This is a genomic window from Streptomyces sp. NPDC018263, assembly GCF_055562575.1.
The window spans coordinates 283,531-339,133 of sequence record NZ_JBVHFA010000001.1; the positions used below are offsets into that span (position 1 = coordinate 283,531).

54 protein-coding genes and 1 tRNA gene (2 of these 55 running past the window's edge) are annotated in these 55,603 nt (G+C 71.5%); 15 read left to right on the forward strand and 40 right to left on the reverse strand.

The features are described from left to right. Positions 1-810, reverse strand: the 5' portion of a protein-coding gene (locus tag ACZ3HQ_RS01260) for an MFS transporter (protein WP_467506965.1). 435 nt of this gene lie to the left of the window's left edge; 810 of the gene's 1,245 nt are visible here — the first part of the coding sequence; its start codon is at positions 808-810; its stop codon lies off the left edge, out of view. Positions 811-885: 75 nt separating this feature from the next. On the opposite strand from ACZ3HQ_RS01260, the gene ACZ3HQ_RS01265 reads away from it, so the two are divergent. Beyond that, positions 886-1,863 carry a DUF5937 family protein gene (locus ACZ3HQ_RS01265; RefSeq protein WP_467506967.1) on the forward strand — a complete coding sequence of 326 codons (978 nt, stop codon included), beginning with the start codon at positions 886-888 and terminating at the stop codon, positions 1,861-1,863. A 59-nt stretch (positions 1,864-1,922) separates the two neighbouring features. Here the strand turns inward: ACZ3HQ_RS01265 and ACZ3HQ_RS01270 are convergent, their stop codons facing one another. Next, a complete protein-coding gene (locus tag ACZ3HQ_RS01270) occupies positions 1,923-2,216 on the reverse strand; it encodes an MTH1187 family thiamine-binding protein (protein WP_467506969.1) in 294 nt (97 codons plus the stop codon). After that, positions 2,213-2,557 carry a DUF3817 domain-containing protein gene (locus ACZ3HQ_RS01275; protein WP_467506971.1) on the reverse strand — a complete coding sequence of 115 codons (345 nt, stop codon included), beginning with the start codon at positions 2,555-2,557 and terminating at the stop codon, positions 2,213-2,215. The genes ACZ3HQ_RS01270 and ACZ3HQ_RS01275 overlap by 4 nt, the downstream gene beginning before the upstream one ends. 175 nt (positions 2,558-2,732) lie before the next feature. Here ACZ3HQ_RS01275 and ACZ3HQ_RS01280 point away from each other — a divergent pair, with 175 nt between their 5' ends. The 4 genes from ACZ3HQ_RS01280 (at position 2,733) to ACZ3HQ_RS01295 (ending at position 5,389) form a co-directional block, all read left to right on the forward strand. Further along, entirely contained in the window at positions 2,733-3,365 is a 633-nt protein-coding gene (locus ACZ3HQ_RS01280) for an AIM24 family protein (protein WP_030816024.1), read from the forward strand. 1 nt (position 3,366) lies between these two features. After that, positions 3,367-4,017 (forward strand): AIM24 family protein, encoded by a 651-nt coding sequence (locus tag ACZ3HQ_RS01285; protein ID WP_467506973.1) that lies wholly within the window; start codon positions 3,367-3,369, stop codon positions 4,015-4,017. Then, entirely contained in the window at positions 4,014-4,820 is an 807-nt protein-coding gene (locus ACZ3HQ_RS01290; protein ID WP_467506975.1) for an AIM24 family protein, read from the forward strand. The genes ACZ3HQ_RS01285 and ACZ3HQ_RS01290 overlap by 4 nt, the downstream gene beginning before the upstream one ends. Positions 4,821-4,912: 92 nt before the next feature. Further along, positions 4,913-5,389 carry a MarR family winged helix-turn-helix transcriptional regulator gene (locus ACZ3HQ_RS01295; RefSeq protein WP_086695678.1) on the forward strand — a complete coding sequence of 159 codons (477 nt, stop codon included), beginning with the start codon at positions 4,913-4,915 and terminating at the stop codon, positions 5,387-5,389. Between the two features lie 181 nt (positions 5,390-5,570). On the opposite strand, the gene ACZ3HQ_RS01300 is transcribed toward ACZ3HQ_RS01295, so the two are convergent. The 3 genes from ACZ3HQ_RS01300 to ACZ3HQ_RS01310 all read right to left on the reverse strand — a co-directional run bounded on the left by ACZ3HQ_RS01300 (position 5,571) and on the right by ACZ3HQ_RS01310 (position 9,122). Then, positions 5,571-6,785 (reverse strand): MFS transporter, encoded by a 1,215-nt coding sequence (locus tag ACZ3HQ_RS01300; protein ID WP_467506977.1) that lies wholly within the window; start codon positions 6,783-6,785, stop codon positions 5,571-5,573. A 136-nt stretch (positions 6,786-6,921) separates the two neighbouring features. Next, positions 6,922-7,878, reverse strand: a complete 957-nt coding sequence (meaB, locus tag ACZ3HQ_RS01305; protein ID WP_467506979.1) for a methylmalonyl Co-A mutase-associated GTPase MeaB — start codon at positions 7,876-7,878, stop codon at positions 6,922-6,924. 44 nt (positions 7,879-7,922) lie between these two features. Further along, positions 7,923-9,122 carry an acetyl-CoA C-acetyltransferase gene (locus ACZ3HQ_RS01310; protein ID WP_467506981.1) on the reverse strand — a complete coding sequence of 400 codons (1,200 nt, stop codon included), beginning with the start codon at positions 9,120-9,122 and terminating at the stop codon, positions 7,923-7,925. Positions 9,123-9,271: 149 nt separating this feature from the next. Here ACZ3HQ_RS01310 and mce point away from each other — a divergent pair, with 149 nt between their 5' ends. The 5 genes from mce (at position 9,272) to ACZ3HQ_RS01335 (ending at position 17,047) form a co-directional block, all read left to right on the forward strand. Next, a complete protein-coding gene (gene mce, locus ACZ3HQ_RS01315) occupies positions 9,272-9,712 on the forward strand; it encodes a methylmalonyl-CoA epimerase (protein WP_135784159.1) in 441 nt (146 codons plus the stop codon). A 208-nt stretch (positions 9,713-9,920) separates the two neighbouring features. Continuing rightward, positions 9,921-13,766 (forward strand): polarized growth protein Scy, encoded by a 3,846-nt coding sequence (scy, locus tag ACZ3HQ_RS01320; protein ID WP_467506983.1) that lies wholly within the window; start codon positions 9,921-9,923, stop codon positions 13,764-13,766. Positions 13,767-13,922: 156 nt separating this feature from the next. Next, complete coding sequence (locus tag ACZ3HQ_RS01325) at positions 13,923-14,858, forward strand: cellulose-binding protein (RefSeq protein ID WP_467506985.1); 936 nt, start codon at positions 13,923-13,925, stop codon at positions 14,856-14,858. Between the two features lie 210 nt (positions 14,859-15,068). Continuing rightward, positions 15,069-16,196 (forward strand): ABC transporter ATP-binding protein, encoded by a 1,128-nt coding sequence (locus ACZ3HQ_RS01330; protein ID WP_467506987.1) that lies wholly within the window; start codon positions 15,069-15,071, stop codon positions 16,194-16,196. Next, positions 16,193-17,047: an ABC transporter permease gene (locus ACZ3HQ_RS01335; protein ID WP_467506989.1), complete on the forward strand. Its 855-nt coding sequence runs from the start codon at positions 16,193-16,195 to the stop codon at positions 17,045-17,047. The genes ACZ3HQ_RS01330 and ACZ3HQ_RS01335 overlap by 4 nt, the downstream gene beginning before the upstream one ends. Positions 17,048-17,058: 11 nt before the next feature. Here ACZ3HQ_RS01335 and ACZ3HQ_RS01340 read toward each other — a convergent pair whose 3' ends face one another. Beyond that, complete coding sequence (locus ACZ3HQ_RS01340; RefSeq protein WP_467506991.1) at positions 17,059-17,391, reverse strand: ATP/GTP-binding protein; 333 nt, start codon at positions 17,389-17,391, stop codon at positions 17,059-17,061. A gap of 243 nt (positions 17,392-17,634) precedes the next feature. Between ACZ3HQ_RS01340 and ACZ3HQ_RS01345 the strand changes: the two genes are divergently transcribed. Next, positions 17,635-18,663, forward strand: a complete 1,029-nt coding sequence (locus ACZ3HQ_RS01345) for an LLM class flavin-dependent oxidoreductase (RefSeq protein ID WP_467506993.1) — start codon at positions 17,635-17,637, stop codon at positions 18,661-18,663. Between the two features lie 114 nt (positions 18,664-18,777). On the opposite strand, the gene ACZ3HQ_RS01350 is transcribed toward ACZ3HQ_RS01345, so the two are convergent. Then, positions 18,778-19,170, reverse strand: a complete 393-nt coding sequence (locus ACZ3HQ_RS01350; protein ID WP_030815996.1) for an SCO5389 family protein — start codon at positions 19,168-19,170, stop codon at positions 18,778-18,780. Between the two features lie 298 nt (positions 19,171-19,468). Between ACZ3HQ_RS01350 and nucS the strand changes: the two genes are divergently transcribed. Next, complete coding sequence (gene nucS / locus ACZ3HQ_RS01355) at positions 19,469-20,140, forward strand: endonuclease NucS (RefSeq protein ID WP_467506995.1); 672 nt, start codon at positions 19,469-19,471, stop codon at positions 20,138-20,140. 15 nt (positions 20,141-20,155) lie between these two features. On the opposite strand, the gene ACZ3HQ_RS01360 is transcribed toward nucS, so the two are convergent. The 3 genes from ACZ3HQ_RS01360 to ACZ3HQ_RS01370 form a co-directional block, all read right to left on the reverse strand. Continuing rightward, the gene (locus ACZ3HQ_RS01360) at positions 20,156-22,654 is read right to left on the reverse strand and encodes an ATP-binding protein (RefSeq protein WP_467506997.1); all 2,499 of its coding nucleotides are present in this window, start codon (positions 22,652-22,654) and stop codon (positions 20,156-20,158) included. 257 nt (positions 22,655-22,911) lie between these two features. Then, positions 22,912-23,235, reverse strand: coding sequence for an STAS domain-containing protein (locus tag ACZ3HQ_RS01365; protein ID WP_467506999.1), 324 nt, complete (start codon positions 23,233-23,235; stop codon positions 22,912-22,914). A gap of 179 nt (positions 23,236-23,414) precedes the next feature. Then, on the reverse strand, positions 23,415-24,263 hold the full coding sequence (locus ACZ3HQ_RS01370; protein WP_467507001.1) for a 3-hydroxyacyl-CoA dehydrogenase family protein: 849 nt from the start codon (positions 24,261-24,263) through the stop codon (positions 23,415-23,417). Positions 24,264-24,452: 189 nt separating this feature from the next. Here ACZ3HQ_RS01370 and ACZ3HQ_RS01375 point away from each other — a divergent pair, with 189 nt between their 5' ends. After that, positions 24,453-25,025: a cob(I)yrinic acid a,c-diamide adenosyltransferase gene (locus ACZ3HQ_RS01375; RefSeq protein ID WP_086692375.1), complete on the forward strand. Its 573-nt coding sequence runs from the start codon at positions 24,453-24,455 to the stop codon at positions 25,023-25,025. Here ACZ3HQ_RS01375 and ACZ3HQ_RS01380 read toward each other — a convergent pair. Both ACZ3HQ_RS01380 and ACZ3HQ_RS01385 read right to left on the reverse strand, forming a co-directional pair. After that, positions 25,022-25,234 (reverse strand): hypothetical protein, encoded by a 213-nt coding sequence (locus ACZ3HQ_RS01380; RefSeq protein ID WP_467507003.1) that lies wholly within the window; start codon positions 25,232-25,234, stop codon positions 25,022-25,024. The genes ACZ3HQ_RS01375 and ACZ3HQ_RS01380 overlap by 4 nt on opposite strands. A gap of 285 nt (positions 25,235-25,519) precedes the next feature. Next, positions 25,520-25,801 (reverse strand): hypothetical protein, encoded by a 282-nt coding sequence (locus ACZ3HQ_RS01385; protein ID WP_467507005.1) that lies wholly within the window; start codon positions 25,799-25,801, stop codon positions 25,520-25,522. Between the two features lie 364 nt (positions 25,802-26,165). On the opposite strand from ACZ3HQ_RS01385, the gene ACZ3HQ_RS01390 reads away from it, so the two are divergent. Continuing rightward, positions 26,166-27,992 (forward strand): glycosyl hydrolase family 18 protein, encoded by a 1,827-nt coding sequence (locus ACZ3HQ_RS01390; protein WP_467507007.1) that lies wholly within the window; start codon positions 26,166-26,168, stop codon positions 27,990-27,992. An 87-nt stretch (positions 27,993-28,079) separates the two neighbouring features. On the opposite strand, the gene ACZ3HQ_RS01395 is transcribed toward ACZ3HQ_RS01390, so the two are convergent. The 25 genes from ACZ3HQ_RS01395 to ACZ3HQ_RS01515 form a co-directional block, all read right to left on the reverse strand. After that, positions 28,080-28,526, reverse strand: a complete 447-nt coding sequence (locus ACZ3HQ_RS01395) for a DUF2550 domain-containing protein (protein WP_467507009.1) — start codon at positions 28,524-28,526, stop codon at positions 28,080-28,082. Positions 28,527-28,696: 170 nt separating this feature from the next. After that, complete coding sequence (locus ACZ3HQ_RS01400) at positions 28,697-29,074, reverse strand: F0F1 ATP synthase subunit epsilon (protein WP_030815967.1); 378 nt, start codon at positions 29,072-29,074, stop codon at positions 28,697-28,699. Between the two features lie 111 nt (positions 29,075-29,185). After that, on the reverse strand, positions 29,186-30,622 hold the full coding sequence (gene atpD / locus ACZ3HQ_RS01405) for a F0F1 ATP synthase subunit beta (RefSeq protein ID WP_161145746.1): 1,437 nt from the start codon (positions 30,620-30,622) through the stop codon (positions 29,186-29,188). Next, a complete protein-coding gene (locus ACZ3HQ_RS01410; protein WP_467507010.1) occupies positions 30,623-31,540 on the reverse strand; it encodes a F0F1 ATP synthase subunit gamma in 918 nt (305 codons plus the stop codon). 21 nt (positions 31,541-31,561) lie between these two features. Continuing rightward, the gene (gene atpA, locus ACZ3HQ_RS01415) at positions 31,562-33,154 is read right to left on the reverse strand and encodes a F0F1 ATP synthase subunit alpha (protein WP_467507012.1); all 1,593 of its coding nucleotides are present in this window, start codon (positions 33,152-33,154) and stop codon (positions 31,562-31,564) included. Between the two features lie 136 nt (positions 33,155-33,290). Further along, positions 33,291-34,106 (reverse strand): F0F1 ATP synthase subunit delta, encoded by an 816-nt coding sequence (locus ACZ3HQ_RS01420; RefSeq protein ID WP_467507013.1) that lies wholly within the window; start codon positions 34,104-34,106, stop codon positions 33,291-33,293. Next, the gene (locus ACZ3HQ_RS01425; protein ID WP_030815957.1) at positions 34,103-34,648 is read right to left on the reverse strand and encodes a F0F1 ATP synthase subunit B; all 546 of its coding nucleotides are present in this window, start codon (positions 34,646-34,648) and stop codon (positions 34,103-34,105) included. Before ACZ3HQ_RS01425 ends, ACZ3HQ_RS01420 begins: the two co-directional genes overlap by 4 nt. Before the next feature lie 38 nt (positions 34,649-34,686). Beyond that, the gene (locus ACZ3HQ_RS01430) at positions 34,687-34,935 is read right to left on the reverse strand and encodes an ATP synthase subunit c family protein (RefSeq protein WP_010357477.1); all 249 of its coding nucleotides are present in this window, start codon (positions 34,933-34,935) and stop codon (positions 34,687-34,689) included. A gap of 74 nt (positions 34,936-35,009) precedes the next feature. After that, positions 35,010-35,846: a F0F1 ATP synthase subunit A gene (gene atpB / locus ACZ3HQ_RS01435; protein ID WP_467507015.1), complete on the reverse strand. Its 837-nt coding sequence runs from the start codon at positions 35,844-35,846 to the stop codon at positions 35,010-35,012. Between the two features lie 210 nt (positions 35,847-36,056). Beyond that, positions 36,057-36,509 (reverse strand): hypothetical protein, encoded by a 453-nt coding sequence (locus ACZ3HQ_RS01440; protein ID WP_467507017.1) that lies wholly within the window; start codon positions 36,507-36,509, stop codon positions 36,057-36,059. A 277-nt stretch (positions 36,510-36,786) separates the two neighbouring features. Then, positions 36,787-38,139, reverse strand: coding sequence for an MraY family glycosyltransferase (locus ACZ3HQ_RS01445; RefSeq protein ID WP_467507952.1), 1,353 nt, complete (start codon positions 38,137-38,139; stop codon positions 36,787-36,789). A 151-nt stretch (positions 38,140-38,290) separates the two neighbouring features. Then, complete coding sequence (locus ACZ3HQ_RS01450; protein WP_467507019.1) at positions 38,291-39,529, reverse strand: serine hydroxymethyltransferase; 1,239 nt, start codon at positions 39,527-39,529, stop codon at positions 38,291-38,293. 118 nt (positions 39,530-39,647) lie between these two features. Further along, positions 39,648-40,307 carry an arsenate reductase/protein-tyrosine-phosphatase family protein gene (locus ACZ3HQ_RS01455; protein WP_030815947.1) on the reverse strand — a complete coding sequence of 220 codons (660 nt, stop codon included), beginning with the start codon at positions 40,305-40,307 and terminating at the stop codon, positions 39,648-39,650. Positions 40,308-40,359: 52 nt separating this feature from the next. Beyond that, a complete protein-coding gene (locus ACZ3HQ_RS01460) occupies positions 40,360-41,007 on the reverse strand; it encodes an L-threonylcarbamoyladenylate synthase (protein WP_030815943.1) in 648 nt (215 codons plus the stop codon). 52 nt (positions 41,008-41,059) lie between these two features. Further along, entirely contained in the window at positions 41,060-41,899 is an 840-nt protein-coding gene (gene prmC, locus ACZ3HQ_RS01465; protein WP_130333005.1) for a peptide chain release factor N(5)-glutamine methyltransferase, read from the reverse strand. An 83-nt stretch (positions 41,900-41,982) separates the two neighbouring features. Next, positions 41,983-43,050: a peptide chain release factor 1 gene (prfA, locus tag ACZ3HQ_RS01470; RefSeq protein ID WP_467507020.1), complete on the reverse strand. Its 1,068-nt coding sequence runs from the start codon at positions 43,048-43,050 to the stop codon at positions 41,983-41,985. A 107-nt stretch (positions 43,051-43,157) separates the two neighbouring features. Further along, the gene (gene rpmE / locus ACZ3HQ_RS01475) at positions 43,158-43,379 is read right to left on the reverse strand and encodes a 50S ribosomal protein L31 (RefSeq protein WP_388995447.1); all 222 of its coding nucleotides are present in this window, start codon (positions 43,377-43,379) and stop codon (positions 43,158-43,160) included. Positions 43,380-43,503: 124 nt separating this feature from the next. Continuing rightward, a complete protein-coding gene (locus ACZ3HQ_RS01480; RefSeq protein WP_467507022.1) occupies positions 43,504-44,640 on the reverse strand; it encodes an LCP family protein in 1,137 nt (378 codons plus the stop codon). 348 nt (positions 44,641-44,988) lie between these two features. After that, entirely contained in the window at positions 44,989-46,986 is a 1,998-nt protein-coding gene (rho, locus tag ACZ3HQ_RS01485; protein WP_467507024.1) for a transcription termination factor Rho, read from the reverse strand. Positions 46,987-47,391: 405 nt separating this feature from the next. Further along, a complete protein-coding gene (gene thrB, locus ACZ3HQ_RS01490) occupies positions 47,392-48,309 on the reverse strand; it encodes a homoserine kinase (RefSeq protein ID WP_086692414.1) in 918 nt (305 codons plus the stop codon). A 259-nt stretch (positions 48,310-48,568) separates the two neighbouring features. Continuing rightward, the gene (gene thrC, locus ACZ3HQ_RS01495; protein WP_467507026.1) at positions 48,569-49,627 is read right to left on the reverse strand and encodes a threonine synthase; all 1,059 of its coding nucleotides are present in this window, start codon (positions 49,625-49,627) and stop codon (positions 48,569-48,571) included. 6 nt (positions 49,628-49,633) lie between these two features. Beyond that, positions 49,634-50,926, reverse strand: coding sequence for a homoserine dehydrogenase (locus ACZ3HQ_RS01500; protein ID WP_467507028.1), 1,293 nt, complete (start codon positions 50,924-50,926; stop codon positions 49,634-49,636). 134 nt (positions 50,927-51,060) lie between these two features. Further along, positions 51,061-52,452, reverse strand: coding sequence for a diaminopimelate decarboxylase (gene lysA, locus ACZ3HQ_RS01505; protein ID WP_467507030.1), 1,392 nt, complete (start codon positions 52,450-52,452; stop codon positions 51,061-51,063). 16 nt (positions 52,453-52,468) lie between these two features. Beyond that, positions 52,469-53,656 carry an ArgS-related anticodon-binding protein NrtL gene (nrtL, locus tag ACZ3HQ_RS01510; protein ID WP_467507031.1) on the reverse strand — a complete coding sequence of 396 codons (1,188 nt, stop codon included), beginning with the start codon at positions 53,654-53,656 and terminating at the stop codon, positions 52,469-52,471. A 44-nt stretch (positions 53,657-53,700) separates the two neighbouring features. Continuing rightward, positions 53,701-54,108, reverse strand: a complete 408-nt coding sequence (locus ACZ3HQ_RS01515; RefSeq protein WP_350899082.1) for a response regulator — start codon at positions 54,106-54,108, stop codon at positions 53,701-53,703. 572 nt (positions 54,109-54,680) lie between these two features. Between ACZ3HQ_RS01515 and ACZ3HQ_RS01520 the strand changes: the two genes are divergently transcribed. Continuing rightward, positions 54,681-54,752 (forward strand) — tRNA-Arg (locus ACZ3HQ_RS01520). Between the two features lie 175 nt (positions 54,753-54,927). Here ACZ3HQ_RS01520 and ACZ3HQ_RS01525 read toward each other — a convergent pair. Together ACZ3HQ_RS01525 and ACZ3HQ_RS01530 are read right to left on the reverse strand one after the other, a co-directional pair. Continuing rightward, positions 54,928-55,311 carry a DUF6083 domain-containing protein gene (locus ACZ3HQ_RS01525; protein WP_467507033.1) on the reverse strand — a complete coding sequence of 128 codons (384 nt, stop codon included), beginning with the start codon at positions 55,309-55,311 and terminating at the stop codon, positions 54,928-54,930. A gap of 194 nt (positions 55,312-55,505) precedes the next feature. Beyond that, positions 55,506-55,603: the 3' portion of a tyrosine-type recombinase/integrase gene (locus tag ACZ3HQ_RS01530; protein WP_467507035.1), read on the reverse strand. It continues 1,276 nt past the right edge of the window; only the last 98 of its 1,374 coding nucleotides appear in the window; the start codon falls outside the window, past its right edge; it ends in the stop codon at positions 55,506-55,508.

Here is a 55,603-nt window from a genome sequence, read left to right on the forward strand (position 1 = left end):
GACGGGCAGCGCGCACATCAGCAGCCCGAGCCCGGTGGAGCCCGAGCCGAGCAGGTCGGAGTAGGGGGCGGCGAGCGCCTCGGGGAAGACGAAGAACATCGAGGGCACCCAGAAGACGAGCAGCAGCACCAGTACGCGCCGGTTGCCCAGGAGCGCGCGGGTACCGCCCCTCCCCTCCGCCCGCTCCGCCCGCCCGCGGGCCGGCCGGCGCCGGGTGCCGAAGCGCAGCAGCGCGGCCGAGGCGAGGAAGGTGCCGACCGTGATCAGCAGCGCGTGCCGGGGGCTGACGACGGTCAGCAGCAGCCCGCCGGTCGCGTATCCGGCCAGCAGCGCGCTCTGCGAGACGATCCGGATCAGGGACCGCCCGAGCACGAAGGCGTCCCCGTCGCCGAGGACGTCCGCGAGCGTCGCCATCCGCGTACCGGAGAACACCGGCGAGACCACCGCGACCCCGCACCGCAGCACCAGCAGCACCGCGACCCCCGTCCCCGGCACCACCATCACCGCGACGCACGCCGCGCACACCAGGTCGCACACCACCAGCACCCGCCGGGCCGGGAACCGGTCGGCGACCGGCGCGAGCAGCGTGCCGCCGAGCGCGTACGGCAGGAACCCGGCCGCGAAGGCGAGCGCGCTCATCAGTGCCGAGGCGGTGAGGTCGTAGACGAGGACGGACAGCGCGATCTCGCTGACGACCGTCCCGAGCAGGGACAGCACATGCGCGGCGAACAGGGCGCGGAACTCGGGGACGGCGAGGACGTGGCGGTACCCGGTACGGGGAGCCACCGGGGCCGTGGGCGGTGCGGACATGCCGGGCAGCCTGCCGGGGGCGGTGCCGGGCGGCGTAGAGTTTCGGCTCCGGCCGAATGTCAGGGGGGAGCGGTCATGGCCTCGCATCTGCACTTCGGTGAGGACGACTTCCTGAACTGCCGGTTCGCCGTCTCCCCGCTGTGGGAGACGCACGACGCCGTGCGCACGCTGCGCCGCCCGGACCGGCAGGGCTACCACGCGCCGTGGCTGCGCCGCATCCGTACGGCGGCGGCCGGTCTGGACCTCGCTCCGCTGTGGCTGCTGATGCCCCGCCGCGGCCACTCGCCCGACTGGCTCGGGCCGCCGCCGATCGGCCCGGCGGCCACCTTCGAGGAGGAGATCGCGGCGGTACGGGCGGCCGACCCGGATGCGGCCCGCGAGGACACCGCCCGCTCACTGGCCTGTACGCCCGGTGCGCTGACCTCGGAGCAGGGCCGGGCGTGGCTGGCGGACCCGGTGCGGATGGTGCGGGAGCTGGCGGACGCCCTGGAGGTGGCCTGGCGGGTCCTGGTGGAGCCGGAGTGGCCCCGGTTGCGGGCACTGCTGGAGGCGGACGTCGCCTTCCACTCGCGCCGCCTCGCCGAGGTCGGCCTCGGCACCCTGCTGCCCGAGCTGGACGCCCGGCTGAGCTGGGACGGCCGCACGCTGACCCTGCCGGGCGGGGTCTACGAGCGCCGGCTCGGCGGGCGGGGCCTGGTGCTGATGCCGAGCGTGTTCTGCTGGCCGGACGTGATCACGGGCTTCGACCCGCCGTGGCAGCCGGCCCTCGTCTACCCGGCGCGCGGTGTCGGCGGCCTGTGGGCCGAGCCGGGCGACCGGACCCCGGAGGCGCTGGTCCGCCTGCTGGGCCGCAACCGCGCGGCAGTACTGGCGGCGCTGGACGACCCGGCGTCCACCACCGCCCTGGCCCACCGCCTCGGCCTCGCCGCGTCCTCGGTCTCGTCCCACCTGTCGGTGCTGCGCGACAGCGGCCTGCTCACGGCCCGCCGGTACGGTCACCAAGTGCTGTACGAGCGGACCCCGTTGGGGATGGCACTGGCGTCAGGAGGCTGACGGAAGGCCGGCCGGCAGCCGGGGCGTGCCGGTGGGGGCGAGCGGGTGTGCGGGGACGGTCAGGCGCCCAGGTGCCGTTCCACGGTCTCCACCTTGGAGGTGAGGCCGTCGGTGACGCCGGGGCGGATGTCGGCCTTGAGGACCAGGGAGACGCGGGGCGCGCGGGCCTCGACGGCGGCCACGGCGCGCTTGACGACGTCCATGACCTCGCCCCACTCGCCCTCGATGGAGGTGAACATGGCGTCGGTGCGGTTCGGCAGCCCGGACTCGCGGACCACGCGGACGGCGTCGGCGACGTACTCCCCCACGTCCTCGCCGACACCGAGGGGCGTCACGGAGAAGGCGACGATCATGCGTTCACGGTTCCTTCCTCGCGGGCGCGGGCCGCGATGACGGCGTTCTCGGCCTCCCGGCGCAGCTTGCGCTCGGCGAAGAAGCCGCCGGTGGGCAGCACCGAGAGGACGAAGTAGAGGGCGGCGGTGCCGAAGCTCCACTTGGTCCGGTTCCAGGCGTCCAGCCAGAAGATCACGTACAGGATGAACAGCACGGCGTGGACCCAGCCCATCACCGGGACCGCGTCGAAGTCCGTGGTCCGCTTCAGCACCGAGCACAGCAGCAGGAGCAGGAAGGACACGGCCTCCGGCGCCGAGACCAGGCGGAGGCGGCGGAGGGCGGAGGCTGTCTTGAGGTCCACGGGTCACCTTCGGTGGGAGTGTCGCTGAGCGCGCTTCATGATCCGCTTTGTGAACGGAAGCACAAGCGTCCTCCCATTGTGGCAAACGGTGCCCCTAGGGGTGTGCTCAGGGTCGTTCTCCACCCGTGGGCCCTGTTCTCTCCACCCGGCCGCCCGCTACTTTCACGGGGTGGCGATGTTCCGACTCCAGGGAAGCAAGGTCCTCGCCGTCGACGTGACCGGTGACGCCGTGAAGGCGAAGAACGGCTCGATGGTCGCGTACGACGGACAGATGGCCTTCAAGAAGCTGAGCGGCGGCGGGGAGGGGCTGCGCGGGATGGTGACGCGGCGCATCACCGGCGAGCAGATGACGGTGATGGAGGTGAGGGGGCAGGGGACCTGCTGGTTCGCGGACCGGGCGTCCGAGATCAATCTCGTCGCGCTGCGCGGCGACACGCTGTACGTGGAGTCGAGCAACCTGCTGGCGACCGACGCGGGCCTGCGCACGGGCACCACCTTCACCGGGCTGCGCGGCGCCTCGCAGGGAAACGGCCTGTTCACCACGACCGTGGAGGGCACCGGCCAGGCCGCGATCCTGTCCGACGGTCCGGCGGTGGTGCTCCGGGTCAGCCCGCAGTACCCGCTGACCGTCGACCCGGGCGCCTACATCGCGCACCAGGGGAACGTCCGGCAGTCCTTCCAGTCCGGCGTCACCTTCCGCACCCTGATGGGCGAGGGCGGCGGGGAGGCGTTCCAGATCCGCTTCGAGGGCGACGGGCTGGTCTATGTGCAGCCCAGCGAGCGGAACACGATCGCGGGGGATCTGTGAGATGAGCTTCCGGGAGATCAACTCCAAGATGGTCGAGGCCCAAGTGGTGCCGGGGCAGCGGCTGTTCAGCCAGCGCGGGGCGATGCTGGCGTACACCGGCGAGGTGTCCTTCACCCCGAACACGCAGAGCGGCCAGGGCGGGGTCATGTCGATGCTCGGGCGCCGGGTCGCCGGGGAGGCGGCCCCGCTGATGACGGTGGAGGGCAGCGGCACGGTCCTGTTCGGGCACGGCGGCCATCACGTCCATGTCATCACTCTCACCGGCGACACCCTGTACGTGGAGGCGGACCGGCTGCTCGCCTTCGAGGGCTCGCTCCGGCAGGGGACCATGTTCCTCGGCTCGCAGGGCGGGGTGATGGGCCTGGTGCGCGGCCAGGCGACCGGGCAGGGCCTGTTCACCACCACCCTCCAGGGCCACGGCGCGGTCGCGGTGATGGCGCACGGCGGGGTCTTCGAGCTGCCGATCACCCCGCAGCGCCCGGTCCATGTGGACCCCCAGGCGTACGTCGCCCATCACGGCGAGGTGCGCAACAAGCTGTCCACGGCGCTGGGCTGGCGGGACATGGTGGGGCGCGGCTCCGGCGAGGCGTTCCAACTGGAGCTGAGCGGCCACGGCACGGTGTACGTCCAGGCGTCGGAGGAGAAGCTGTGAGCGGTTACCCGAGCGCGGGCGGGCCGGTGGTCTTCGACCCGGTGACGCTTCCCGCCGACGACAACGTGAACCCGTACACCTTCTGCGTGGAGCTCAAGGGAGGCCAGTGGTTCCTGCAGAAGGGGAAGATGATCGCCTACTACGGGTCGATCGACTTCAACGGCATCGGGCACGGCCGGCTGGACCGCCTGGTGCGCACTTCCTTCCATTCGCCACTGCACGCGAGCGACTGGGTGGTGGCGGAGGGCTCGGGCAAGATGCTCCTCGCCGACCGGGCCTTCGATGTGAATTCGTACGACCTGGATCAGGGCAACCTGACCGTTCGCGCGGGCAACTTGATCGCTTTTGAGCCAAGCTTGGCACTCAAACAGTCGATCGTGCCGGGCTTTCTGACGCTGATCGGAACCGGAAAGTTCGTCGCCGCTTCGAACGGGCCGGTGGTCTTCATGGAGCCGCCGATCCGGGTGGACCCGCAGGCGCTGGTCGGCTGGGCCGACTGCCCCTCCCCCTGCCACCACTACGACCACTCCTATCTCACCGGGGTGATGGGCGGTCTACGTGCGATGACGGGGATCGGCGGGGCTTCCGGGGAGGAGCACCAGTTCGAGTTCACGGGCGCGGGGACGGTACTGCTCCAGTCCAGCGAGACGCTGATGGCCGAGCGGTCCACGGGTGCTGTTCCGTCCGAGCCGGGGGTACCCGGAGGGGGTGCAGCAGGGCCGATGACGCCCGGAACGGGGGCTTCCGGGGTACCGCGCCTTCCCGGACAGCTAGGAGACCTCCAGCGTCGCTTCGGGCTGTGAGCGGTAGTCTGCGGAGTGTGACGTCGAACGCGTGCGCACAGTCACATCACCCAGAGTAGTTCGCCATTCAACTTCTTAGGTAGACTTCATTCATGGAGACCGAGACGGCCACGCACTGGCTGACCGATGCGGAGCAGTGCGCCTGGCGCACCCACCTGGAGGTCAACAGGCTGTTGACGTACCAGCTAGAGAAGGATCTACAGCCGTTCGGCCTGACGATGAACGACTACGAGATCCTCGTCAATCTGTCCGAGTCGGAAGACATGCGGATGCGGATGAGCGATCTGGCGGGCGCGACCATGCAGTCCAAGAGCCGCCTCTCGCATCAGATCACCCGTATGGAGAACGCGGACCTGGTCCGCCGGGAGAACTGCGAGTCGGACCGGCGGGGCCTCTTCGCCGTCCTGACCGAGCACGGGCTGGAGACGATGCGGAAGGTGGCCCCGCACCACGTGGCCTCCGTCCGCCGCCACTTCATCGACCTCCTCTCCCCCGACGCCCTCCAGGACCTCGACAAGTCCCTCAAGCCCATCGCGGAGCACCTCAGAGACCAGCGCGGCCGCCCGTAGCCCGGACGGCTCCACGGGTCCTGCGTACCGCGCCCGGCGAGCGGCGACCCCGCGCCGGACGCGGCCCGAGCCCGCGCCTCTGCCAACCCTGAGGCAACGCCCCGCCCACCCGACGCACCGCACCGGCGCGAGGGAGGGCGGGGCGCTCTGCCGTCCGGGGCCGCGGACACGCTTCCCCGGCTCACACCCGCACGGGCTCCCGTCGCCTCCCGCCCGCCAGGGCCACCCCGGCCGAGCCCAGGGCGGTGGCCCCGGTCAGCGCGAAGCACAGGGGCAGCGGGAGGTGGCCCAGGAGGGCGCCGGTGGTCAGGCCGCCGGCCGAACTGCCCCCATTCACCGCCATGTTCACCCAGGCCCCGGCACGGATGCGGTCGCTCGCGGGGGCCGACTCGTCCGCCAGCAGATAGGCCGTGGTGAGCGCCGGAGCGATGAAGGCACCCGCACAGGCCATGGCCACCGCGAGCGTCAGCACGCCGGGCGCCAGTCCCGCCACCGCGATCGTCAGGCCGAGGGCCGCCGCGAAACCGGCGAGACGGGACCGGGCGGAGCCACGCCAGTCGATCGCGCCGTTGGCCAGCCCGCCCAGCGCGCTGCCCACCGACAGGGCGCCCAGCACCCAGGGGACGAGTCCGGTGTCGCCGAGGTGCCCGCCGACATGGGCCAGCACCAGCAGCTCCACCCCGCTGATCGTGAGCCCCGTCCCCGCCGCCACCACGACCGGCGCCGCGAGCCCCCGCACACCACCCGGGCGCCCACCGCCCCCGGACCGGGCGCGGGGCCCGGGCATCGCCGGGGAGGTGACGAAGGCGGCCGTCCCCACGACCAGGAGCAGCGCCCCGAGCAGCAGCCCGGACGCCGGAACCGTCCAGGCGACCAGGACACCCACCAGGGCCGGGCCGGACACGAACAGCAGCTCCTCGGCGACCCCGTCGAGGCTGTACGCGCGCCGCAGCAGATCCCGGTCGGCGAGGAGTTCGGACCACACCGCCCGCATGGCCGGCCCGAGCGGCGGGGCAAAGGCGCCCGCGAGGACGGCGGCGCCCCCGATCAGCGGCACCGGAGCGCCGGGCCGCCAGGTGAGCGCGGCGAGCAGGCAGAGCAGCCCCCCGTGGGCGACGGCCAGCGGCAGCAGGGCGCGCCGGGCGCCGTACCGGTCCACCAGCGAGGCGCGCGCCGGGGTCAGGAAGACGACGGCGGCGCCGTACAGGGAGAGCACCGCCCCGGAGGCCGCGTACGAGCCGGTGGCCCGCTGGGTGGCGAGCAGCAGGGACAGCGGGACCGTGCCGTAGGACAGGCGGCCCACGAGGGCGGTGGTGAAGGTGCGGCGCGCGTGCGGGACGCGGAGGACGGCGGCGTACGAGGGCGCGGCGGGGCGCGCGGAAGCGGGCGCGGACATGCGCGGGGTTCCTCACGGGAGGCGGGACGAGGGCACCGGTGCGCCGCGCGGGGCTCCAGCGAGGAGTGCCGCGCGGGCGCGAAGGGCGCGCTCTATGCCATGAGGAGGAACATGCCGGTCAAGCTAGCAGCACGGCTCAGCCCTGGGTAAGCCCCTCGACCAGTTCGTCCGCCGCGCGGTACGGGTCGAGGTCGCCCGTGACGATGCGGTCCGCCAGCGCGGAGAGGCGGCGGTCGCCGTGGAGGTCGCCGATGCGTTCACGCAGGGCGGTCACCGCGATGGTCTCCACCTCGCGGGCCGCCCGGGCCCGGCGGCGTTCGGCGAGGACGGAGTGTTCCTCCATCCAGGCCCGGTGCTTCTCCAGGGCCTCGACCACCTCGTCGATGCCCTCGGCGCGGGCGGCGACGGTCTTGACGATCGGGGGGCGCCAGTCGCCGGGGCCGCGGGCCTCGCCGAGGCCGAGCATGTGGTTCAGCTCGCGGGCGGTGGCGTCGGCGCCGTCGCGGTCGGCCTTGTTGACGACGTAGACATCACCGATCTCCAGGATTCCGGCCTTCGCCGCCTGGATGCCGTCACCCATGCCGGGCGCCAGCAGGACCACGGAGGTGTCGGCCTGGGAGGCGATCTCCACCTCGGACTGGCCGACGCCGACCGTCTCGACCAGGATCACGTCGCAGCCGGCCGCGTCCAGCACCCGGATCGCCTGCGGCGCGGCCCAGGCGAGCCCGCCCAGGTGGCCGCGGGTGGCCATGGAGCGGATGTAGACGCCGGGGTCGGAGGCGTGGTCGGACATCCGGACCCGGTCCCCGAGCAGCGCGCCCCCGGAGAACGGCGAGGACGGGTCGACGGCGAGGACGCCGACCCGCCTGCCCTGCTTGCGGTACGCGGTGACCAGCGCGGAGGTGGAGGTGGACTTGCCGACGCCGGGCGAGCCGGTCAGACCGACCACGTACGCGTTGCCGGTCAGCGGGGCCAGTGCCGCCATCACCTCCCGGAGCTGCGGCGACGCCCCCTCGACCAGGGAGATCAGCCGGGCCACGGCCCGAGGCCGGCCTTCCCTCGCCTCGGCCACCAGAGAGGAGACGTCCCGCATCACACAGCTCCGTTCACTCGCGCATACCGCAGGAAAAAGATGATCTAGCCCTTGGGTACCCGCACGATCAGCGCGTCACCCTGCCCGCCGCCACCGCACAGCGCGGCCGCGCCGACCCCGCCGCCCCGGCGCTTCAGCTCCAGCGCCAGATGCAGCACCAGCCGGGCGCCGGACATGCCGATCGGGTGGCCGAGGGCGATGGCACCGCCGTTGACGTTCACCTTTTCCGTGGACACTCCGAGGTCGTCCATTGACTGCACGGCGACCGCCGCGAACGCCTCGTTGATCTCGATGAGGTCGAGGTCGGAGACGGTCAGCCCCTCCTTGCCCAGCGCGTGCTGGATGGCGTTGGAGGGCTGCGACTGGAGGGAGTTGTCGGGACCTGCGACATTGCCGTGCGCGCCGATCTCCGCCAGCCACTCCAGACCGAGTTCCTCCGCCTTCGCCTTGCTCATCACGACCACCGCGGCCGCGCCGTCGGAGATCTGCGAGGAGGACCCGGCGGTGATGGTGCCGTCCTTGGTGAAGGCGGGCCGGAGCCGGCCGAGCGACTCGGCGGTGGTGTCCCCGCGGATGCCCTCGTCCTTGCTGAACAGCACCGGGTCGCCCTTGCGCTGCGGGATCTCCACCGGGGTGATCTCGGCCTCGAACAGGCCGTTCTTCTGCGCGGCGGCGGCCCGCTGGTGGGACAGCGCGGCGATCTCGTCCTGCGCGGCCCGGCCGATGCCGAGGCGGGTGTTGTGCTTCTCCGTGGACTCGCCCATGGCGATGTTCTCGAAGGAGTCGGTCAGCCCGTCGTGGGCCATCGAGTCCAGCATCTCGATCGCGCCGTACTTGAAGCCCTCGCGGGACTTCGGCAGCAGGTGCGGGGCGTTGGTCATCGACTCCTGGCCGCCCGCGACCACGATGTCGAACTCACCCGCGCGGATGAGCTGGTCGGCCAGCGCGATGGCGTCGAGGCCGGAGAGGCAGACCTTGTTGACGGTGAGCGCCGGCACGTTCATCGGGATGCCGGCCTTGACGGCGGCCTGACGGGCCGGGATCTGACCGGCACCCGCCTGGAGCACCTGGCCCATGATCACGTACTGGACCTGGTCGCCGCTGATCCCGGCGCGGTCGAGGGCCGCCTTGATGGCGAAGCCGCCCAGGTCGGCACCCGAGAAGGACTTCAGCGAACCGAGCAACCGTCCCATGGGCGTCCGCGCGCCCGCGACGATCACAGAGGTGGTCTTTCCAGAAGACATGAGCTGCGATCCCCTTACCGGCCTGCACAGCCGAGGAGTGAACGAGGGTTTACTTCGAATGTACTGACCGGTACCGGAGCCCGTCATCGCCCTTACGGTGTGATCGCGCGCACGTTGCGTAACCACCGCCGGAGCGCTGCACTGAAACCATGCTGACGCGAATCGACCACATCGGGATCGCCTGCCACGACCTCGACACCACCGTCGAGTTCTACCGGACGACCTACGGCTTCGAGGTGTTCCACACCGAGGTGAACGAGGAGCAGGGCGTCCGGGAGGCCATGCTCAAGATCAACGAGACCTCGGACGGCGGCGCCTCCTACCTCCAGTTGCTGGAGCCGACGCGGGAGGACTCCGCGGTCGGCAAGTGGCTGGCCAAGAACGGGGAGGGCGTCCATCACATCGCCTTCGGCACCGCGGACGTGGACGCGGACGCCGCCGGCATCCGCGACAAGGGCGTACGCGTGCTGTACGACGAGCCCCGCATCGGTTCCATGGGGTCCCGGATCACCTTCCTGCACCCCAAGGATTGCCACGGTGTCCTGACAGAACTGGTCACTTCGGCGGCAGTTGAGTCACCTGAGCACTGACTCTCGTACATAAGGGCCGGTAGGGTTGGGGGCGGTCGTCCCCGAACACGGGGGACGACCGATGCCGGGGTCCGGGTTTCGGGGGACGAGCGTCGGGGCAGCAGCCCGTGCTCCGCCGTTGATCTGACACCATTCCCCGGAGGGCCCCGTCCGGCGGATGGACGGTGCTCGTCGGAGAAATTCACCAGGGGACGGATGGGACCGCGCAGTGCGGGGCTACGAGAGCCAGGAGCGAGAGCCGGCGGCTGACGTCGACCACCTCTCTCGGTTCGAGGCCGAGATGAAGCGGCTGAAGACCGAGCGGGAAAAGGCGATCCAGCACGCCGAGGACCTCGGCTACCAGGTCGAGGTGCTGCGCGCCAAGCTGCACGAGGCGCGCCGCACCCTGATGACCCGTCCCGCCTACGACGGCGGCGACATCGGCTATCAGGCCGAGCAGTTGCTCCGCAACGCCCAGGTGCAGGCCGACCAGTTGCGGCAGGACGCCGAGCGCGAGCTGAGCCAGGCCCGCGCGCAGACCCAGCGCATCCTCCAGGAGCACGCCGAGCACTCCGCCCGGCTCCAGGCGGAGCTGCACCAGGAGGCGGTCACCCGCCGCCAGCAGTTGGACCAGGAGCTGGCCGAGCGCCGCCAGACCGTCGAGTCCCACGTCAACGAGAACGTGGCCTGGGCCGAGCAGCTCCGCGCCCGCACCGAGCAGCAGGCCCGCCGGCTGCTGGACGAGTCGCGCGCCGAGGCCGAGCAGGCCATGGCCGCCGCCCGCGCGGAGGCCGAGCGGCTGACCCACGAGGCCCGTGAGCGGCTGCGCACCGACGCCGAGGCGGCCCGTGCCGAGGCCGAGCAGATCCTGCGCCGGGCCCGTACCGACGCCGAGCGGCTGCTGAACGCCGCCTCCTCGCAGGCGCAGGAGGCCACCGACCACGCCGAGCAGCTCCGTACCTCCACCGCCAGCGAGTCGGACGCCGCGCGCCGGCAGGCCGCCGAGCTCAGCCGGAGCGCCGAGGAGCGGATGGCGGAGGCCGAGCGCGCCCTGCGCAGCGCCCGGTCCGAGGCCGAGAAGCTGGTCAACGAGGCGAAGGAGGCCGCCGCCAAGGCGCTGTCCAGTGCCGAGGCCGCCAACGAGACCCGGACGCGCACCGCCAAGGAGCAGGTCGCCCGGCTGGTCAGCGAGGCCACCAAGGAGGCCGAGACCACCAAGGCGGACGCCGAGCAGATCGTCGCGGATGCCCGCGCGGAGGCGGAGAAGATCCTCGCCGAGGCCGGGGAGAACGCCCGCAGCGCCACCGCCGAGGAGACCGCGAGCCAGCTCTCCAAGGCCGCCCGGACGGCCGAGGAGGTCCTGAACAAGGCCGCCGAGGACGCCCGCAGGACCACCAAGGCCGCCACCGAGGAGGCCGAGCGCATCCGCTCGGAGGCCGAGGCGGAGGCGGACCGGCTGCGCGCCGAGGCGCACGACATCGCCGAGGAGCTCAAGGGCACGGCGAAGGACGACACCAAGGAGTACCGGGCCAAGACGGTCGAACTCCAGGAGGAGGCGCGGCGCCTGCGCGGCGAGGCCGAGCAGCTCCGCGCCGACGCGGTCACCGAGGGCGACTCCATCCGCGCCGAGGCCCGCCGGGAGGCGGTCACCCAGATCGAGGAGGCGGCCAAGTCCGCCGAGGAACTCCTCGCCAAGGCCAAGGCGGACGCGGACGAGCTGCGCAAGACCGCCACCACCGACAGCGAGAAGGTCCGCACCGAGGCCATCGAGCGCGCCACCGCGCTGCGCCGGCAGGCCGAGGAGACCCTGGAGCGCACCCGCAAGGAGGCCGAGCGGCTCAAGGCCGAGGCCGAGGAGCGGGCCGAGACGGTCGGCGCGGAGGCCGAGAAGGCCGCCCGCGAGCTGCGTGAGGAGGCCGAGAAGGCCGCCGAGGCGCGCCGCGAGGAGGCCGCCGGTGAGCTGACCCGGCTGCAGACCGAGGCGCAGGAGCGGCTGGAGTCGGCCGAGCAGGCGCTGACCGAGGCCCGCGAGGAGGCGGCCCGCATCCGGCGCGAGGCCGCCGAGGAGTCGGAGCGGCTGCGGTCGGAGGCCGCCGAGCGCATCCGTACGCTCCAGCAGCAGGCCGCGACCGAGGCGGAGCGGCTGCGCGACGAGGCCGCGGCGGACGCGTCCGCCTCGCGCGCCGAGGGCGAGTCGGTGGCCGTGCGGCTGCGGTCGGAGGCCGCGGCCGAGGCCGAGCGGCTCAAGACCGAGGCGCAGGAGACCGCGGACCGGGTCCGCGCCGAAGCGCAGGCCGCCGCGGAGCGGCTGGGCACGGAGGCGTCCGAGACGCTCGCCGCGGCCCAGGAGGAGGCCGCCCGGCGCCGCCGCGAGGCGGAGGAGCTGCTCGGTGCCGCCCGCGAGGAGGCGGACCAGGAGCGCGAGCGGGCCCGCGAGCAGAGCGAGGAACTGCTGGCCGCGGCGCGCACCCGCGTGGAGGAGGCGCAGGCCGAGGCGACCCGGCTGGTTCAGGAGGCGGACCGCCGGGCCACCGAGATGGTGTCCGCCGCCGAGACGCACGCCCAGCAGGTACGGGACTCCGTCAGCGGGCTGCACGAGCAGGCGCAGGAGGAGATCGCCGGGCTGCGTTCGGCCGCCGAGCACGCGGCGGACCGTACCCGGCGCGAGGCCGAGGAGGAGGCGGACCGGGTCCGCACCGACGCCTACGCCGAGCGGGAGCGGGCGAGCGAGGACGCGACGCGGCTGCGCCGGGAGGCGAGCGAGGAGTCCGAGGCGGCCAAGGCGCTCGCCGAGCACACGGTCGCCGAGGCGGCCGAGGAGTCGGAGCGGCTGCGCACGGACGCCGCCGAGTACGCGCAGCGGGTGCGCACCGAGGCGTCGGACAAGCTGGCGGAGGCCGACCAGGCCGCGGCGCGGACCCGGGCGGACGCCCGCGAGGACGCCAACCGCATCCGGTCGGACGCGGCGACGCAGGCCGACACCCTGATCACCGAGGCGCGTTCCGAGGCCGAGCGGCTCCAGAACGAGACGGCCGCGGAGGCGGAGCGGGTCCGCGCCGAAGCGGTGGCGAACGCCGAGCAGTTGATCGCGGACGCGACCGACGACGCCGAGCGCCTGCGGGCCGAGGCGGCGGAGACGGTCGGTACGGCGCAGCGGCACGCGGAGCGGATGCGCGCCGAGGCCGAGCGGGTCAGGTCCGAGGCGGAGACGGAGGCCGAGCGGCTGACCGGCTCCGCGCGCGAGGAGGCCGAGCGGACGCTGGACGAGGCGCGCAACGAGGCCAACAAGCGGCGCTCGGAGGCGGCCGAGCAGGTCGACACCCTCATCTCGGAGACGGCGGCCGAGGCGGACAAGCTCCTCGCGGAGGCGCGGCAGCAGGCGCAGAAGACCACCGCGGACGCCGAGGGCCAGGCCGACTCGATGGTGGGCGCGGCCCGCACCGAGGCCGAGCGGATCGTGGCCGAGGCGACGGTGGCGGGCAACTCCCGCGTGGAGAAGGCCCGTACGGACGCCGACGACCTGCTGGTCGGGGCGCGCCGGGACGCGACCGCGATCCGGGAGCGGGCGGAGGAGCTGCGCGAGCGGGTCACCTCGGAGATCGAGGAGCTGCACGAGCGGGCCCGCCGGGAGGCGGCCGAGACGATGAAGTCGACCGGCGACCGCTGCGACGCGCTGATCAAGGCGGCCGAGGAGCAGCTCGCCAAGGCGCAGGCGAAGGCCAAGGAGCTGGTGTCGGAGGCCAACTCCGAGGCGGGCAAGGTGCGGATCGCCGCCGTGAAGAAGGCGGAGGGTCTGCTCAAGGAGGCCGAGCAGAAGAAGACCAGGCTCGTCAAGGAGGCCGAGGACCTGAAGGCCGAGGCGATCCGCGAGGCGCGGCGCACGGTCGAGGAGGGCAAGCGGGAGCTGGAGATCCTGGTGCGCCGCCGCGAGGACATCAACACCGAGATCTCGCGCGTCCAGGACGTGCTGGAGGCGCTGGAGTCGTTCGAGGGTCCGGCGGGCAAGGACAGCGGTGTCAAGGCGGGAGCGACGGTGGGTCCGCCCCGGTCGGGTGGCAAGAACTCCGACGCGTAGGGCGGGGATCGGGACGGCGCATGGCAAGTTTCGGGGGGTCGGCCACCCGAAAGAGGTGTCATTCTCCGGACCAAAAACGTATCCGCTCGATGACACACCGCTTCGGCGCCTAGGATTCCCTCTATCACCTCACCGGTCTCATTCGACAGGAACCCCATGAGCGACACTTCCCCCTACGGCTTCGAGCTAGTGCGGCGTGGATACGACCGCGCTCAGGTGGACGAACGCATCTCCAAGCTCGTCTCCGACCGTGACAGCGCGCTCTCCCGGATCACCGCACTGGAGAAGCGCATCGAGGAGCTCCACCTCGAAACGCAGAACGCCCAGGCCCAGATCACCGACGCGGAGCCGTCGTACGCGGGTCTGGGCGCGCGGGTCGAGAAGATCCTGCGCCTCGCCGAGGAGGAGGCGAAGGACCTGCGCGAGGAGGCCCGGCGCGCCTCCGAACAGCACCGTGAGCTGGCCGAGTCGGCCGCCCAGCAGGTGCGCAACGACGCGGAGTCGTTCGCCGCCGAGCGCAAGGCGAAGTCCGAGGACGAGGGCGTCCGGATCGTCGAGAAGGCCAAGGGCGAGGCGGCGCAGCTCCGCGCGGACGCGCAGAAGGACGCGCAGTCCAAGCGCGAGGAGGCGGACGCCCTCTTCGAGGAGACCCGCGCCAAGGCCGCGCAGGCCGCCGCCGACTTCGAGACGAATCTCGCCAAGCGCCGCGAGCAGTCCGAGCGGGACCTGGCGTCGCGTCAGCAGAAGGCGGAGAAGCGGCTCGCGGAGATCGAGCACCGCGCCGAGCAGCTCCGTCTGGAGGCGGAGAAGCTGCGCACCGACGCCGACCGCCGTGCGCGGCAGACGGTGGAGACGGCGCAGCGTCAGGCCGAGGACATCGTGGCGGACGCCAACGCCAAGGCGGACCGCATCCGTTCGGAGTCCGAGCGGGAGCTGGCGGCGCTGACCAACCGCCGCGACAGCATCAACGCCCAGCTCACCAACGTCCGCGAGATGCTCGCCACGCTGACGGGTGCCGCGGTCGCTGCCGCCGGTTCCCCGGTCGAGGACGAGTCGGCCACGCGCGGTGTGCCGGCGCAGCAGACCCGGTAACGCTCCGGGTGTGTCCCCGCTGAGCGCGGGCGAAGCCCTCTGCCGCCGGGTGCGGCAGGGGGCTTCGGCCGCTCTCGGCGGTGTTCGGGCACGCGCGGTGACCCTTTGGCTTTACTTTCTCTTGAGCGGAACCGCTCCGGCCCGGTTATCCTCCTAACCCTTACGGGGGCACGCGCCACGCTGTCCTGAACCTTCCGATGGGTGCGGAGCATGATCGAGGCTGTTGGCCTGACCAAGCGGTACGGCGACAAGACCGCCGTGCACGACCTCTCCTTCCAGGTGCGTCCCGGCGCGGTGACCGGCTTCCTCGGACCGAACGGCTCCGGCAAGTCCACGACCATGCGGATGATCCTCGGGCTGGACAACCCCACCGCCGGCTCGGTGACCATCGGCGGCTACCCGTACCGCAAGCTGCCCAACGCCCCCCGCCAGGTCGGCGCGCTGCTCGACGCCAAGGCGGTGCACGGCGGCCGCAGCGCCCGCAACCATCTGCTGAGCCTCGCCCAGCTCTCGGGCATCCCGGCCCGCCGGGTGGACGAGGTGCTCGGGGTCGTCGGCCTGACGGAAGTGGCCCGCAAGCGCTCCAAGGGCTTCTCCCTCGGCATGGGCCAGCGCCTCGGCATCGCCGCCGCCCTGCTGGGCGACCCCCAGGTGCTGCTGTTCGACGAGCCGGTCAACGGCCTCGACCCCGAGGGCATCCTCTGGGTCCGCAACCTGATGAAGGCGCTGGCCGCCGAGGGCCGTACGGTCTTCGTCTCCTCGCACCTGATGAGCGAGATGGCGCTGACCGCGGACCATCTGATCGTGATCGGGCGGGGTCAGCTCCTCGCCGACATGAGCGTGACCCACTTCATCTCGGCCAACTCCGCCGACTTCGCGCGGGTGCGCACGCCGGACAGCGAGCCTCAGCAGCGGGAGAAGCTGACCTCGGCGCTGACCGAGGCGGGCGGCCATGTCATGCCCGAGCTGGACGGCGCGCTCCGGGTGACCGGCCTGGCGCTCCCCCGCATCAGCGACCTGGCGCACGAGGCGGACGTACGGCTGTGGGAGCTGTCGCCGCACCAGGCGTCGCTGGAGGAGGCGTACATGCGGATGACGCAGGGCGTCGTCGACTACCGCTCCACCGTGGACCAGCGCTCCGGGCTCCAGCAGCCGCTGCCGCCCGGTGTGCAGCCCCCGATGCCGGTGCCGGGCCAGGGCCAGCCGGGCTGGTACGCCCCGCCGCCGCCCCAGCCGGGCGTCCCGTACGCCCCGCCGGCGCCGGCCGCTCCCGGCCCCGAGACGCCGAACCCGTACGCCGCGCCCGCCGAACCGACGAAGCCCGAGGACCCCCGATGAGCACCCAGCAGCCCCCGATGCCCGAGGCGCCCCACGCGTCCGGCGGTCTCCACTCCGGCTACAGCTCACCGATCCCGGTCACGCCCACGCACCTCGGGCACGCGCTGGCCTCGGAGTGGACGAAGATGAAGTCGGTGCGCTCCACGGTGTGGACGCTCGGCGTGTTCGTACTGCTCGTGGTCGGCATCGGCCTGCTGGCCGCGGTGGCGGTCCGGGGCGCCGGTGAGCTGGACGGCCAGAACCCGCTGACCCTCGGCTTCTTCGGGCTGCTGCTCGGCATGATGTGCGTGATGACGCTGGGCGTGCTGACCACGGCGTCCGAGTACGGCACGGGCATGATCCGTACGACGATGACCGCGTGCCCGAGCCGGGGCCGGGTGCTGGCGGCCAAGTCGATCGTGTTCTTCGTGGTCGCCTTCGTGGTGACGCTGGCGACGGTGTCCCTGGTGGCGCTGATCCAGACGTCGATGCTGGAGGGCAACGGCACCCGGACCCCCTCCGGCGCGGAATGGCTGAAGGCGACGCTCGGCATCAGCCTCTACATCGCGCTGCTCGGCCTGCTGTCGCTGCTGGTGGGCTCGATGATCCGGCACTCGGCGGGCGCCATCACCATCATGATCGGCGCCGTGCTGGCCCCGCTGGTGATCGCGCTGTTCATGAACGCCGGCTCGCTGGAGAAGGTGCAGCAGGCGCTGCTGGAGTACTCGATCCCGAGCCAGATGGGCGTGTTCTACGACAACACCCTCAGCCACTCCGGGCCGTCCGGCTGGGAGCCGCTGTGGATCATGCTGGGCGTGACGGCGGCGGCGTTCGCCGGGGCGTACGCGCTGCTGGAGAGCCGGGACGTGTAACCCCGCGCTTCTCAGAACCTGGGCGTGTTCCCGGACCGCCGTACCCGCGTGGTGCGGCGGTCCCGTGCGTTCCAGCACGCCTTGTGCCAGTGCCGCCGGTCGTCGACGCCCGCGTGCTCGGGCCAGGCCACCACGTGCGGGAGGCCGGAGGGGATCACCTGGTCGCAGCCGGGGCAGCGGTAGGTCTTGCCGTCGGCGCTCGCCCCGGCGACATGGCGCACGCTCCACTCCTCGCCCTGCCAGGACTCGGTGGACTGCCAGCCGCCGTACCGGCCCGACCGGTCGTCCTCGGCACTCCGGCCGGACGAGCCTGCCGCCTTGGGTCGGTTGCGACGCGGGGACACGGGACACCTCTTGGGGCTATACAGGGAGCACGGGCCGCGTCCAGCCTACGCGGCACCGGCCGGGGGTACGCGTAGGGCGCCAACCCGCACAAGTCCCCCTCCAGGCCGATCCATTCCAGCAGAGAAGCGACCATTCTGCAGACAATCCGCAAATCCCTCCACGAAGCCGTGTCCTGGGCACGTGTCATGTGGTTATGCCGGTCGGGGGAGCTCCCGGTCGGAGCCAAGGAAGCGGGAATTGCGATGCGCGTAGGAAGTTTTGTGCTGGCGGCCCAGTATCCGGGCCAGGGTGCCGGCGAGGCCCTGCACCGGGCGGTGCGCTCCGCCGAGGTGGCCGACGAGGCCGGCCTGGACACGGTGTGGCTGGCCGAGCACCACTTCGTGCCGTACGGCACCTGTCCGTCGGCCGTGACCCTGGCCGCCCTGCTGCTGGGCCGCACCCGCCGCGTCCGGGTCGGCACCGCGGTCAGCGTACTGCCCACCGCCCACCCGGTGGCCCTCGGCGAGCAGGCCGCGCTGCTGCACGTCACCAGCGGCGGCCGGTTCACCCTGGGCGTCGGCCGGGGCGGGCCCTGGGTGGACCTGGAGGTCTTCGGCGCCGGACTCGCGGCGTACGAGCGGGGCTTCCCGGAGTCGCTGGACCTGCTGCTGCGCTGGCTGCGCGAGCCGTCGGTCGGCGCCTCGGGCGAGCGGTACGCCTTCCGCGAGGTGCCGGTGGTGCCGCGCCCGGCGGACGCGCTGACCGAGACACCGGGGCCCGAGGTGGTGGTGGCGTGCACCTCGCCGAAGAGCGTGCGGCTGGCCGCCGAGCGGGGGCTGCCGATGCTGCTGGGGATGCACGTGGGGGACGAGGAGAAGGCCGAGATGGTCGCCCTCTGGCGGCGTCACGCCCGCGAGTCGGGCCGGCCGCCCGAGGAGATCGCGGCCGCCGGCCATGTCTCGGCCGGGGTCTGCCAGCTCGCGGACAGCCGCACCGACGCCGTGGAGACGCTGCTGAAGGCGATGCCGGGCTGGCTGAAATGGGGCCTTGAGGCCCACCTGACGGTGGACGGCCGGGCGCGCGCGATGCGCGACCCGTACGCCTACACCGAACTGCTCTGCGGGCTGCACCCGGTGGGTACGCCCCGGCTGGCCGCGGATCGTCTCGCGGCCACCGCGGAGCGCACCGGAATCTCCCGCTTCGCCCTGCTGGTCGAGGGCTCCGGCGATCTGGACGCGACCGAGGAGAACCTGCGGCGCCTGGGCGCCGAGGTGCTGCCCCGGTTGCGCTGACCACCACCGGCTCCCCGGCCGCCGGGAGAGCCTGCCGCGTCCGTCCCGCATGCACCTCCCCCCGGACGGGTACGGCAAGCCGGCGGCTCATGGAGCCGGCGTCGCGCGTGTGCGTCAGCAGTCCCGCAGCTCCGGGGACTGGTTGAGGAGCTGGGCGCGCACCGAGGTGAAGCGGGCCAGCCTCTCGTCCACCGACGGGTCCAGCGGGAACACCGCCACCCGGTGGCAGTTCTGGAAGGCCAGGCGTACGCCGAAGTGGCGCTGGAGAGCGCCGCGGATGGCGTCACTGGCGAGCGCGCGCAGCAACTGGCCGCGCGCCTGCTCGTCCGGCGGGGGCGTCTGGTTGTCGGCGAAGGGTCCGCCGTCCACCTTGAGCTGGGCCACCAGGGAGCTGATCATCTCCCACGCAAAGGGCAGGGAGGTCCGGACGCAGTCGACGAATTCTGCTTCGTCGACCTCGCCTCGCTCGGCCTGTTCCAGTAGGGCCGGTGAGACGTCGAGCGACATGGGTTCTCCTCTCGCACCCCCGATGGACAGGGGTTGCCGGACAGAAAAGGGAGTGCGCGACAACGGAGACGCTCCGTACCCCCACGCGGCCTCCCTGCTCCTACGGTAGGCAACCGTCGGTGACCACACCAGCAGAATGCGTATATGGAACGGTCGCCTTGCGGTCACAATCGGCCAGGGAGGAACAAGAGTTATCAGGGACAATTGGGGTGGCCTCCCGGACGGGCGGGGCGGCGAGCAGGTGGTGGGACGCGGGCGAATCGCGTGCACGGGTGCGCGTCGAGTAGCGTTGCCGACCATGCGTCTCGTCATTGCCCGGTGCTCGGTCGACTACGCCGGCCGGCTCACCGCCCACCTGCCCTCGGCCCCCCGCCTGATCCTGGTCAAGGCGGACGGCAGCGTCTCCATCCACGCGGACGACCGGGCCTACAAGCCCCTCAACTGGATGTCGCCGCCCTGCACCCTGAAGGAGGGCGTGGGCGACGAGGCGGGCGTGTGGACCGTCATCAACAAAGCGGGCGAGAAACTGATCATCACGATGGAGGAAGTCCTCCACGACTCGTCCCACGAACTGGGCGTGGACCCCGGCCTGATCAAGGACGGCGTGGAAGCGCACCTCCAGGAGCTGCTCGCGGACCGCATCGAGACGCTCGGCGAGGGCTACACCCTGATCCGCCGCGAGTACATGACGGCGATCGGCCCGGTCGACATCCTCTGCCGGGACGCCGACGGCGGCACGGTCGCCGTCGAGATCAAGCGGCGCGGCGAGATCGACGGCGTGGAGCAGCTCACCCGCTATCTGGAGCTGCTCAACCGCGATCCCCACCTCGCCCCGGTGCGCGGGGTGTTCGCGGCCCAGGAGATCAAGCCCCAGGCCCGCGTACTGGCCACGGACCGGGGCATCGGCTGCCAGGTCCTCGACTACGACGCCATGCGCGGCATCGAGGACGACAAGCTCCGCCTGTTCTGAGTCTCCCGCGCCCTCTCAGATGACCGGGGGCTCGGTGCTCGCGCTCTCGGTGGCCCCGGCGGACTCACCGGGGGCGGACGCGGACGCCGTGGCGCCGTCGACCGGGCCGCCGGCCGAGGTCGAGGTGGTCGGGGGTGTGCTGGGGTCGCCGGAGGGAGTCGTCTCCGGGTCGGTCGGCTCCTGTGAGGTCGGCTCGTCGGTGGGGCCGCTCGGGGACGTCGTCGGCTTGCCGGACGTGGTGGGCTTGCCCGTGGGCCCGGTGGAACCTCCGCCGTGCGTCGGCCGGGGGCTCGCCTGGCCACCGGTGCCCCGCGTGCCCGTCGGGTCGGCGCTCGGACTCCCGCTGGTGGTCGCGGACGGCGAGGGGTCGTCCGAGGTGCCGGGGGTGCCGTCCGGACCGGAGCCGGCCGGGCGGGTGGTGGTGGCGCGGGCGGGCGCCGGTTCGTCCCGCTGGGGGACGGCGCCCAGCGTGCCGTCGTCCAGGTGCTGGGTCGCGGTCGGGTTGCCGCCCACCGTGCCCGCCGGGTTGCGTCCGGCGTTCTCGTCGGAGGCCATGCCGAGGGTGACGACGGTGCCGAGCACCGCCACCAGCAGCGCGCCGGACCCGGCGGCCACCAGATTGCGCCGGGCGACGGCCCGTACCCCGCCGCGGTCCTTCGCGGCCGCGCCGGGCTGGCGGGCGACGACGGTCTCCTGTCCGTGGCCGTACGCCGGGGTGAACGCGGCCGGGGCCGGGGTGAGCGGTGCCGTGCGGGCGGCCGGGGGTTCCTCGGCCATCAGCGCGGCCAGGCCCGGCAGGTCGCCGGTGCGGTCCGCGACCAGGGCGAGCGCGCGGCGGCCCGCGACGGTGCCCCGCATGTCGGAGAGCGCGGTGCGCAGCCCCTGCGACACCTCCAACTCCGAGCGCGCCCGGTCCAGTTGGTCCTCGACCAGGGCGAGGATGCCCAGCTCGTGGTGGAAGTAGGCGCGCTCGGAGATGTCCTGGGCGAGGCGGGCGGCCTCGGACCCGGCGTGCAGGGCCTGTTCCCACGCGGTCCAGTGCAGTCCGGCGGCGAAGGCGGCGGCGGCCGCGTGGGCGAGCCGGACGGCGGTCGCCTGCTCGTCCGCACCCTCGGCGGCCGGTTCGGTGCCGGGCAGGACGGTCTCCAGCGCGGTCAGCACCGCGGCGGCCTCCGCGCACACCCGCTCCGGGGTGACGGAGGGGTGGGCGGCCCACCAGGCGTAGTGCCGGGCGGCGGTACGGGCCTCGGCGGGGGCGTCCTTGTCGTATCCGGCGGCTTCCAACTGGGCGCGCACCCCGGCCGCGAGGCGGTAGCGGGGGCCGGCCGGGGAGACCAGGCCGCACCCGAGGAGTTCGCCGAGCGCGGCGTCGGCGTGGGTGTCGCCGACCAGGGCCGGCAGATGCGCCGGGTGCGGCAGCTCGCCGTCCAGGGCGACGGCGATGCGCAGGGCGGCCCGGGCAGAAGGCTTGAGCCGGGAGGCGAGCAGCGGGGCGGGCGCGGCGGCCTCCGCGAGGGAGGGCAGCGGCACCTCCTCGGCCTCCTCGTCCTCCAGCGGCAGGTCGAGCACCGCGTCGGCGGGGGCGCGTACGTCCTCGAAGACGCCGAACTCGTCCACCACGCCGCCGCTGGCGCGCAGTTGCTCGCGCTGGCGGAGCAGGGCGCCGGCCTGGACGAAGCGCAGCGGCAGGCCCTCGGACTCGAACCAGAGGTCGCCGGCCCAGACGGCCTCCTCCTCGGTGAGGTCCCGGCCCACCGCCCGCTCCAGGATCTCCACCCCGGCGGAGCGGTCGAGGCCGGGCAGGTCCACGTCCTCGATGTCACCGGCGGCCGCCGGGGTGTCCGGGGTGGCGGCGAGGAGGAAGGCGCACTCGGGGGCGGCCTCCAGCAGCCCGGTGAGGGCGGCGCCGCCGAACTCCAGGTCGTCGACGAGGACGACCGCGCCGATCTCCTTGACCCTCTCGCGCAGTTCGTCCGGCCGGAGGCGGTGGCGGGGGGCGTCGTAGACGGTGTGGAAGAGGTCGCGCAGCAGGTCGTCGGGGGTGCGGTGCAGGCCGTCGAGCCGGACCACGCCGTCGGGGGCGAGGTCGGCGCAGTCCTCGGCGACGAGGTCCAGCAGGGCGGTGCGGCCGGAGCCGCCGGGGCCGGTGAGGCGGACGGTGCGGCCGTGGGTGAGCAGCCGGACCAGCCGCTCACGTATCTCCTGACGCTCCAGCAGCTCGTGTTCGGGCACCCGGTGACCGGGCGGGGCGGGCGGCAGGGCGGCCCGCTCGTACTCGGCACGGGCCGCCGGGGTGCGCTTGGCGGGGGCGTCCGGGCGCTCGTGCGGCGGGCAGGGCTCTATCTCGCTGCCGTCGACGGGGTTGACGGTGAGCAGGAATTCGCCGCAGACCAGCCGGGTGGTGCGGGCGGGCACGGGGCCGCTCGGGGCGAAGTCGGCGGTGAGGGGGTCCCGGGGCGGACGGCGGCTCAGTGCCTGACCGTGGTCCTCGGTTCCCGGAAGTATCGGATCCATGGGTTCAAAGCCCCCAAAAGCGTCGTGTGCCGATCTCGGCCCCTCCCGGCCTGCCGCACATCGCGCTGTCGCTTCTGGTCCGGGCCCGCTCGCGGAATACACGAGGCGGCGGGCGACCGAACCCTAAACCGTCGGCCGGGGTCCCCGACAGGGCGGGGTGCCGGACGGCCCGAGAGATCCGGGAGATCACCTTCCGGGGAGGAATGTGCGCGACGCGCCGTTCAGGACGACTTGGAGCCTGCCCCGCTTCCGGGACCTCACACGCTGGGCAGCGACTCCACGCCGACTCCGCCCTCGATGGCGAGAATGCGGTGCAGCCGGGTGGCCACCAGCAGCCGCTGCATCTGCGGCGGCACCCGGCGCAGCACCAGACGCCGGCCGCAGCGGCCCGCGCGCCGGTGTGCGCCCATGATGACGCCGAGTCCGGTGGCGTCCCAGGAGTCCAGTTCGGACAGGTCCAGCACCAGATCGCCGATCCCGTCGTCGACCGCCGCGTGGAGGGCCGTACGGGCGTCCGCCGCGCTGCGGACGTCGAGGCGCCCCCCGACGACCAGCTCGGCGTGGTCGCCCCTGATGTACATATGCGCTCCCCGTTGAGTGCGAGTGGCGTTCTCCGTGACGGTGCTGTGCAACGTCTGACTGTGTGGGTGTCGATGCGGTTGCTGGTTGTAAGCGAACCGATACCGAATTCACCCGCGGGGGTGAGCCCCCTGAGCGGCTGTACGGAAGCGCACGGGATCAGCGGGTGATCCGGTCGCGATCAGTACGTGTAGAAGCCCTGCCCGCTCTTGCGGCCGATGTCACCGGCGTCCACCATCCGGCGCATCAGCTCCGGCGGGGCGAACTTCTCGTCCTGGCTCTCGGTGTAGATGTTGCCGGTGGCGTGCAGCAGGATGTCGACCCCGGTGAGGTCGGCGGTGGCCAGCGGGCCCATGGCGTGCCCGAAGCCCAGCTTGCAGGCGAGGTCGATGTCCTCGACGGTGGCCACGCCCGACTCGTAGAGCTTGGTGGCCTCGACCACGAGGGCCGAGATGAGGCGGGTGGTGACGAACCCGGCGACGTCGCGGTTGACGACGATGCAGGTCTTGCCGACCGACTCGGCGAACTCCCGTGCGGTGGCGAGGGTTTCGTCGCTGGTCTTGTAGCCCCGGACCAGTTCGACGAGCTGCATCATCGGCACCGGCGAGAAGAAGTGCACGCCGACCACGCGCTCGGGGTGCTCGGTGGCGGCCGCGATCTTGGTGATCGGGATGGCGGAGGTGTTGGAGGCGAGCACGGCGTCCGGGCGCACGATCTTGTCGAGCGCGCGAAAGATCTCGTGCTTGACGTCCAGCTTCTCGAAGACGGCCTCGATCACGATGTCCGCGTCGGCGACGTCGTCCAGGTCGGTGGTCGGGGTGATCCGGGCGAGGGCGGCCTCGGCGTCGGCCGCGTCCAGCTTGCCCTTGGCGACGAACTTGTCGTAGGAGGCCCGGATGCCGTCGGTACCGCGCTTGAGCGCCTCGTCGGTGACGTCGCGCAGGACCACGTCCCAGCCGGCCTGTGCGGCGACCTGGGCGATGCCGGACCCCATGAGACCGGCCCCGATGACGGCGAGCTTCCCTGCCACTCCGACTCCCCTTACGCGCTGTTTATGGTTCCTCTCGGCGGACATTAGCGTTCGGGCGACGCCTTGAGGACCGTAAGTAACGCGTGTCACGGTCTCAGGGCGTGAGACACCCGTCACGTTCCGGTTGTGCCGCTCCGGTCCGTCAAATCCGCACCGCTTCGCGCCCTTTGGGGCAACTACGCTGACCGTATGGTCAATCTGACGCGCATCTACACCAGGACCGGCGACCAGGGCACCACCGCCCTCGGTGACATGAGCCGGACCGCCAAGACCGACCTCAGGATCTCCGCGTACGCGGACGCCAACGAGGCGAACGCGGTGATCGGTACCGCCGTCGCGCTGGGCGGGCTGGACCAGGAGGTCGTCACGGTCCTCACCCGGGTGCAGAACGACCTCTTCGACGTGGGCGCCGACCTGTCGACGCCGGTGGTGGAGAACCCGGAGTACCCGCCGCTGAGGGTCGAGCAGTTCTACGTGGACCGGCTGGAGCAGGACTGCGACCGGTTCAACGAGCGGCTGGAGAAGCTGCGCTCGTTCATCCTGCCCGGCGGCACCCCCGGCGCGGCCCTGCTGCACCAGGCGTGCACGGTGGTCCGGCGGGCCGAGCGCTCCACCTGGGCGGCGCTGGAGGTGCACGGCGAGACGATGAACCCGCTCACCGCGACCTATCTCAACCGCCTCTCCGACCTCCTGTTCATCCTGGCCCGCACGGCGAACAAGGAGACCGGCGACGTGCTGTGGGTGCCGGGCGGCGAGCGCTAGCCCCCCGTACGGGGATGGGGGGCGCCTCCACGAGACACCCCCCGATCCGGCCGCTCCGATTCCGCCGCGTCCACCTTCTTCTTCATGTCCGCGTAGCCCGAGGGGGTGCCGGCCGGGGTGGCGGCGCCGTCGTGGCCGCAGGCCGTGGTGAGGGCCACGAGGGCGGCCAGGGTGACGGTGGCCGCCGCGCGCCAGGTGCCGCGCCTCACTCGCCGCTGCCCTTCTTGCCGCCGTCGTTCTTCGCGCACCAGGTCCTGACCCCGGCGAGGTCCTTCCTGCGCTGCTCCACGTCCTTCTTCAGCGACTCGCGGGTGTCGAGACGGCCCTAGAGGAACGTGGCGATCTCGGTGTGGCCGGCCTTCCTGGCGTTGTCGAGCCGCCGCTGGAGCCGGGCCACCGAGCCGCGCCGGGCCTTGCCCGGGTCGAGTCGCTGCAGGGCGCGGTCGACGCGCTTGTCGATCTTCGGCTCCCGCTCGCACAGGGCCCGCGCACCGTCACCGGCCGCCTCGGCGACGGGCTTCGCGCCGGGAGAGGCGTCGGCGGGGGAAACCCTGTGACCGGTTCGTCCCGGCCGTCCCGGTCAGCCAGTCCCGCCGTCCCGGCGCCCCGGTGCCGTCCAGCGGCAGCCGCACCTCGAAGCGGGCCCCGGTGCCGTGCGGGCCGTCGGTGACGCCGATGCTCCCCCGCCCGCCGCACGGCCACCCGTATCCGCGCCGCCCCGCCGGATCGCGGCCGTGGGCGAGCAGCAGCCGCAGCCCCGGCACCCAGCCCGGCACGATGACCCCCGGCTCGGCGTCCAGGGCGATGTCCGCGCCCGGTCCCGGCGCCGTACGCCGGCCACGGCGGCGTCGGCGAGGTCCGCCAGGTCGACGGCGGCGAAGGTCTCGGCCTCCACCAGGTCGGCCTTCCCGGTCTGCCCGACCCCGACCGCGAGGAGGGTCACTCACACGTCCTCCTCGCGGGTCTTCAAACCCCTGCGGCAGCAGAGGAGTTGAGGTTAAGTCGAATTGCGGAACAAATGGTCCAGACCTATTGACCGCTGGTCCAGACCTTTCCTATTCTCGCGGCAGCATGGGCGTGAAGGCTCAGTCATGCCCCCCATGCCTCGTGAAGTTCCCCCCGACATCGAGGGAGGCGCACATGCGCTTCAGACACAGAGTCGCGGCGGGTGCCGTGACCCTGCTGCTCCCCCTGGCCGGCCTCGTCGGCCTCGCCGCCCCCGCCGAGGCGGCCACCAACGTCACCGCCACCTATGTGAAGTCCCAGGACTGGGGCAGCGGTTTCGAAGGCAAGTGGACCGTCAAGAACACCGGCACCACCGCCATCAGCTCCTGGACGATCGAGTGGGACTTCCCCTCGGGCACGTCCGTCACCTCCGCCTGGGACGCCGACGTCACGTCCTCCGGCACCCACTGGACGGCGAAGAACAAGTCGTACAACGGCTCGGTCGCCCCCGGCTCCTCCGTCTCCTTCGCCTTCAACGGCGCGGGCTCCGGCTCCCCGGCCAACTGCAAGCTCAACGGCGACAGTTGTGACGGCACCACGGTCCCCGGTGACGCCGCGCCCTCCGCCCCCGGCCAGCCCACCGCCTCCGCCGTGACCGACACCTCGGTCAAGCTGAGCTGGTCGGCCGCCACCGACGACAAGGGCGTCAAGAACTACGACGTGCTGCGCGACGGCGCCAAGGTCGCCACCGTCACCACCACCTCGTACTCGGACACCGGCCTGAGCGCCGGCACCGACTACTCCTACAGCGTGCGCGCCCGTGACACCGCCGACCAGACCGGTCCGGCGAGCGCCGCGACGGCCGTGCGCACCACCGGCGGCGGCACCAACCCGCCGCCCGCCACCGGCGACAAGGTCAAGCTCGGCTACTTCACCGAGTGGGGCATCTACGGCCGGAACTACAACGTCAAGAACATCGTGACGTCCGGCTCCGCCGCCAAGATCACGCACATCAACTACGCCTTCGGCAACGTCACCGGCGGCAAGTGCGCGATCGGCGACTCCTACGCCGACTACGACAAGGCGTTCACCGCCGACCAGTCCGTCAGCGGCCAGGCCGACACCTGGGACCAGCCGCTGCGCGGCAACTTCAACCAGCTCCGCCAGCTCAAGGCCAAGTACCCGAACATCAAGGTGCTGTGGTCCTTCGGCGGCTGGACCTGGTCCGGCGGCTTCGGCGAGGCGGCCAAGAACCCGGCCGCGTTCGCCCAGTCCTGCTACGACCTGGTGGAGGACCCCCGCTGGGCCGATGTCTTCGACGGCATCGACATCGACTGGGAGTACCCCAACGCCTGCGGCCTGTCCTGCGACACCAGCGGCTCCGCGGCCTTCAAGAACGTGGCCTCGGCGCTGCGCTCCAAGTTCGGCGCCAACTACCTGGTCACCGCCGCGGTCACCGCGGACGGCTCCAACGGCGGCAAGATCGAGGCCGCCGACTACGCGGGCGCGTCGCAGTACCTCAACTGGTACAACGTGATGACGTACGACTTCTTCGGCGCCTTCGACGCCAAGGGTCCGACCGCCCCGCACTCCCCGCTCACCTCGTACAGCGGCATCCCGAAGGCGGGCTTCACCACCGCCGACGCGATGGCCAAGTACAAGGCGGTCGGCGTCCCGGCGAACAAGCTGCTCATCGGCATCGGCTTCTACGGCCGCGGCTGGACCGGTGTCACCCAGGACGCCCCCGGCGGCACCGCCACCGGAGCCGCCCCGGGCACCTACGAGGCGGGCATCGAGGACTACAAGGTGCTCAAGGGCTCCTGCCCGGTCACCGGCACGATCGCGGGCACCGCGTACGCCCACTGCGGCAGCAACTGGTGGTCGTACGACACCCCGTCGACCATCGCCGGCAAGATGAGCTGGGCCAAGAGCCAGGGCCTGGGCGGCGCGTTCTTCTGGGACTTCACCGGGGACACCAGCAACGGTGAACTCGTGACGGCCCTCAGCAACGGCCTGTCGTAGGTGAGTTCGGGGGCCTAGCCCCCTAAGCGACGTTGACGCTCCCCCAGACTTCGTCCGGGGGGACCCCCACCCAGCGAGTGAATGTGGCTACGCCACATTCACTCGCTGACCGGGCGGGGCTGCTTCCAGCCACGCGAGAAATCCGGTCAGCGCGTCCTCGCTCATGGCGAGTTCGAGGCGGGTGCCCTGGTGGACACAGGCGAGGATCACCGCGTCGGACAGCAGCGCCAGCTCCTCCTCGCCCTCGGGCAGCCGGCGTCCGGCCACCTCGATCCGCGAGCGCTCCAGCACCCGGCGCGGGCGCAGGGCGTAGGAGAAGACCCGGAACCACTCGATGCGGTCCCCGTTGTAGCGGGCGATGCCGTAGCTCCAGCCCTTGCCGCTCGTGTCGGACTGCTCGGCCACGTCCCAGCGCAGCGAACAGTCGAAGGTGCCGCCGGAACGCTGGATGAGCCTGCGGCGCAGGCCGAACAGGAACAGACCCACCACCACGAGCGCGACCACGATTCCGCACACAGTCAGAGCGAGGACCATCGGCACCGACCTCCTCGTCTCCCAGTAGTGGAACTGCTTTCGGCTCAGGGTAATGAAACCGCAGAGCCAGGTAATGGAACCGGAAAAACACCCGGATTCACCTCAGCCGCGACCGGCACCGGAATGTTCCGGGCCGGCCGCGGCTGAATGATGGTCACACGGCGCGATGATCAGCGCGCGGAGGTCGCCGCCCGCAGACGGACGTCGGCGCGACGCTGGGCGTCCTCGTCGTCCTCCGCCTTCGCTCGCTCCAGCTCGCGCTCCACGCGCTGGACGTCGATCTCCTCCGCCAGCTCGGCGATCTCGGCCAGCAGCGACAGCTTGTCGTCCGCGAACGAGATGAAACCGCCGTGCACCGCCGCGACGACGGTCCCGCCGTCACTGGTGCGGATGGTCACCGGGCCCGACTCCAGCACACCGAGCAGCGGCTGGTGACCGGGCATGACGCCGATGTCGCCGGACGTGGTGCGCGCGACGACCAGGGTGGCCTCGCCGGACCAGACCTGGCGGTCGGCGGCGACCAGCTCGACGTGCAGCTCAGCAGCCAAGGTTGGCTCCTCGGATCACCACCCGGCCAATGTGCCGGGTGTCGGGGTCAATTCTAGGGGGCGTGGCCGAGGGGGCGGGACGAGCCCGCCCCCCGGCCAGGAGCGCGGGTGTCAGGAGACGCCCAGCTCCTTCGCGTTCTTCTTCAGGTCCTCGATGCCACCGCACATGAAGAACGCCTGCTCCGGGAAGTGGTCGTACTCACCGTCGCAGATCGCGTTGAACGCGGCGATGGTCTCGTCCACCGGAACGTCCGAACCGTCCACGCCGGTGAACTGCTTGGCGACGTGGGTGTTCTGGGACAGGAAGCGCTCCACGCGACGGGCACGGTGGACGACGAGCTTGTCCTCCTCGCCCAGCTCGTCGATACCGAGGATCGCGATGATGTCCTGGAGGTCCTTGTACTTCTGCAGGATGTTCTTGACGCGCATGGCGCAGTCGTAGTGGTCCTGCGCGATGTACCGCGGGTCCAGGATGCGGGACGTGGAGTCCAGCGGGTCCACGGCCGGGTAGATGCCCTTCTCCGAGATCGGACGGGACAGAACCGTCGTCGCGTCGAGGTGGGCGAACGTGGTGGCCGGGGCCGGGTCGGTGAGGTCGTCCGCGGGGACGTAGATCGCCTGCATCGAGGTGATCGAGTGACCGCGGGTCGAGGTGATGCGCTCCTGGAGGAGACCCATCTCGTCGGCCAGGTTCGGCTGGTAACCCACGGCGGACGGCATACGGCCGAGCAGCGTGGAGACCTCGGAACCGGCCTGCGTGAAGCGGAAGATGTTGTCGATGAAGAACAGCACGTCCTGCTTCTGGACGTCACGGAAGTACTCGGCCATGGTGAGGCCGGCCAGCGCGACGCGCAGACGGGTGCCCGGCGGCTCGTCCATCTGACCGAAGACGAGCGCGGTCTTGTCGATGACGCCCGACTCGGTCATCTCCGCGATGAGGTCGTTGCCCTCACGCGTGCGCTCACCGACACCGGCGAACACGGAGACACCGTCGTGGTTGTTGGCGACGCGGTAGATCATCTCCTGGATGAGCACCGTCTTGCCGACGCCGGCACCGCCGAACAGGCCGATCTTGCCGCCCTTGACGTACGGGGTGAGCAGGTCGATGACCTTGACGCCCGTCTCGAACATCTCGGTCTTCGACTCGAGCTCGTCGAAGTTCGGCGCCTTGCGGTGGATCGGCCAGCGCTCACCGGTGTGCTTCTCGTCGACGTTCAGCACCTCACCGAGGGTGTTGAACACCTTGCCCTTGGTGAAGTCGCCGACCGGGACGGAGATGGCGTCGCCGCTGTCCGTCACGACGGACTGGCGGACCAGACCGTCGGTGGGCTGCATGGAGATGGTGCGGACCAGGCCGTCACCCAGGTGCTGGGCGACCTCCAGGGTCAGCGTCTTCTTCTCGCCGTCGTGCGCCGGGTCGGCGACCTCGACGGTCAGGGCGTTGTAGATCTCCGGCATCGCGTCGACGGGGAACTCCACGTCGACGACCGGGCCGATGACGCGGGCGACGCGACCCGTGGCCGCCGCGGTCTCAACAGTGGTGGTCATTTATCGGTCACTCCCCGCGGTCGCGTCGGCCAGGGCGCTGGCGCCACCGACGATCTCGCTGATTTCCTGGGTGATTTCGGCCTGGCGGGCCGCGTTGGCAAGACGGGAGAGCGTGTTGATCAGCTCGCCCGCGTTGTCGGTGGCCGACTTCATCGCGCGCCGCGTGGCGGCGTGCTTCGAAGCGGCCGACTGGAGCATCGCGTTGTAGATCCGGCTCTCGACGTACCGGGGCAGCAGGGCGTCCAGGACGTCCTCCGCCGACGGCTCGAAGTCGTACAGCGGGAGGATCTCACCGTCGCCGGTCTTCTCCTCCGCGACCTCGTCGAGGCGCAGCGGGAGCAGTCGCTGGGCGACCGCCGTCTGCGTCATCATCGACACGAACTCCGTGAAGACGATGTAGAGCTCGTCCACGCCGCCGTCCGCGTCGGGCGTCTCGATGGCCTCGATCAGGGGCGCCGCGACCTTCTTGGCGTCCGCGTACGTCGGCTCGTCGGTGAAGCCCGTCCACAGCTCCGCGATCTTGCGCTCACGGAAGTTGTAGTGAGCGACACCCCGGCGGCCGACGATGAACGTCTCCACCTGCTTGCCCTCGCGCTCAAGGCGCTCGGTGAGCTGCTCGCCCGCCTTGATGGCGTTGGAGTTGAAGGCGCCGGCCAGACCGCGGTCGCTCGTGAGGAGCAGGACCGCGGCACGGGTCGGGTTCTCGGCCTCCGTGGTGAGCGGGTGCTTGGTGTTCGACCCGGTGGCGACCGACTTGACCGCGCGGGTCAGCTCGTCCGCGTACGGCTTGGAGGCCGCCACCTTGCGCTGCGCCTTGACGACACGCGAGGCGGCGATCATCTCCATCGCCTTGGTGATCTTCTTGGTCGCGGTGACGGATCGGATGCGACGCTTGTAGACCCGGAGCTGGGCTCCCATGAGTCAGGTCCCTTCCTTACGTCACTTGGCGGGAGAGGCCGGGGTGTCGTCGCCGAGGAGCTTGCCGTCCGAGGTCTCGAACTGCTTCTTGAACTCCGCGATCGCGTCACCGATGGCCTGCAGGGTGTCGTCCGACATCTTGCCGCCCTCCCGGATGGAGGTCATCAGGCCCTGGTGGCTGCGGTGCAGGAACTCCAGCAGCTCCTTGTCGAAGCGGCGGACGTCGTCGACCGGCACGTCGTCCATGCGGCCCGTACCACCGGCCCAGATCGAGACGACCTGGTCCTCGGTGGACATCGGCTGGTACTGGTTCTGCTTCAGCAGCTCGGTCATGCGCTGACCGCGATCGAGCTGGTTCTTGGACGCCTGGTCCAGGTCGGAACCGAAGGCGGCGAACGCCTCCAGCTCACGGAACTGGGCGAGGTCCACGCGCAGTCGGCCGGAGACCTGCTTCATCGCCTTGTGCTGGGCGGAACCACCGACTCGGGAGACGGAGATACCGACGTTCAGCGCGGGGCGCTGACCGGCGTTGAAGAGGTCCGACTCCAGGAAGCACTGGCCGTCGGTGATGGAGATGACGTTGGTCGGGATGAACGCCGAGACGTCGTTGGCCTTCGTCTCGACGATCGGCAGACCGGTCATCGAGCCGGCGCCCAGGTCGTCGGAGAGCTTCGCGCAGCGCTCCAGCAGACGGGAGTGCAGGTAGAAGACGTCACCGGGGTAGGCCTCGCGGCCCGGCGGACGGCGCAGCAGCAGGGACACGGCGCGGTAGGCGTCGGCCTGCTTCGACAGGTCGTCGAAGACGATCAGGACGTGCTTGCCCTGGTACATCCAGTGCTGACCGATGGCGGAACCGGTGTACGGCGCCAGGTACTTGAAGCCGGCCGGGTCGGACGCCGGGGCGGCGACGATGGTCGTGTACTCCAGCGCGCCGTTCTCCTCCAGCGCGCGGCGCACGCCGGCGATGGTGGAGCCCTTCTGGCCGATGGCGACGTAGATGCAGCGGACCTGCTTGTTCGGGTCGCCGGTGCGCCAGTTGTCGCGCTGGTTGATGATCGTGTCGACGGCCAGGGCGGTCTTGCCGGTCTGGCGGTCACCGATGATGAGCTGGCGCTGGCCGCGGCCGATCGGGGTCATGGCGTCGACCGCCATGTAGCCCGTCTCCATCGGCTCGTGCACCGACTGGCGCTGCATGACCGTGGGGGCCTGCAGTTCGAGGGCGCGGCGGCCGTCGGTCTCGACCTCGCCGAGGCCGTCGATCGGCTGGCCCAGCGGGTCGACGACACGGCCGAGGTAGCCGTCGCCGACGGCGACCGAGAGGACCTCTCCGGTGCGGTGCACCGGCTGGCCCTCCTCGATGCCGCTGTACTCGCCGAGAACGATGGCACCGATCTCGCGCTCCTCGAGGTTGAGGGCGAGGCCGAGGGTGCCGTCCTCGAACTTCAGCAGCTCGTTGGCCATGGCCGAGGGAAGGCCCTCGACCTTCGCGACGCCGTCGCCGGCGACGGTGACCGTACCGACCTCCTCGCGCGAGGCCGCGTCCGGCTTGTACGACTGGACGAAGTTCTCCAGTGCGTCCCGGATCTCCTCCGGCCGGATCGTGAGCTCCGCCATCTGGGTTCCCTGCTCTCCTTGTTGGGCCCGAAGTTTCACTTTGGGGGGATGTCTGGACTCCGGACTCCCCCCTGAACGAGGTGAATCCTCTGCACGGCCCAACCAGGGCCGTAAGTACGTCTTTGCGTTTGTGGTGCTAGCTCGCCATGCGGCGGGCGGCGTCGTCCAGCCGGTCCGCCAGGGAGCCGTTGATGACCTCGTCACCGACCTGAACCCGGATACCGCCGATCACCTCGGGGTCCACGTCCAGGTTGAGGTGCATCCGGCGGCCGTAGAGCTTGGCCAGGGCGTCACCCAGGCGACGCTTCTGGGCCTCGCTCAGCGGAACCGCCGAGGTGACGGTCGCCACCAGCCGGTCCCGGCGCTCGGCGGCCAGCTTGGACAGGGACTCGAGTCCCGCTTCCAGGCTACGTCCACGCGGCGCGGTGACCAGTCGGGTGACCAGACGCTCGGTGACGGGCTTGGCCCGTCCGCCCAGCAGCCGGTGCACCAGCTCGGCCTTGGCCGCGGTGGACGCCGACCGGTCGGTCAGCGCGGCGCGCAGGGCCGGGTCGGAGGCGACGATCCGGCCGAACCGGAACAGCTCGTCCTCGACGTCGTCCAGCGTGCCGGACTTCTCCGCGGCGGTGAGGTCGGCGATGTCCGCCAGCTCCTCCAGCGCGTCCACCAGGTCGCGGGACTGCGACCAGCGGGCCCGGGCGAGACCGGCCACCAGGTCGGCGGTCGGACCGCTCACCTGGCCGCCGATCAGGCGCTGCACCAGCTCGGCCTTGGCCTCGGCGGGCTGCGCCGGGTCGGTGAGGACCCGGCGCAGGCCGGCCTCGCGGTCGAGCAGCGCGGTGACGGCCGCCAGCTCGTCGGCGAGCTGCGCGGCGTCCACGGACGTGGAGTCCGTCAGCGCGTCGAGACGCTCCCGTGCGGCTGCCAGGGCCTCGCGGCTCGATCCGTTCATCGCGTGGCCTCGGCCTTCTCGTCGAGCTCGTCGAGGAAGCGGTCGATCACACGGCTCTGCCGGGCGTGGTCCTCGAGGGACTCACCGACGAGCTTGCCGGCCAGTTCGGTGGCGAGCTTGCCGACGTCCTGGCGGAGCGAGGCCGAAGCGGCCTTGCGGTCGGCCGCGATCTGGGCGTGACCGGCGGCGACGATCTCCTCGCGCTGACGCTGGCCCTCGGCCCGCATCTCCGCGATGAGCGTCGCACCCTGCTCCTGAGCCTCCTGGCGAAGCCGGGCGGCCTCGTGACGAGCCTCGGCGAGCTGGGCCTTGTACTGCTCGAGGACGCTCTGAGCCTCGGTCTGCGCGGCCTCGGCCTTCTCGATCCCGCCCTCGATCGCTTCGCGGCGCTCCTCCAGAACCTTGTTGATGTTCGGGAGGAGCTTCCAGGCGAGGAAGCCGAAGACGATGACAAAGGCGATCAGGCCGATGACGAGCTCTGGGATCGGCGGGATGAGGGGGTTCTCGGCCTCCTCAGCCGCCAGCATTACCAGGGGGCTCATATCAGTGCCTTTCGTCTAGCTAAAGGGCGTCGGTCGGATCAGGCGCTCGGGTAGACGAACGGCATGACCAGACCGATCAGGGCGAGCGCCTCACAGAAGGCGAAGCCGAGGATCTGGTTGGCGCGGATCAGGCCGGCCGCCTCGGGCTGGCGGGCGAGCGCCTGGGTGCCGTTACCGAAGATGATGCCGACGCCGACGCCCGGGCCGATGGCGGCGAGGCCGTAACCGATGGAGCCGAGGTTGCCCTTGATCTCGACGCCGGCGGCAAGGGTCTGGAGAGCGGACATGCCGGTTCTTCCTTCTCTTTCAAGGACCGGTGGGGGATGGCCACCGGATGTCTGGATGGGTGAGGCGCAGGTGCTCAGTGGTGCTCGGCGAGCGCGCCCTGGATGAAGCTGCACGTGAGGAGCACGAAGACGTACGCCTGAACAGCCTGGATGAAGAGCTCGAAGGCGGTCATCACGAGGACCATGACGAACGAGACACCGGAGTAGGCGATGCCGATGCCGTTCAGCATGTACCAGCTTGCGATCGTGAAGAGCAGCAGCAGCGTGTGACCGGCGAACATGTTGGCGAACAGTCGCACAGCGTGCGTGAACGGCCGGACCAGCAGGTTCGAGAACAGTTCGATCGTCATCGACAGCGGGAGCACCGCGCCGAGCGACTTGTCGTAACCGGTGAAGTTCTTGAAGGCGCCGACGAAGCCCTGGCGCTTGAAGGTCAGACCGACCCACAGGACGTACACGATCGCGGCCAGGACCGCCGGGTACGAGATGATCGCCGTCACCGGGAACTGGGCGACCGGGATGATCGACCAGAGGTTCATCATCCACACGAAGAAGAACAGCGAGACGACCAGAGGTACGTACTTCTCGCCTTCCTTCTTTCCGATCGTCTCGTAGACGACGCCGCGCCGGATGAAGTCGTAGCCGGACTCGGCGATCATCTGGAGCTTGCCCGGGACGACCTTCGGGCGGGCGAAGGCGGCCCAGAAGAAGGCCACGATGACGATGGAACCGAGCAGCGCCAGCAGCATCGTCTTGTTGAAGTACAGGTTGCTGTCCGCGTCGCCCCAGAGCGGCTTGAACAGGAACGAGTGCAGGCCCGGAGCCGGGAAGCCGCACCCGGAGAACAGGTGACAGCTCGTGTCGAAAGCGAGCGTCTGCGTCGGATCAGCACTCACCGCGGGCTCCTTCATCGTGGCGCATGGGTACGGCAACCTCGTTGTGTCGGCGCGGCGTACGGCCGCGGTTCGGCACGGGACTGGTGTTACGGATGTGGGGGCGGCTGGGGGGCATCTAGCCTCGCAGTGGAACAGGCGTCAGCTCGGATGCCCGCGCCCGCGATGCCGCAGTTGGCACCGGACGATAGCAGGATCTCCTCCGCGCCTTTATCCCGGCCCTACCCCTCACGACGAACGGTCCGTCTTCTGGGACTTGTCAGCCTTCGACTCGTCCTTCGACGAAGCATCGGGATCGACGTAGAGGATCTTGGCCCTCATGTGGGCGCGCGCCTGGGCGGCGATCCACGTGAGGGTGGCCACCACCAGAACGACGGCGAAGGCACGGGGGCTGAACAGGGTGGTGTTCTTGAACAGGCCCACGAAGATGACCAGCAGCAGGAGTTGGGCCGCGTAGAGCAGCAGACCCATCATCTGGAAGAGCTGCGGGAAGGACCTGGCGGTGCGCTGCAGGACGTAAAGACCGATCCCCATGAAGAGGATGACGATCAGTGTGCCCACGACGGCCCCGATCGCACCCTTGCCGCCGGCGACCACACCGCTGACGACGGCGGCGATCGCGCCGACGGCAGCCGTGGGCACGGCGGCCTGGGCAAGCATCCGGACGTCATTGGACGGCATGGCGGCAACTCCGCTTTCACAGGGGGCAGGTGTCGTCATGGACGAGCGTAGTCCCGGACCGAGTACGGAAACTCTTACGCCGTCGGACCGTCGCGTGACGGTCTCGGGCTCTGTCCTGGGTTCTCGTGAACCGTATCACAAACTATTTGATGAGGTCTTTACCTGGGGGTGCATCTGTTGTCACACATGAGAGTGACAACGCGCACAGGTGCAAGAACCGGGTGGGCTTGTCTGGTATTAGGGCGCTTTGCTCCCCCACGACTTGGCAATGCTCTAGTCAGATTCTTACCTTGCGGTTCTTGGTGGAGCGCGTACGAGCGCCGATCGCGGTCGCTCCGTTGACGCCCGGCACCGCCGCCGCGGCGGCCGGCTCGGGGGTTGCCCCGGTGAGGTCCGTCATGGCCGCTTCGCCGGACTCGTCGTCGCCGTTCCCGCCGCTCTCACCGTCTTCCGACGGTTCCGGATACCGGCGGTACCGCGGCGGTACGAACCGCTGGGCCCAGCGGGGGGCGTGCGGGGTGAAGCGCGGCAGGAGCAGCATGACCAGGCCGATGGCGCTGAGGAAGACGACGCCGAGCACGATCCACATCGAGGCCGAGTTGACCGAGTAGGCGAGCACGCCGAAGCCGATGAGGGCCGACCAGAAGTACATGATGAGCACCGCCCGGCTGTGCGAGTGCCCGATCTCCAGCAGCCGGTGGTGCAGATGCCCGCGGTCGGCCGCGAACGGCGACTGGCCGCGCCAGGTGCGCCGGACGATGGCCAGCACGAGGTCGGCGGCCGGGATGGCGATGATCGACAGCGGCAGCAGCAGCGGGATGTACGCGGGCACCATCTGGTGCACGGTGCTGCGCTCGGAACCGGAGAACAGGTTCAGCCGGTCCGGGTCGATCTGGCCGGTGACCGAGATGGCGCTGCCGGCCAGCACCAGGCCGATCAGCATCGAGCCGGAGTCGCCCATGAAGATGCGCGCCGGATGCATGTTGTGCGGCAGGAAGCCCAGGCACATGCCCATCAGGATGGCCGCGAACAGCGTCGCCGGGGCGGCCGCCTCGATGCCGTAGCCGTACCAGATGCGGTAGGCGTACATGAAGAACGCGGCGGTGGCGATGCAGACCATGCCGGCGGCGAGACCGTCGAGGCCGTCGACGAAGTTGACCGCGTTGATGGTGATGACGACCAGGGCGACGGTCAGCAGGGTGCCCTGCCACTGGGTGACCGCGACCAGGCCCACACCGGGCACCGGCAGCCACAGGATGGTCAGACCCTGCACCACCATCACACCGGCGGCGATCATCTGGCCGCCCAGCTTGATCAGGGCGTCGATCTCGAACTTGTCGTCCAGCACGCCGATCAGCCAGATCAGCGCGGCCCCGGACAGCAGGGCACGGGGCTCGTTGGACTTGGCGAAGACCTCGTTCAGGTTCTCCAGGTGGTCCGCGACGAGCAGGCCCGCGCACAGTCCGAAGAACATGGCGATACCGCCGAGCCGCGGAGTGGGCTCCCGGTGCACGTCCCGTGCCCGGATCTCCGGCATCGCTCCCGCCACGATCGCGAACTTCCGTACCGGCCCTGTCAGCAGGTACGTCACCGCGGCCGTGATGAGTAGCGTCAGCAGGTATTCACGCACGGGCATCCCCACAGATCTCGCTGGCCATCACAGCCCCACACCCTAGCGAGGGACACGTACGGTCAAGGACCGGCGGGGGACGGGGATGGTTCCGCCGGGGGCGTTCCGTACCCGTATGGCACCCCTTCTGCTCCCCTTCTCCTCCCGGTTCTCACTCCGGGTACGGCGGGAAGTCGGCGGTCAGCTCGCGTACCTCGGCCCGTGCGGCGGCCGGGTCTTGGGCGCCGCTCACCACGCCGACCAGCAGCGCGGCGATCCGGGCCATGGCCGGCTCCCCCATGCCCTGGGTGGTGACGGCGGCGGTGCCGAGCCGGAGCGCCCTTCCGCCGGTGTGCGCAAGCGCACAGCAGTCCAGCACCAGTCCGGCGGCCGCGAGCCGGCCGCGCGCGGTGCGGCCGTCCATGCCGAGCGGGGTGGGGTCGGCCACGATGAGGGCGGTGTCGGTGCCGCCGGTCGCGACCGTGAACCCGGCGTCCGCCAGGTGCCCGGCGAGGGCGTGCGCGTTGGCGACCGTCTGGTGGGCGTAGGCCGCGAAGGCGGGGGTGGCCGCCTCGCCGAACGCGACGGCCTTGGCGGCGACGCTGTTCATCTGGGCGCCGCCCTGGGTGAAGGGGAAGACGGCCCGGTCGACCCGCTGGGCCAGCTCGGCCCCGCAGAGGATGAGCCCGCCGCGCGGCCCGCGCAGCGTCTTGTGCGTGGTGGCGCACACCAGGTCCGCGTACGGCACCGGATCGGGCGCCGCTCCCCCGGCGACCAGCCCGGCGGAGTGCGTGAGGGACACGATGAGATACGCCCCGACCTCGTCGGCGACCTCGCGGAAGAAGGCGTGGTCGAAGTGGCGGGGGTAGGCGATGGACCCGCACACGATCGCCTTGGGCCGGTGCTCGTGGGCCAGCCGGCGCACCTCGTCGTGGTCGACCAGGCCCGTCTCGGGATCCAGGCCGTAGCCGACGAAGTCGAACCAGCGGCCCGAGAAGTTCGCGGGCGAGCCGTGGGTGAGATGGCCGCCGTCGTCCAGGCCGAGAGCGAGGACGGTGTCACCGGGGCGCAGCACGGCGGCGTAGGCGGCCAGCATGGCCGAGGAGCCGGTGTGGGGCTGCACGTTGGCGTGCTCGGCCCCGAAGAGCGCCCTGGCCCGCTCCACGGCGATGCGCTCGGCGGTGTCGGCCAGCGCGCAGCCCCCGTGGTACCGGGAGCCGGGGTAGCCCTCGGCGTACTTGTTGGCCAGCGGGGAGCCGAGGGTGGCGAGCACGGCGGGCGAGGCGAAGTTCTCGGCCGCGGTGAGCTGGAGGGTCGTCGACTGCCGGTCCAGCTCCCCGCGCAGGATCTCGGCCAGCTCCGGGTCCTGCCGGCTCAAGTTGTCCGCTTCCAGCACGGGTGTGACCGACATGACGGGCTCCGGGCGGTCGACGGTGACGTGGGGCGAGGCCCCAGGTCTCCAATGTAGGCCGTGCCGGGGACGGCCGCTCGGCCGCCGGAGGAGTCCTGCCGCCGGAGCCCGGCGCGCGTCACATACGGGCGGGCACGCCCGTCAGCGCGGTGACGACCGGGTCGAGAGCGTCGCGTATCTCGTCGCCGATGGAACGGAAGAAGGGCAGCGGGGCCCCGTAGGGGTCGTACACCTCGTCCGCCTCGGCGGTGGGGGCGAGCAGCCAGCCGCGCAGCGCGGCGGCCGCGCGGACCAGGGCGCGGGCGCGCAGCACCACGCCGTCCTCCAGGGGCGGCAGGGTGGCCGGGTCTATCGCGCGGACCAGGCGGGTGAACTCCTTCAGCGTGAAGGTGCGCAGGCCGGCCGAGTGGCCCATGGAGATGACCTGGGCGCGGTGGTCGCGGGTGGCGGTCAGCACCAGGTCGGCCATGATGACGTGCTCGTCCAGCAGCTCCCGCCCGGTGAACCCGGCCGCGTCCGCGCCGAACTCGGAGAGCACGGTCTCCGCGTTCTCCTCCATCCGGGCACCCTCGTGGCCCCAGGTGCCGGCGCTCTCCACGATCAGGCCGCCGCCGAGCACACCCAGCCGTTCCGCCACGAAATGCCGGGTCAGCCGCTCGGTGATGGGTGAGCGGCAGACGTTGCCGGTGCTGACGTGGAGGATGCGGAAGGTGTCGCGCGGGAACCCGAACGTCGTGGTCTGCTCCGCCGGGCGGTCCGCGCCGCCTATGCCGCGCATGGGGTGACCCCCTGCCCGGCCTGCTCCTCGGGGACGTACCGGTCGGGGGCCGTCAATTCGCCACCTCGAGGTCGGGTACGACCTTGCGCAGCTCCTCCGGGGAGATGGCGCCCTGGCGCAGCAGTACGGGCACCGGGCCGGAGACGTCCACGATGGACGAGGGCACGTTGCCCGGGGTCGGGCCGCCGTCGAGGTAGACGGAGACGGAGTCGCCGAGCATGCGCTGGGCGTCGTCGCAGGTCTCCGGGGCGGGGTGGCCGGTGAGGTTGCCGGAGGAGACGGCCATCGGGCCGACCTCGGTGAGCAGCTCGATGGCCACCGGGTGCAGCGGCATGCGCACGGCGACCGTGCCGCGGGTGTCGCCGAGGTCCCACTGAAGAGACGGCTGGTGCCGGGCGACCAGGGTGAGCGCGCCGGGCCAGAAGGCGTCGACGAGTTCCCAGGCCAGCTCGGAGAAGTCGGTGACCAGGCCGTGCAGGGTGTTCGGGGAGCCGATGAGCACGGGGGTGGGCATGTTGCGGCCCCGGCCCTTGGCGGCGAGCAGGTCGGCGACGGCTTCCGAGGAGAAGGCGTCGGCGCCGATGCCGTAGACCGTGTCGGTCGGCAGCACCACCAGTTCGCCCCGCCGCACGGCGGCTGCCGCCTCGCGCAGGCCCGTCACGCGGTCGGTGGCGTCGTTGGTGTCGTATCGCCGTGCCATGTCTAGCGGGCCTCCTCGTACACGTAACTCTGGAAGTGGTTCTGCGCGGTGGTCACAGCGTCGCCTTGCGGGCCGTGGCGAACCGGGGGCGGTTGTTGAGGTCGGGGTGGTCGGCCGCGTCGGCCCAGCCCCGCTCCTCGGTGAAGATCCACGGCACCTGGCCGCCCTGGGTGTCGGCGTGCTCGATGACGACGACGCCGCCGGGGCGCAGCAGCCGGTGCGCGGTGCGCTCGATGCCCCGGATCAGGTCGAGCCCGTCCTCGCCGGAGAACAGGGCCAGCTCGGGGTCGTAGTCGCGGGCCTCGGGCGCGACGTACTCCCACTCGGTGAGCGGGATGTACGGCGGGTTGGAGATGACCAGGTCGACCTGGCCGTCCAGGTCCGGGAAGGCGGTCAGGGCGTCACCCTGGCGCAGGTCGACGCGGGAGCCCTCGACGTTCTTGCGGGTCCACCGCAGCGCGTCCTCGGACAGCTCGACGGCGTGCACCCGTGAGCGCGGCACCTCCTGGGCGAGGGCCAGCGCGATGGCGCCGGAGCCGGTGCACAGGTCGACGATGCTGGGCTCGACGACGTCCATGGCGCGTACCGCGTCTATCGCCCAGCCGACCACCGACTCGGTCTCCGGCCGGGGCACGAAGACGCCCGGGCCCACCTGGAGCTCCAGATAGCGGAAGTAGGCCCGCCCGGTGATGTGCTGGAGCGGCTCGCGCTGCTCGCGGCGGGCGATGACCTCCCAGTACCGGGCGTCGAAGTCGGAGTCCTTCACGGTGTGCAGGGCGCCGCGCTTGACGGCGTGCACGAAGGCGGCCAGCTCCTCGGCGTCGGTGCGCGGGGAGGGCACTCCGGCGTCGGCCAGCCGCTGGGTGGCCTGGGCCACCTCCGCGAGCAGCACGCTGCGGGGGCTCGGGGGTCGCCCCCCGAAGTCTTGCTGCACGCTTCTCCTCCGGTCCTCGTGCGTGGTCCTGCCGGGTGTTCTCAGGCGCTCGCGAGCTTCGCCGCCGAGTCGGCGTCGACGCACGCCTGGATCAGCGCGCTCAGCTCACCGTCGAGCACCTGGTCCAAGTTGTACGCCTTGAAGCCCACGCGGTGGTCGGAGATGCGGTTCTCCGGGAAGTTGTACGTGCGGATCTTCTCGGAGCGGTCCACGGTGCGGACCTGGCTGCGGCGGGCGTCGGCGGCCTCCGCCTCGGCCTTCTCCTGGGCGGCGGCGAGCAGCCGGGAGCGCAGGATGCGCAGGGCCTGCTCCTTGTTCTGGAGCTGGCTCTTCTCGTTCTGGCAGGAGGCGACCACACCGGTGGGCAGGTGGGTGATGCGCACGGCGGAGTCGGTGGTGTTGACCGACTGGCCGCCGGGGCCGGAGGACCGGTACACGTCGATCCGCAGGTCGCTGGGGTTGATCTCGACATCCACCTCCTCGGCCTCGGGTGTGACGAGGACACCGGCGGCGGAGGTGTGGATGCGGCCCTGGGACTCGGTGGCGGGCACACGCTGCACGCGGTGCACCCCGCCCTCGTACTTCAGGCGGGCCCACACGCCCTGACCGGGCTCGGTCTGGCCCCGGGACTTCACCGCGACCTGGACGTCCTTGTAGCCGCCCAGCTCGGACTCGGTGGCGTCGATGATCTCGGTCTTCCAGCCGACCCGCTCGGCGTAGCGCAGGTACATGCGCAGGAGGTCACCGGCGAACAGGGCGGACTCGTCGCCGCCGGCGCCGGCCTTGATCTCCAGGATGACGTCCTTGTCGTCGCTCGGGTCGCGCGGGACCAGCAGCAGGCGGAGCTTGTCGGTCAGCTCCTCGCGCTGCTTCTCCAGGTCCTTGACCTCGGCGGCGAAGTCGGGGTCGTCGGCCCCCAGCTCACGGGCGGTCTCGATGTCGTCCCCGGACTGCTTCCAGGAGCGGAAGGTGGCCACGATCGGGGACAGCTCGGCATAGCGCTTGTTCAGCTTGCGCGCGTTCGCCTGGTCGGCGTGGACCGACGGGTCGGCGAGCTTGCGCTCCAGATCGGCGTGCTCGGCGACGAGTTCCTCGACTGCCTCGAACATCTTTCGGCTCCTGTACTGCGGGTGAAGGGCTGGCGGGCGACCAAAAACGCCGGTCCGTGGTCGCGCCCCTCGCGGGGCGCGACCGTGGACCGGCGGTTCGGGGCTCGCTACTTCTTGGAGCCGGAAGCCTTGCCGAAGCGGGCCTCGAAGCGGGCCACGCGGCCACCGGTGTCGAGGATCTTCTGCTTACCCGTGTAGAACGGGTGGCACTCGGAGCAGACCTCGGCACGGATGGTGCCGGAGTCGATGGTGCTCCGGGTGGTGAACGAGGCGCCACAGGTGCAGCTCACCTGGGTCTCGACGTACTCGGGGTGGATGTCGCGCTTCAAGGTGTCTCCTAGGTTCCGGGAGGGCGCCGGGTCGCCACCGCGGGAATGCGGGTGCGTGAACCGGAGCCGACGTACCAGTCTGCCAGGACTGGCGCCATCCCCCAAAACCGGGGGTGGGGCTGTTCTATTCCCCGGGTGTGACGACGCCCTTGGCGCCGCCGGTGGCAGAGCCCGCGGTCGCGGAGTCCGGCACCGGCCGGTCGTTCTTCAGCGCCGTCCAGACCTGCTGGGCCTTGGACCGCTCCAGCAGCACCCGGTTGGGGTCGGCCGGGTCGTACTGCACGGGCATGGTGACCATGTGCATCCCGGAGGCGCTGATGCCCTTGAGGCCGCCGGCGAAGTCCGCGAGGGAGTTGACCGAGCCGAGGTCGGAGTCGGTGGTGACGGTCCGGGTCGCGGTGTCGGCGAGGTCGTACAGCTTCTTGGGGTTGCTCAGCACGCCGACCTGCTTGGTCTGGGCGATCAGGGCCTTCACGAACGCCTGCTGGAGCTGGATGCGGCCGAGGTCGGAGCCGTCGCCGACGCCGTGCCGGGTGCGCACCAGGCCGAGCGCCTGCGCGCCGTCGAGGGTGTGCGTGCCGGCCGTCAGGTCCAGGTGGCTGTCCGGGTCCTTGATGGCGCGGGTGGTGGTGACACGTACGCCGCCGAGGTCGTCGACCAGGCGCTGGAAGCCCGCGAAGTCGACCTCCAGGTAGTGGTCCATGCGGATGCCGCTGAGCGACTCGACGGTTCTGACCGCGCAGGGCGCGCCGCCGGTGGCGTAGGCCGAGTTGAACATGACGTTCCTCGCCGCCGGGTACGTGTGGCCCTTGCTGTCGGCGCAGGCGGGGCGGTCGATGAGGGTGTCGCGCGGGATGGACACCACGGACGCCTTCTTGTGGCCCTTGTGGATGTGGACGATCATCGCGGTGTCGGAGCGGGCGCCGCTGTCGGCCGCTCCCCCGCCGATCTTCCGGTTGGCCCCGTCACGGGTGTCGGAGCCGAGGACCAGGATGTTCTGGGAGCCGTTGTCGACCTTGGCGGGCCGGTCGCGGCCGAGCATCTGGTTGATGTCGATGCTGTGGATGTTGCCGTTCAGCTTGAAGTAGACGTACCCGGCCCCGGCACCCGCCAGCACGACCACGCCCGCGGCCGTCCATGCCGTGGCGAGCAGGGCCTTGCGGCCCGTGCTGCGGGGCTTGCGGCGGCGCCCCTTGCCCCGGCGGCGGGGGCCGTTTCCGGTCTCCGGTATGCCGGGCTCCGGCGTGCTCTGGGTGGACACTGCGCTCCTAGGTCTCGTCCGTTCGGTTACCCCCTGCGTTCAGGGTCGGGAGCGGTCATCACCGCTCCATCGTCGCTCCACCTGGTCGGACAGGGAAACTCGGGACAGGCTCGCACAAAGCGCTGCGCCGCCTGGTGGGGCGATGGTCACCTTCCGTGATCGGGAGGCCGGACCGTCTCCCCGTTCACCTGCGCTTTCTCTTACGGGGCCGTACCGAGCCAAGTCGGTACCGAACGTCACACCTGTGGCAAAGGTCTCGCGGGAGGGCCCGGCGCGCAAAAGGGGCCGCCCCCGGCGCGTGTGCGGCGGGGGCGGCCCGAAGGTCCGAAGCGGGTGGCTCAGCGGGGCTCAGTCACCGTTGCCGGGAGCCGGCGTCGTCTTCTGGATCTGGGTGAGGAAGTCGATGTTCGACTTGGTCTGCTTCATCTTGTCGAGCAGCAGCTCGATCGCCTGCTGCTGGTCGAGCGCGTGCAGCACGCGACGCAGCTTCCAGGTGATGGCCAGCTCCTCGCTGCCGAGCAGGATCTCTTCCTTGCGGGTACCGGACGCGTCGACGTCCACCGCCGGGAAGATGCGCTTGTCGGCGAGCTTCCGGTCGAGCTTGAGCTCCATGTTGCCGGTGCCCTTGAACTCCTCGAAGATCACCTCGTCCATGCGGGACCCGGTGTCGACGAGCGCGGTGGCGAGGATGGTCAGCGAGCCGCCGTCCTCGATGTTGCGCGCGGCACCGAAGAAGCGCTTGGGCGGGTAGAGCGCCGTGGAGTCGACACCACCGGAGAGGATGCGGCCCGACGCCGGGGCGGCGAGGTTGTACGCACGGCCCAGACGCGTGATGGAGTCGAGCAGCACGACCACGTCGTGACCCAGCTCCACCAGACGCTTGGCGCGCTCGATGGCCAGCTCGGCGACCGTGGTGTGGTCCTCGGCCGGGCGGTCGAAGGTGGAGGAGATGACCTCGCCCTTCACCGACCGCTGCATGTCGGTGACCTCTTCCGGACGCTCGTCGACCAGGACGACCATCAGGTGGCACTCGGGGTTGTTGTGCGTGATCGCGTTGGCGATCGCCTGCATGATCATGGTCTTGCCGGTCTTCGGCGGGGCCACGATCAGACCGCGCTGGCCCTTGCCGATCGGCGACACGAGGTCGATGATCCGGGTCGTCAGGATGCCCGCCTCGGACTCCAGGCGCAGCCGGTCCTGCGGGTACAGCGGCGTCAGCTTGTTGAACTCCGGCCGCCCACGGCCGTGTTCGGGCGCCATGCCGTTGACGGAGTCGAGGCGGACCAGCGCGTTGAACTTCTCGCGGCGCTCGCCGTCCTTCGGCTGGCGGACCGCGCCGGTGATGTGGTCGCCCTTGCGCAGACCGTTCTTGCGGACCTGGGCGAGGGAGACGTACACGTCGTTCGGGCCCGGCAGGTAGCCGGAGGTGCGGATGAACGCGTAGTTGTCGAGGATGTCCAGGATGCCCGCGACGGGGATCAGGACGTCGTCCTCGTTGACCTGCGGCTCGGCGATCTCGTCGCGGCCGCGACGGCCACGGCGGTCACGGTAGCGGCCGCGACGGCCACGGCGGCCGCCCTCGAAGTCGTCGTCGTCCTGCTGCTGGCGGTCCTGACGGTCCTGCCGGCCGCCGCCCTGCTGCTGACGGTCCTGCTGGCGGTCCTGGCGGCCGCCGCCCTGCTGGTCGTCGCCCTTGCCGCGGCGGTCGCGGTCACGGCCGCCCCGGTCGCGGTCACGGTCACGGCGGTCGCGGCGGGCGCGGCCCTCGCCGTCTTCGGCCTTGCCGTCGGCGTGCGGCTGCTGCTGGGCGTCGCCCTTCGGCTCGCTCTTCTCGCCCCTGGTCTCGGTGGACTCGGCGGCGGCCGGGCTGCCCGCGTCGGCGGTGGCACGACGGCGGCGGCGCTCACTGGGCGCGTCCTCGCGCTCGGCGTCGCCGGAGCGGGCGGGACCGCCGGCCGGCTGGCCGGGGATGTCGATCTGGGCGGCCTTGTCGGCGGCCGGCTGCGCGGCCTTCTCGGCCTTCGCCTCACCGGCGGCCTCACCCGTACGGGCCTTGGAGGTGGCGCGGCGCTTGGGCTTGGTCTCCTCGGCGGCCTCGGCCTTGGGGGCGCTTCCCCCGGCCTGGGCCTCCTTGATGACGTCGATCAACTGGCTCTTGCGCATCCGCGCGGTGCCCCTGATGCCGAGGCCCGAGGCGACCTGCTGGAGCTCGGCCAGCACCATGCCCTCGAGGCCGGTACCACGGCGCCGCCGGGAGCCGGCACCGGTGGCAGGCGCGGAGTCCGTGGCGGGCGCGGCAGCGGTCTCCTCGACACGTGCGCCCATCAGATCGGTGGTGTCGCTCACGAAGGGTCCTTCCCTGGAGCGGACGTCGGCCTGTCTGGCTCGGCGACCGGTTGTGCTGTCCGGCATCGGTGCCATTCGGAAGTACCGAGCCGGGGCGGTGGTCCGCCATGAAGCGGCGGAAGAGAATTTCTGGTGATGGCGCTCCCGCGAGCCGTGACACCCGGTGTCACATGGCGCGGCGGCGCCGATTCCGGAGCGTGCCCGCTGACTCGCTCAGTGCCGCCGCACGACGTACTGCCCAGGTACGGCGCACGGAACACGGAGTGGCTTGGGAGGCTCCCGGAAGAATGTCTGTCCCTGACGGGGACACGAAGCACCTCGCCATGGTGGGGTCGGGTGCAGACTTGAGATTAACACTACCGGATGCAACAAACATTCCCCCTCTCCAAATCCGGCAACCGGGTGTCAGGGCGCAAGCGGCAGCACGCTCGCTCCCTGTGTGTCGAGGCTCAGCCGGTTGGCCGCCCAGTCGGCGCCCGCGAGGGCCTGCACCTTGTCGGCGGTGGCCTCGTCGGTGAGCGCCATGACGGTGGGCCCGGCACCGGAGATGACGGCCGCGACGCCGTCCGCGCGCAGCCTTTCCACCAGTGCGGCGCTCTCCGGCATGGCGGGGGCGCGGTACTCCTGGTGCAGCCGGTCCTCGGTGGCGGGCAGCAGCAGCTCGGGGCGCCGGGTGAGGGCCTCGACGAGCAGCGCGGCACGGCCCGCGTTGGCGGCGGCGTCGACGTGCGGGACGGTACGCGGGAGCAGTCCGCGCGCGGTCTCGGTGAGCACGGGCTTCGCGGGTACGAAGACCACGGGGACGATGGAGGGGTCGGGCTCGGTCCGGATGGCGCGGGCGGCGCCCGACTCCAGCCAGGACAAGGTGAATCCGCCGAGCAGACAGGCCGCGACGTTGTCCGGGTGGCCCTCGATCTCGGTGGCCAGCTCCAGCAGCGCGGTGTCGTCCAGGCGGGACTCGCCCCCTATGGTCACCGCGCGCGCGGCGACGATCCCCGCGCAGATGGCGGCGGACGACGAACCCAGGCCCCGGCCGTGCGGGATGCGGTTGGCGCACACGATCTCCAGCCCGCGCGGCTGTCCGCCCAGCAGGTCGAAGGCGGTGCGCAGGGCGCGTACGAGCAGATGGCGCTCGTCGCGCGGGAGCGTCTCGCCGCCCTCACCGGCGATGTCGATGTGCAGCCCGGAGTCGGCGACCCGGACGACCACGTCGTCGTACAGCCCCAGCGCGAGGCCCAGGGCGTCGAAGCCCGGACCGAGGTTGGCGCTGGTGGCGGGGGTGCGCACCCGGACGGCGGCGGCGCGGAAGGCGGGACCGGCCATCGCTCGAAGACTCTCCTTGAGCTGCGTGACGGACGTGACTGCCGAATGGCCCGCGAGGGGCATCCGGTGCGGACAATCGATGACGTGCGGAGAACCCGTCGGGCCGTCTGGGGCGGCGGCGCCGTGCCACACGCGGTGGGCATGTGCGGTGGGCGGGTTGCCCCCAGCCTATCGAAGGAAGGTTCTGCCGCGACATAGGGCGCACAGGAGGCGCACGATGCGTGTCGCAAGCCCCCTGTGCACCCTGTCGGGCCGGGCGTCAGGCCAGGCCCAGCCGCTCGGCGGCGACGGCGGAGTCCACCGGCACGGTGACCGGCTGCGGGGCGCCGGCCACGGCCCAGTCGGGGTCCTTCAGGCCGTTGCCGGTGACGGTGCAGACGATGGTCTGGCCGGGGTCGACCTTGCCCTGCTCGGCCGCCTTGAGGAGTCCGGCGACCGAGGCGGCGGAGGCGGGCTCCACGAAGACGCCCTCCTGCGCGGCCAACAGCCGGTAGGCGCGCAGGATCTCACGGTCCGTCACCTCGTCGATGTGACCGCCGGATTCGTCCCGCGCGGCGAGCGCGTACTGCCAGGAGGCGGGGTTGCCGATCCGGATGGCGGTGGCCACGGTGGAGGGGTCCTTGACGACCTCGCCGCGCACGATGGGCGCGCTGCCGGACGCCTGGTAGCCCCACATGCGCGGGGTGCGGGTGGCCGGGCCGTCGGCGGCGTACTCCGTGTAGCCCTTCCAGTAGGCCGTGATGTTGCCCGCGTTGCCGACCGGGAGGACATGGATGTCGGGGGCGTCGCCCAGCATGTCCACGATCTCGAAGGCGGCCGTCTTCTGGCCCTCGATGCGCACCGGGTTGACCGAATTGACCAGCGCCACCGGGTAGTTGTCGCTCAGGGCGCGCGCGAGGTCGAGACAGTCGTCGAAGTTTCCGGCGACCTGGAGGATCTTCGCGCCGTGCACGAGGGCCTGGCCCATCTTGCCGAGCGCGATCTTGCCCTGCGGGACGAGCACCGCCGAGACCATGCCCGCGCGCACCGCGTAGGCGGCGGCGGAGGCGGAGGTGTTGCCGGTGGAGGCGCAGATGACCGCCTTGGCGCCCTCCTCCTTGGCCCGCGTGATGGCCATGGTCATGCCCCGGTCCTTGAACGAACCGGTGGGGTTGGCCCCCTCCACCTTGAGGTGGACCGCGCAGCCCGTGCGCTCGGAGAGCACCTGCGCGGGCACGAGAGGCGTACCGCCCTCGCGGAGCGTCACGACCGGCGTGCTGTCGGTGACCGGCAGCCTGTCCCGGTACTCCTCGATGATTCCGCGCCACTGGTGGGTCATTGCCGCTTACTCCCCTTCAACCCGCATGATGCTGGCGACACCCCGCACGGTGTCGAGCTTGCGCAGCGCCTCCACGGTCCCGGTGAGGGACGCGTCGGAGGCGCGGTGCGTGACGACGACGAGCGATGCCTCGCCGTCCTTCCCCTGCTGCCTGACCGTATCGATCGACACCCCGTGCTCGGCGAACACGGTGGCGACCTGGGCGAGGACACCCGGTTTGTCGGCGACGTCGAGGCTGATGTGGTACCGCGTGACGACGTCCCCCATCGGGGACACGGGCAGTGCCGCGTACGCCGACTCACCGGGGCCGGTCGTGCCGTTGAGGCGGTTGCGGCAGACGGCCACGAGGTCGCCGAGGACCGCCGAGGCGGTGGGCGCGCCGCCGGCGCCGGGGCCGTAGAACATGAGCTGCCCGGCCGCGTCGGACTCCACGAACACCGCGTTGTACGCGCCGCGCACCGAGGCCAGCGGGTGGCTGAGCGGGATCATCGCGGGGTGGACGCGGGCGGTGACCGAGGCGCCGTCCCTGGCCCGCTCGCAGATGGCGAGCAGCTTGATGGTGCAGCCCATCTCGCGCGCCGAGCGGAAGTCGGCCGCGGTGACCTCGGTCATGCCCTCGCGGTGCACGTCGTCCAGGCGGACGCGGGTGTGGAAGGCGATCCCGGCGAGGATGGCGGCCTTGGCGGCGGCGTCGAAGCCCTCGACGTCGGCGGTGGGGTCGGCCTCGGCGTACCCGAGCGCGGTGGCCTCGTCCAGGGCCTCCTGGTAGCCGGCACCGGTGGAGTCCATCTTGTCGAGGATGAAGTTGGTGGTGCCGTTGACGATGCCGAGCACGCGGTTGACCTTGTCGCCGGCGAGGGACTCGCGCAGCGGGCGGATCAGCGGGATGGCGCCGGCGACGGCGGCCTCGTAGTAGAGGTCCCGGCCGTGCTCCTCGGCGGCGGCGTGCAGGGCGGCGCCGTCCTGGGCGAGCAGGGCCTTGTTGGCCGAGACGACGGACGCGCCGTGCTCCAGCGCGGTGGTGATCAGGGTGCGGGCGGGCTCGATGCCGCCGATGACCTCCACGACCACGTCGATGTCACCGCGCTTCACCAGGGCGGTCGCGTCGGTGGTGACGAGCGCGGGGTCGATTCCGGCGCGCACCTTGGAGGGCCGCCGTACGGCGACCCCGGCCAGTTCGACCGGGGCCCCGATGCGGGCGGCGAGGTCGTCGGCGTGCGTCGTCATGATGCGCGCCACCTCGGAGCCGACCACTCCACAGCCCAGCAGCGCCACCTTCAGCGGACGCGTACGCATCATCCGACCTCGTTTCCTCTCACCGTCTACGGTCCGACCAGTCTCACTCACCGGATGGGGCTTTCCGCCTTTCGTCCGGATCGTGAGACATCTGTTTCGTGTTCCCGGAACGGGGCCCCGGGCGGCCTCGGCGGGCCTCAGCCGACGTCCAGCCGGAGCAGGTCCTCCTCCGTCTCGCGCCGGACGATCACCCGCGCCTCGCCCTCGCCGACCGCGACGACCGGCGGGCGCAGGACGTGGTTGTAGTTGCTGGCCATGGACCGGCAGTAGGCCCCCGTGGCGGGGACGGCGATCAGGTCGCCCGGTGCCAGGTCGGCGGGGAGGAACGCGTCCTTGACCACGATGTCCCCGCTCTCGCAGTGCTTGCCGACGACGCGGGTGAGCATCGGCTCGGCGTCGCTGGTCCGCGAGACGAGGGCGACGCTGTACTCGGCGTCGTACAGCGCGGTGCGGATGTTGTCCGACATCCCGCCGTCGACGGAGACGTACGTGCGCAGCCCGTCGAGCGGCTTGACGGTTCCGACCTCGTACAGCGTGAACGCGGTCGGGCCGACGATGGCGCGGCCGGGCTCGACGGAGATGCGGGGGACGCGCAGCCGGGCCGCCTCGCACTCGCGGGTGACGATCTCGGTGAGCGCCTTGGCGATCTCGTGCGGCTCGCGGGGGTCGTCGGAGCTGGTGTAGGCGATGCCGAGGCCGCCGCCGAGGTCGATCTCGGGCAGCTCGACGCCGTGCTCGTCGCGGATGTCCTTCAGCAGGCCGACCACGCGGTGGGCGGCGACCTCGAAGCCGGACATGTCGAAGATCTGCGAGCCGATGTGGCTGTGGATGCCGATGAGTTCGAGCCCGTCGAGGGTGAGGGCCCGGCGTACGGCCTCCGCGGCCTGGCCGCCCGCGAGCGGGATGCCGAACTTCTGGTCCTCGTGCGCGGTGGCGATGAACTCGTGGGTGTGCGCCTCGACGCCGACGGTGATGCGGATCTGCGCCTTCTGCCGCTTGCCGAGTCCCTGCGCGATGTGCGCGACGCGGGCGATCTCCTGGAAGGAGTCGAGCACGATCCGGCCGACCCCGGCCTCGACGGCGCGGGTGATCTCCTCGACGGACTTGTTGTTGCCGTGGAAGGCGATGCGCGCGGGGTCCATCCCGGCGGACAGCGCGGTGGCCAGCTCGCCGCCGGAGCAGACGTCGAGGTTGAGCCCCTCCTCGTCCAGCCAGCGCACCACGGCGCGGGAGAGGAACGCCTTGCCGGCGTAGAACACGTCGGCGTCGGTGCCGAACGCGGTGCGCCAGGCGCGGGCGCGGGCCCGGAAGTCCGACTCGTCGAGGATGTACGCGGGGGTGCCGAACTCCTCCGCCAGTGCGGTCACGGTGCGGCCGCCGACGGTGAGGACACCGTCCTCGTCCCGGTGCACGGTCCGGGCCCACACCTTGGGGTCGAGGGCGTTGAGGTCGGCCGGCGGGGCCGAGTAGTGCCCCTCGGGCAGCACATCGGCGTGACGGGGCCCGGCGGGGTGGGCGGAACGGCTCATGAGTGGCTCTCTGTTCTCAGAGGTGTTCGGGTGCGTCGATGCCGAGCAGGGACAGGCCACCGGCAAGCACCGCCCCGGCGGCTTCGGCAAGCGCCAGCCGGGCGCGATGGGCGGCCCCGGGTTTCTCCTCCCCTACGGGCAGCACCTCGGGGAGAAGGGGGAGCAGCGCGTCCGCGACGGTCAGCAGGTGCCGGGCGAGGCGGTCGGGGGCGTGCTGGGTGGCGGCGGCACGGAGGATGCGGGGGTGGTCGGTCAGGAGGGACTGGAGAGGGTGGGGGGTGCGGGGTTCGGCGGGGGCGCCGGGGCGGGATTCAGCGGGGTTGCCGGAGGTCGGGCGGCCCGGCGCGCCGGCCGTACCCGCGTGACCCAGCTCGCCCGGTTCCGCCGTGAAGCCCAGGTCGTGGGCGTTGCGGGGTTCGGCGGGGGCGCCGGGGCGGGACTCAGCGGGGTTGCCGGAGGCCGGGTGGCCCGGCGCGCCGGCCGTACCCGCGTGACCCAGCTCCCCCGGTTCCGCCGTGAAGCCCAGGTCGTGGGCGTTGCGGGTGAGGGCTCGTACGCGGGCGTGGGCGTAGCGGACGCGGAAGAGGGGGTTGATCTCGCGCTGGACGAGGTGGTCGGCGGTGATGCGGGGGCGGTCGTGCGGGGCGGGGTGGAGCAGGGCCCAGCGAGCGGCGTCGGGGCCGAGGGGTGCGGGGTCCTCGGGGGCGGGCACGGGCCGTAGCGTGACGGGCTCGCCGTGCTCGATCTCCGCCCGGCCGCCCTGGGCGGCGATGAGTCGCGCGACGGCATCGGCGACGACCTCGGCACGCACCTCGTACGGCACCCGCAGCACGACGGTCTGCCCGGCGAGGGCGTCCCCGTACCCGTACTCCGTGCCGCGCTCGCGGATCTCGCGGACGAGGCCGGTGAGCAGGTCGTCGCGGGCGCGGAGGCTGATGTTGAGGAACCCCGGCCCGGTGACGACGACGTCGGACACTCCCTCGGCGCCGAGGAGCCGCGCGCGCAGGATGTCGGCGACGCGCAGCGGGGGCAGGGCCGCGGGGCGGGCGAGGCGGAGAGCGACGTTGGTGGCGAAGTCGCCGCAGCCGCCGGGGCCGGGCTCGGTGAGGGTGACCCGTTCCGGCGGAGCCACGTCCAGCTCCCCCGCGTCCACGGCACGGCACACCGCGTCCAGGACGGTACGGGACAGCTCGGCGGGGGTCACGGGACAAGCCTAGGGGAGGCGGGACGGCGGGCGGAGAGGGGTGGCTAGCCGCCGAAGCAGACTCCGTCGCGCCGGTCGCTCCGCTCCAGCAGCCCCTTGACCAGGCGAACCAGCTCGTCGGGCTCGAAGGGCTTGGGCAGGAAGGCGTCGACACCGGAGTCGAGCCCGCTCTCCACCTCGTACTGGGTGCACGCGCTGATGATGGCGAGCGGGAGGTCGCGGGTGCGGGGGTCGGCCCGGAGGCGGGCGGCGGTACTGAGCCCGTCGAGCCGGGGCATGACGACGTCGAGCGTGATGACGTCCGGGCGCACGTGGTGCACCACGTCAAGACACTCGGCACCATCGACCGCGGTCACCACCTCAAGCCCTTCCAGCTCGAGGTTGACCTTGATCAGCTGCCGGATGCCCTTGCTGTCATCCACAACAAGCACCCGGCCGGACGCGCCTGACACAACTCGAGAGTAGGTCGGGGCGGGGGGCCACGTCCCGCTTTTCCCGAGTTCTCGCTCTGACGGGTGGTGGCGGGATCTGGGGTGACGCGGGGCGCTCGGCTGCGGAGGGGGGGTACGGGGTGGGGTGAAGTACACGGCGAGCCTCGAACGGAGGCCGACCGAGCGCCGGGGTGCGGCGGGGCCGGCCCTGGGGGCTTGCGCGGCCAATCCCTGGGGGAACTTGCGCGGGCGGCCCGGGGGGGGGGGGGACTTGCACGGGCGGCCTCAGGGCAACGCGGCCGGCGCCGGGGCAATGGGGTCGGCGCCAGGGCAACGCGGTCGACGCCAGGACAACGGGGTCGGCGCCAGGACAACGGGGTCGGCCCCCGGAGCAACAGGGAAGCCCCGCCGGACCGCCGGCGCCGGCCGTACACCTCGCACACGGCCGGGCTCCGGCCGAGCCCCGGAGCAAGGCCCTCCCGCCGGTGGCCCCCACAAGCCGACCCCGCCTGGGCAAACCCGTTCCTGATCACCCCGCGAGACCTGCTAGGGTTCTACCCGTCGCCGCAAGCGCCCAGCGCAACGCCCGACACGCCCCCGTAGCTCAGGGGATAGAGCAACGGCCTCCGGAGCCGTGTGCGCAGGTTCGAATCCTGCCGGGGGCACCCAGCATGAGGTGCCCAAAGACCCCGTCACCAGCGGAAACGCTGAGGCCGGGGTCTTCTTGCTTGTGCAGCCATGTGCAGGGCTGAGCGGCCGTATGCCGGGGTCTGTGGACTATTCGTGGACAGGATCTTGAGGCGTCCGCCCTGGTCAGCCTCCGGTTTTGCGAAGGGTCCGTCAGCCGGCGTCCGGCCACAGCGCGGGAGGCGGAGGCGGCTCGGGGTCCCTCTGCCGCTGAGCCCGTCGGGCGTTCTCCTCCCTCAGGGACGTCAGCCACCGCCACAGATCCGGCAGAGACTGTTCCGGGCAGGCGAGCCGGTGCTCGATACGGCAGCGCTGGAACGGATCCGGCGGACACACTCCGTAGACGGTGACCCGCCCGTCGGACAACTCGATCCACCGATGCTCCGCCGGCACCGTGTGGGCCAGCGGGCTCATGTCAGGCTCCAGCAGCACCCACTCCTGCTCAAGCGTCGCCACGCGATCCTGCAGCAGCCCGCAATGAAGGCAGCGCAACTGCCCACCACCCAGCCGCCGCGGCTTCTCCCCGAAAACCCCCATACCGCGAGGGTCGCCAGCCCGGAGGTCCGGGCGTAGAGGGAGAACCAGACGGAACGCCTGGGACAGCAGTCGGGTGGCGAGACGGAAGGCGACGCGGCAGGTGCAACGGGCAACCACCGGCCGACGGCACACGGCCGAGAAGGGGCGAAGCCCTCCGGCCGGATGGCTGGAGGGCTAGCGACTTAGGCACATGTCTACTCGTACTCGCGCAACAGCTCCTCAATCTTCCGATTGACGATCTCCTGCCGTCCGTCGATGCACTTGGCGTAACGGCTCAGCAGGACCTCCACGC

Bases quoted from the DNA above. Each gene is read 5' to 3' on its own strand.
- ACZ3HQ_RS01430 (WP_010357477.1), bottom strand. From the start codon at position 34,935: ATGTCCGCTCTCCAGACCCTTGCCGCCGGCGTCGAGATCAAGGGCAAC.
- ACZ3HQ_RS01420 (WP_467507013.1), bottom strand. From the start codon at position 34,106: ATGAACGGATCGAGCCGCGAGGCCCTGGCAGCCGCACGGGAGCGTCTC.
- ACZ3HQ_RS01330 (WP_467506987.1), top strand. From the start codon at position 15,069: ATGATCGAGGCTGTTGGCCTGACCAAGCGGTACGGCGACAAGACCGCC.
- atpA (WP_467507012.1), bottom strand. From the start codon at position 33,154: ATGGCGGAGCTCACGATCCGGCCGGAGGAGATCCGGGACGCACTGGAG.
- ACZ3HQ_RS01360 (WP_467506997.1), bottom strand. From the start codon at position 22,654: ATGGATCCGATACTTCCGGGAACCGAGGACCACGGTCAGGCACTGAGC.
- ACZ3HQ_RS01280 (WP_030816024.1), top strand. From the start codon at position 2,733: ATGTTCCGACTCCAGGGAAGCAAGGTCCTCGCCGTCGACGTGACCGGT.
- mce (WP_135784159.1), top strand. From the start codon at position 9,272: ATGCTGACGCGAATCGACCACATCGGGATCGCCTGCCACGACCTCGAC.
- ACZ3HQ_RS01460 (WP_030815943.1), bottom strand. From the start codon at position 41,007: ATGGCACGGCGATACGACACCAACGACGCCACCGACCGCGTGACGGGC.
- ACZ3HQ_RS01410 (WP_467507010.1), bottom strand. From the start codon at position 31,540: ATGGGAGCCCAGCTCCGGGTCTACAAGCGTCGCATCCGATCCGTCACC.
- ACZ3HQ_RS01440 (WP_467507017.1), bottom strand. From the start codon at position 36,509: ATGCCGTCCAATGACGTCCGGATGCTTGCCCAGGCCGCCGTGCCCACG.
- ACZ3HQ_RS01310 (WP_467506981.1), bottom strand. From the start codon at position 9,122: ATGTCTTCTGGAAAGACCACCTCTGTGATCGTCGCGGGCGCGCGGACG.
- ACZ3HQ_RS01335 (WP_467506989.1), top strand. From the start codon at position 16,193: ATGAGCACCCAGCAGCCCCCGATGCCCGAGGCGCCCCACGCGTCCGGC.
- atpD (WP_161145746.1), bottom strand. From the start codon at position 30,622: ATGACCACCACTGTTGAGACCGCGGCGGCCACGGGTCGCGTCGCCCGC.
- meaB (WP_467506979.1), bottom strand. From the start codon at position 7,878: ATGCGGGACGTCTCCTCTCTGGTGGCCGAGGCGAGGGAAGGCCGGCCT.
- ACZ3HQ_RS01295 (WP_086695678.1), top strand. From the start codon at position 4,913: ATGGAGACCGAGACGGCCACGCACTGGCTGACCGATGCGGAGCAGTGC.
- ACZ3HQ_RS01365 (WP_467506999.1), bottom strand. From the start codon at position 23,235: ATGTACATCAGGGGCGACCACGCCGAGCTGGTCGTCGGGGGGCGCCTC.
- thrC (WP_467507026.1), bottom strand. From the start codon at position 49,627: ATGACCCACCAGTGGCGCGGAATCATCGAGGAGTACCGGGACAGGCTG.
- ACZ3HQ_RS01390 (WP_467507007.1), top strand. From the start codon at position 26,166: ATGCGCTTCAGACACAGAGTCGCGGCGGGTGCCGTGACCCTGCTGCTC.
- ACZ3HQ_RS01525 (WP_467507033.1), bottom strand. From the start codon at position 55,311: ATGGGGGTTTTCGGGGAGAAGCCGCGGCGGCTGGGTGGTGGGCAGTTG.
- ACZ3HQ_RS01450 (WP_467507019.1), bottom strand. From the start codon at position 39,529: ATGTCGGTCACACCCGTGCTGGAAGCGGACAACTTGAGCCGGCAGGAC.
- lysA (WP_467507030.1), bottom strand. From the start codon at position 52,452: ATGAGCCGTTCCGCCCACCCCGCCGGGCCCCGTCACGCCGATGTGCTG.
- thrB (WP_086692414.1), bottom strand. From the start codon at position 48,309: ATGGCCGGTCCCGCCTTCCGCGCCGCCGCCGTCCGGGTGCGCACCCCC.
- prfA (WP_467507020.1), bottom strand. From the start codon at position 43,050: ATGTTCGAGGCAGTCGAGGAACTCGTCGCCGAGCACGCCGATCTGGAG.
- ACZ3HQ_RS01395 (WP_467507009.1), bottom strand. From the start codon at position 28,526: ATGGTCCTCGCTCTGACTGTGTGCGGAATCGTGGTCGCGCTCGTGGTG.
- ACZ3HQ_RS01285 (WP_467506973.1), top strand. From the start codon at position 3,367: ATGAGCTTCCGGGAGATCAACTCCAAGATGGTCGAGGCCCAAGTGGTG.
- ACZ3HQ_RS01345 (WP_467506993.1), top strand. From the start codon at position 17,635: ATGCGCGTAGGAAGTTTTGTGCTGGCGGCCCAGTATCCGGGCCAGGGT.
- ACZ3HQ_RS01265 (WP_467506967.1), top strand. From the start codon at position 886: ATGGCCTCGCATCTGCACTTCGGTGAGGACGACTTCCTGAACTGCCGG.
- ACZ3HQ_RS01300 (WP_467506977.1), bottom strand. From the start codon at position 6,785: ATGTCCGCGCCCGCTTCCGCGCGCCCCGCCGCGCCCTCGTACGCCGCC.
- atpB (WP_467507015.1), bottom strand. From the start codon at position 35,846: ATGAAGGAGCCCGCGGTGAGTGCTGATCCGACGCAGACGCTCGCTTTC.
- ACZ3HQ_RS01325 (WP_467506985.1), top strand. From the start codon at position 13,923: ATGAGCGACACTTCCCCCTACGGCTTCGAGCTAGTGCGGCGTGGATAC.
- ACZ3HQ_RS01500 (WP_467507028.1), bottom strand. From the start codon at position 50,926: ATGATGCGTACGCGTCCGCTGAAGGTGGCGCTGCTGGGCTGTGGAGTG.
- ACZ3HQ_RS01270 (WP_467506969.1), bottom strand. From the start codon at position 2,216: ATGATCGTCGCCTTCTCCGTGACGCCCCTCGGTGTCGGCGAGGACGTG.
- ACZ3HQ_RS01350 (WP_030815996.1), bottom strand. From the start codon at position 19,170: ATGTCGCTCGACGTCTCACCGGCCCTACTGGAACAGGCCGAGCGAGGC.
- ACZ3HQ_RS01455 (WP_030815947.1), bottom strand. From the start codon at position 40,307: ATGCGCGGCATAGGCGGCGCGGACCGCCCGGCGGAGCAGACCACGACG.
- ACZ3HQ_RS01425 (WP_030815957.1), bottom strand. From the start codon at position 34,648: ATGAGCCCCCTGGTAATGCTGGCGGCTGAGGAGGCCGAGAACCCCCTC.
- nucS (WP_467506995.1), top strand. From the start codon at position 19,469: ATGCGTCTCGTCATTGCCCGGTGCTCGGTCGACTACGCCGGCCGGCTC.
- ACZ3HQ_RS01375 (WP_086692375.1), top strand. From the start codon at position 24,453: ATGGTCAATCTGACGCGCATCTACACCAGGACCGGCGACCAGGGCACC.